Below are 42,500 nucleotides of genomic sequence, written 5' to 3' on the forward strand. Positions count from 1 at the left end.
CTCGGTCGAACTGATCGCGCCGATCGCCATGGAAGAGAAACTCCGCTTCGCCATCCGCGAAGGCGGCCGCACCGTCGGCGCCGGCGTGGTGTCGAAAATCATCGAGTAAACATTCGGGTTCGACGCAAGCCGGGCAGGAATGTAAACCGCCGGGCTGCGACCGACGCGGTGCCCCGACAGCAAAAGGCCGCCCGACCGGGCGGCCTTTTCGTCATTACATGAGAATGATGCGCGACGTGCCGCTGGCGCGGCGCAATGCGTGAACCCCGGCGATTTCGGGGTCGTTGATCCAGGCCCTGGCATGGTCGCGATCGGGGAAGGTCAGGATCACGGTCACGTCCGGTGCGGGTCCCTCGCCCTCGATCACTTGCGCCTCGGGTGAAACCGCGAGCGGTTCGGCCTTGTGCGTGGCCATGGCCGGGCCGGCCAGGGACCGGTATCGGGAAAAGGTGTCCGGGTCGTCGAGTGTGAGGGTGACGATGGCATAGGCTGTCATGATGGCTCCTTCGCGTTGTGGCAGAGAACCATAACCGCGGCATGCATGAGCGAAAATGATCATTGATGCGCCATGATTGTGCGATAATGATCAGGCCATGCTGAACTGGAACGATTTGCGCTACGTCCTGGAGACCGCCCGGAAAGGCGGGATCAGCGGTGCCGCGCGCGTGCTGGGTGTAAATCACGCGACGGTGGCCCGTCGTATCACGGCGGCCGAACAGGCACTGGGCGCACGTATATTCGACCGGATGTCCAGTGGTTATGTGCCGACCGAGGCAGGTTGGGATGCGGTGCGGGCGGCGGAAGCGATGGAGCGCACCGGCGCGCGGCTCGACCGCCGTATCGGGGCGCGCGATGCGGCGGTGGCCGGCAAGCTGACGGTGACGGCGCCGCAGCTCCTGATCGAGCGGGTGCTGGGCCCGGTGCTGCTGGGGTTTATCGAAGAGTATCCCGGTGTCGAGCTTCAACTGCTTGCAACCAACGACATTCTGAACCTGTCGCGGCGTGAGGCGGATGTGGCGATACGCATCTCCGACAGTCCCTCGCCAAGCCTTGTCGGGCGGCGGGTGTGCGAGCAGAAGGCGGCCGTCTATGCCACGCCCGAACTGATTGCGCGCGATCCGGGCGGCGCGGCGCCGCTGGAGTGGATACGGTTTGCGCATTGGCCGGGGCCGTCCAGGGAAATCCGCGAGGCCCGGCCCAATCTGAATGTGCGGCTGTCCGTCGACGACATGATGGCCGCCGTCGGAGCCGCCCGCGCCGGGATCGGGGCAACGCGCATGGCCTGCTTCCTGGGCGAGACCGACCCATCGTTGCAGAGGGTGCCGGGTCTTCCCGCCTTTGCCTATATGCCCGTGTGGGTTCTGACACATCCCGACCTGCGGGGCGTGCCGCGCAATCGGGCGTTCGTGGATTTCGTCGCAGCCCGCCTGCGGCGAATGCGGCGGCTGTTCGAGGGCAGGGCAGAGGGTTCGCCGATGACACCGTTCGGCACCGCCCCCCGGTGATCCCGCCAGGGAGAAGACCCGTCGGCCGGGGCGTTCAGGCCACGCCCGGCTTGAACGTCAGCGCCACGCCGTTGATGCAGTGCAGGATATCGTCCTCGACCAGCAGGATATGGCCCAGATGGCTGCCGCAGCGGCGGCAATGGACCTCGATCAGCGGACCCGTCTCCGCGCCCATGCCGCCATATTGCGCGGGCACCTCGTCGGCGGCGGTCAGCAACGTGTTTTCCCGTGCCGCGCTGAAGAAGGCCCAGCCCTTGTCGACCGGCACCTTGCGGCGACTGTCGAAGACCGCCAGCGCGCAGCCCTTGCAGTGATAGACGCCTGCCCGCGTCTCGTCCCAGAGCGCGCTGGAGCGCGGCCACTCGGTGCGGCCCTCGCGCAGAACCTCGTATTCGGTCGGGCTGAGCAGATCGTGCCAGTCGGCCGGGCTGTGGCTGACCTCGAAGCGGAAGCCGGCATCCTCCGCCGCGGCGCGGCCCGTGGCCAGCGCCGCGAGCGCCCCGCCCGCAAGAAAGGACCGGCGCGCGATGGCTTGCTGGGTCATGGCCTTCCCCCTTTTCGCAGCTTTACCCTGGCATATGGGGGGCGGCGCGCTCGCGTTCGATGAACGACTGTGTGAGGCGTTGACAGCGGCGAGGAGGCCCCCCATTTCCCCTTGCAAAGCGGCGCGCGCTTTCGTATCCGGGCGCACAGTGACCACAGGGGTATAGCTCAGCTGGTAGAGCGACGGTCTCCAAAACCGTAGGTCGCGGGTTCGAACCCTGCTGCCCCTGCCATTTCCTTTGCGAGGCTTGCGGGCGATGGCCGCGCGCTTCGGAAGTCCCGGCAAATCGGCCCATCGGGCGATACCGGCAGCGCAATCGGGTGAATGCAGCATGGCGACGAAGATAAATCCCCTCCAGTTCATCCAGCAGGTGCGGGCAGAGATATCCAAGGTGGTCTGGCCCAGCCGGCGCGAGACGACGATCACCACCATCATGGTCTTCGTAATGGCCACGATCGCGGCGATCTTCTTTTTCATTGTCGACAAGATCATCCAGTTCGGGCTGACGGGCCTCCTCGACATCTTCGGCTGACAGCCGATTTTTTGATCCGTGAAGGTCTTGAATTCACGGGGTTTCGCTTGTAGAGGGAGCGTCATCCTTGACAGACGCGTGCATTGATTCGTCGTGCACGCTGTTTTTGTTCTGGCGAAATGACCGCAAGACATTGACAAGGTACGGAAATTCGGCGGCGGCGCCGCAAGGCACAAGGTGACGGGCAAGATGGCGAAACGCTGGTATTCTGTAAGCGTGCTCTCGAATTTCGAGAAAAAGATCGCCGAGCAGATCCGCACTGCGGCCGCGCAGGAGGGGCTGGAGGACGACATCGAGGAAGTGCTCGTCCCCACCGAGGAAGTCATCGAGATGCGCCGCGGCAAGAAAGTCACCGCCGAGCGCCGCTTCATGCCGGGCTACGTGCTGGTGAAGATGGAGATGACGGATCGGGGCTACCACCTGATCAACTCGATCAACCGGGTGACGGGGTTCCTGGGGCCGCAGGGTCGGCCGCTGCCGATGCGGGACCACGAGGTGAACACGATCCTGAACCGCGTCGAGGAGGGGGCCGAGACACCGCGCACCCTGATTGCCTTCGATATCGGCGAGCAGGTGAACGTGACCGACGGACCCTTCGAGGGCTTCTCGGGCACCGTCGAGGAGGTGGACGAGGACAACGCCCGCCTCAAGGTGACGGTTTCGATTTTCGGCCGGGCGACCCCGGTGGAGCTGGAATACACTCAGGTCACCAAGCAGACCTGACGTGTGAGCATGGTGGGAGGTAGGTCCGGCGCGCCGGACAGGCCGTACCACTAGACCGAAGACCGGCGGGGCGCGCCCCGTGCCGGAGGCGACATGAAGGAGTAGGCCAGATGGCCAAGAAACTGGCAGGCAAGATGAAGCTGCAAGTGCCCGCGGGCCAGGCGAATCCGAGTCCCCCTGTGGGTCCGGCGCTGGGTCAGCGCGGCATCAACATCATGGAATTCTGCAAGGCGTTCAACGCCAAGACCCAGGAGATGGAACCGGGGGCACCCTGCCCGACGGTAATCACCTATTACCAGGACAAGTCCTTCACGATGGACATCAAGACGCCGCCGGCGTCCTATTTCCTCAAGAAGGCCGCAAAGCTGAAATCCGGCGGCAAAACGCCGGGGCGCGACACGATCGGGACGGTCAGCGTCAAGCAGGTGCGCGAGATCGCCGAGGCCAAGATGAAGGACCTCAACGCCAACGATGTCGAAGCGGCCATGAAGATCATCCTGGGCTCCGCCCGGTCGATGGGTATCGAGGTGAAGGGGTAAGTCATGGGCAAGCAAGGCAAACGTATGCAGGCGGCCCGCGCGGCCTTCGAAGGCAAGTCCGAGATCAGCGTCGAGGAAGCGGTCAAGCTTCTCAAGGCGAACGCCAAGACCAAGTTCGACCAGACCATCGAGATCGCCATGAACCTGGGTGTCGATCCGCGCCATGCCGACCAGATGGTCCGTGGCACGGTCAGTCTGCCGAACGGCACCGGCAAATCGGTGCGCGTCGCTGTCTTCGCGCGCGGCGCGAAGGCTGACGAGGCCAAGGAGGCGGGTGCCGACCTGGTGGGCGCCGAGGAGCTGATGGAAACTGTCCAGGGCGGCACAATCGAGTTCGACCGCTGCATCGCGACCCCGGACATGATGCCGGTCGTCGGGCGTCTCGGCAAAGTGCTGGGCCCCCGGAACCTGATGCCGAACCCCAAGGTCGGCACGGTTACAATGGATGTGGCCGAGGCGGTGAAGGCGGCCAAGGGCGGCCAGGTGCAGTTCCGCGCCGAAAAGGCCGGCGTCGTCCATGCCGGCGTCGGCAAGACGTCCTTCGACGAGGGCAAGCTGGTCGAGAATGTCCGCGCCTTTGTGGACGCGGTGCAAAAGGCGAAACCCGCGGGTGCCAAGGGCACCTATCTGTGCAAGATCTCGCTGACCTCGACGATGGGGCCGGGCGTAAGCGTGGATATCGCGTCGGCGACGGGCAATTGATCCTACGAGCTTGATTCAGGAACGGGCGGGCCTTGCGGTCCGCCCGTTTTGTTTTGGAGTAATGGCAAGGGGCCGGTGCCCGACGGGTTATTGCCCGGCCTGCAAGATCGCTGTCGCCGCCGCCGGGCAGAAGGCGTCCGGCGTTGCGGCAAGCAGCCTTGCCCATTGGCCGGTGGGTCCAAAGCGCCGGGCGGGCTGTGGGCATTGCGGATAAAGTGCCGCGACCCGCAGTCGATCTGCCGGTGTCAGCGCCTTATGCGCCTGTTCGCCGGGAAAAGAAGGATTCCACCGCCAGACCCTCGGCAAGGATGATTTGATGCCGGTCGAACGCCGGGTTGAAATAGCTCACCTTGCGCAGGCCCTGCATCTGCCGTACCCGCGGCAGGGCTGTAAGTGCCTTGCTCGCCACAAGGCAGGCGGAGCGGGCATTCATGACCCTGTGTTGCGGAGACAGGCGCAGGTGCCTCTGCGGCAGGTCGTGGCCGAGGGCGCCCGCGCTGATCAGGATCGGTTTGTGGTTCGCGTTGCTTTGATCAAACACGACGTCGCGGCGCAGGAGATGGCGTAGCGGCTGAGGCCCGTCGTCCAATGTCGTGACGAGGTCACCCGTGCGCAGCTTCTCGATGGGAAGGGGTCCGCCGGGCGTGTCGATCATGGTGCCCGCAGCCAGACATGCGACCATATTGCTGTAGGCGTAAGTATCGTTTGCCCCGTCGAAATTGCCGACGGGTGTCAGGGCTTCTCCGGTCGGCGGCATGGTGCCGGGAAAGACGAAGCCGATGATATCGTCAGTATCGCCCGCCGAAACGCCGATGACATCGTAGACATTGCCGCTCGAATCCTGGAGTTGAACGACGTATTCATTTTCCACGTTGGTTCCGGCGGGGTAGAGGACGCCATCAATGACGGTGTCGCTGGTCAGGGTCTGGCTGGCCTCGTCGTCGTCGAACCACTGATCGCTGTCGGTGACGCCCAGTGTCTGGACAGTCGGATCCGGCTCAAAGGTTATGGTGTAGCCATAGAAATGCCAGCCGCCAGCCGACCCGCTGAACCCGCTGGGGGCCGTTGTCGACGCATCGCCGACGGCGACAAAGGATACGTTGTAATTTGTCATGATTTCCCGGTACGGATACTCGTCAAACGGTGATCAGGTTACATGCCCGAGCGTGGAGAAACGGTTAAGGGCCAAACCCGTTCAAGTCCAGTGGGTCACGCGCGTTACGGAAATTAGCCGGGAAATCGCACAATTTGCGGGTTTCGGGACAACTGGGTCTTCACATTCCCCGCACTTCGAATTAGATAGCGCGCTGTCAGGTCGTCCCGATGCTTCGTGGCGGCCTGATGATTCGTCCAAGACGGTGGGTGCCCGGAAGGCCGGTGCTTAATTCCCTGCCTGAGACGGGAACGACAGGATTGGCCTTGGGTGACACCTCGGGCGATCTGGCGCTGCCCCGTAAAACGGACTTGAACGCCGAAACCCAGGTTTCGGTAAATACGAGCCGGGGGGTGCAAGCCTTCCAAATTTGGAGCGAAACTGTGGATAGAGCCCAGAAAGAGAAAGTGGTCGATGAACTCGGCCAGATCTTCGAAAGCTCTGGCGTCGTCGTGGTGGCACACTACGCGGGTCTCACGGTTGCTCAGATGCAGGACCTGCGCGCGCGTATGCGTGAAGCGGGCGGGTCCGTTCGCGTCGCCAAGAACAGGCTCGCCAAGATCGCCCTTGAGGGCAAGCCCTGCGCAAGCATTGCTGACCTTCTGTCGGGCATGACCGTACTCACCTATTCCGAGGACCCCGTGGCGGCAGCCAAGGTGGCCGAGGGCTTCGCCAAGGATCACGACAAGTTCGAGATCATCGGCGGCGCAATGGGTGAAACGGCCCTGGACCGGGCCGGTGTCAAGGCAGTCTCCGACATGCCGTCGCGCGAGGAGCTTATTTCCTCGATCGTCGGCTGTATCGGTGCACCCGCCAGCAACATCGCCGGTGCGATTGGCGCCCCTGCTTCGAACATCGCGAGCATCCTCTCGACCATCGAGGAGCGTGCGGAAGCCGCGTGAGCAACATGTGAGGCGCGTCTCGGGTGCGGCCCGGCGCGTTGGAACACAATCAAGAGACGGAAAGAGTCAAAATGGCTGATCTGAAGAAACTTGCTGAAGAGATCGTGGGTCTCACGCTTCTCGAAGCCCAGGAACTGAAAACCATCCTGAAGGACGAGTACGGTATCGAGCCCGCCGCGGGCGGCGCCGTCATGATGGCCGGTCCGGCCGGCGGCGACGCGGGCGCGGAAGCGGCCGAAGAGCAGACCGAGTTCGACGTGATCCTGAAGGCGGCTGGTGACAAGAAAATCAACGTCATCAAGGAAGTCCGCGCGATCACCGGTCTGGGCCTGAAGGAAGCCAAGGATCTGGTCGAAGCCGGCGGCAAGGCCGTCAAGGAAGGCGTCGACAAGGCCGAGGCCGAAGAGATCAAGGGCAAGCTGGAAGCGGCTGGTGCCGAGGTCGAACTGAAGTAATCGCGGTGGACGCGACGGCGTCCGACCGTTTTTTCAGGGCTGGATCCGCCTGCAGGCGGATCCAGCCGAACCTGTCTTGGAGAGGGCCCTCGCGGGGGGTCCTGCCCAAGGCGCGGTTAAAGGTTCGGGAGCAGCCCGGTGGGACGGTCTGCATGAATGGAACCTGCCCCCCTGTTTTGTGAGCGGCGGCTGCCGGTGCCCGACGGCAACGCGACGCGAACAAGTGAGAGGTGACGACGAGCATGGCTCAGACCTATGACGGCCAGAAGCGCATCCGCAAATTCTACGGTAAAATCCGCGAAGTCCTGGAGATGCCGAACCTGATCGAGGTTCAGAAATCCTCCTATGACCTGTTTCTCGATTCCGGCGACCAGCCCGAGCCGATGGACGGCGAGGGCATCAAGGGGGTTTTCCAGTCGGTCTTCCCGATCAAGGATTTCAACGAGACCTCAGTGCTTGAGTTCGTGAAATACGAGCTTGAGAAGCCGAAATACGATGTTGAGGAATGCATGCAGCGCGACATGACCTATGCCGCGCCGCTGAAGGTAACGCTGCGCCTGATCGTCTTCGACGTGAACGAGGATACCGGCGCGCGGTCCGTGAAGGACATCAAGGAGCAGGACGTGTTCATGGGGGACATGCCGCTCATGACGCCGAACGGCACCTTCGTGGTGAACGGCACCGAGCGTGTGATCGTGTCGCAGATGCACCGCAGCCCCGGCGTGTTCTTCGACCATGACAAGGGCAAGACCCATTCCTCGGGCAAGCTGCTCTTCGCCTGCCGTATCATCCCCTATCGCGGCTCCTGGCTGGATTTCGAGTTCGACGCCAAGGACATCGTCTTTGCCCGCATAGACCGGCGCCGCAAGTTGCCGGTGACGACGCTGCTCTATGCGCTGGGGCTCGATCAGGAAGGCATCATGGATGCCTACTATGAGACGGTCCAGTACAAGTACAAGAAGAACAAGGGCTGGGTGACCAGGTTCTTCCCCGAGCGCATCCGCGGCACGCGGCCGACCTATGATATCGTCGACGCGAAATCCGGTACCGTGATCGCCGAGGCGGGCAAGAAGGTCACGCCGCGCGCGGCGAAGAAGCTGATCGACGACGGCAAGGTGAAGGACATCCTGCTGCCCTTCGACCGGATCATCGGGAAATACGTCGCCAAGGACATCATCAACGAGGAAACCGGCGAGATCTGGGCCGAAGCCGGCGACGAGCTGACCTGGGAGCTGGACAAGAACGACGATGTGGTGGGCGGGACGCTCAAGACCCTGCTCGACAATGGCGTGACCGATATTCCGGTGCTGGATATCGACGGCATCAACGTCGGTGCCTATATCCGCAACACGGTGGCTATGGACAAGAACCTGAACCGCGACACCGCGCTGATGGACATCTATCGCGTGATGCGGCCGGGCGAACCGCCGACCGTCGAGGCGGCCTCGGCGCTCTTTGACCAGATGTTCTTCGACAGCGAGCGCTACGACCTTTCGGCCGTCGGTCGGGTGAAGATGAACATGCGGCTTGACCTGGACGCGCCGGACACGCACCGCACGCTGCGCCGCGAGGACATCATCGCGTGCATCAAGGCTCTGGTGGAACTGCGCGACGGCAATGGCGATATCGACGATATCGACCATCTGGGCAACCGCCGGGTGCGCTCGGTCGGCGAGCTGATGGAGAACCAGTATCGCGTGGGTCTCCTGCGGATGGAACGCGCGATCAAGGAGCGCATGTCGTCGGTCGAGATCGACACGGTCATGCCGCAGGATCTGATCAACGCGAAACCTGCCGCCGCGGCGGTGCGCGAGTTCTTCGGCTCCAGTCAGCTTTCGCAGTTCATGGACCAGACGAACCCGCTGTCGGAAGTGACCCACAAGCGGCGCCTCTCGGCGCTCGGGCCGGGCGGTCTGACGCGCGAACGCGCGGGCTTCGAGGTGCGCGACGTGCACCCCACCCACTATGGCCGGATGTGCCCGATCGAGACGCCGGAAGGCCCGAATATCGGCCTGATCAACTCGCTCGCCACCTTCGCCCGCGTCAACAAGTACGGCTTCATCGAAACGCCCTACCGCAAGGTCGCCGACGCGCAGGTCACCGACGAGGTGGTCTACATGTCCGCCACCGAGGAGATGCGCCACACGATCGCACAGGCCAATGCGCAGCTCGATGAGGAGGGCCGGTTCATCAACGACCTGGCCTCGACCCGCAAATCGGGCGAGTACACCCTGAACCCGCCGGCCAATATCGACTATATCGACGTGTCGCCGAAGCAGCTCGTCTCGGTCGCGGCCTCGCTGATCCCGTTCCTTGAGAACGATGACGCGAACCGCGCCCTGATGGGTTCCAACATGCAGCGGCAGGCGGTGCCGCTCCTGCAGGCGGAGGCGCCCTTTGTCGGCACCGGCATCGAGAGCGTCGTGGCCCGCGATTCCGGCGCCGCGATCATGGCCCGCCGCGCCGGCGTGATCGACCAGGTGGACGCCACCCGGATCGTTGTGCGCGCGACCGAAGACCTGGATCCGGGCGATCCCGGCGTGGATATCTACCGTCTGCGCAAGTTCCAGCGGTCGAATCAGAACACCTGCATCAACCAGCGTCCGCTGGTGAAGGTGGGCGACACCGTGGTTCAGGGCGAGGTCATCGCCGACGGGCCCTCCACCGATCTGGGCGAGCTGGCTCTGGGCAAGAACGTGCTCGTCGCCTTCATGCCCTGGAACGGCTACAACTACGAGGATTCGATCCTGATCTCCGAGCGCATCGCGCGCGACGATGTCTTCACCTCGATTCATATCGAGGAATTCGAGGTCGCCGCTCGCGACACCAAGCTGGGGCCGGAGGAAATCACCCGCGACATCCCGAACGTGGGCGAGGAGGCGCTGCGCAACCTCGACGAGGCGGGGATCGTCTATATCGGCGCCGATGTGGGACCGGGCGATATCCTGGTGGGCAAGATCACCCCGAAGGGCGAAAGCCCGATGACGCCGGAGGAGAAACTCCTGCGCGCCATCTTCGGCGAAAAGGCGTCGGACGTGCGCGACACGTCGCTCCGCCTGCCGCCGGGGGATTTCGGCACCGTGGTCGAGGTGCGCGTCTTCAACCGCCACGGGGTGGAGAAGGACGAGCGCGCGCTTCAGATCGAACGTGAAGAGGTCGAGCGCCTGGCGCGCGACCGCGACGACGAGATGGCGATCCTGGAGCGCAACATCTACGCGCGTCTCCGCGGCATGATCCTTGGCAAGACCGCCGTGAAGGGGCCGAAGGGCGTCAAGGCCAACTCCGAAATCACCGAGGAGTTGCTGGAAACGCTGAGCCGCGGCCAGTGGTGGCAGCTTGCCCTGGGCGACGAGAAGGATGCCGCCGCCGTCGAGGCGCTGAACGCGCAGTTCGAGGCCCAGAAGAAGGCTCTCGATGCCCGTTTCGAAGATAAGGTCGAGAAGGTGCGGCGCGGCGACGACCTGCCGCCGGGCGTGATGAAGATGGTCAAGGTCTTCATCGCGGTGAAGCGCAAGCTTCAGCCGGGCGACAAGATGGCCGGGCGTCACGGCAACAAGGGCGTCATCTCCAAGGTCGTGCCGATCGAGGACATGCCGTTCCTGGCCGATGGCACCCATGTCGATTTTGTGCTCAACCCGCTGGGCGTGCCCTCGCGCATGAATGTCGGACAGATCCTGGAAACCCATATGGGCTGGGCCGCGCGCGGCCTGGGCGTCCGGATCGACGAGGCGTTGCAGGAATACAAACGCTCCGGCGACATGACCCCGGTGCGCGACGCGATGAAGCTGGCCTATGGCGACGATGTCTATGACGAGGCGCTGTCGGGACGCGACGAGATGAGCTTCCTGGAGGCGGCGGCCAATGTCACCAAGGGCGTTCCGATCGCCACGCCGGTCTTCGACGGTGCCAAGGAGCCCGATGTGAACGATGCGCTCAAACGCGCGGGCTTCGACGAGTCGGGCCAGTCCATCGTCTATGACGGGCGCACGGGCGAGCAGTTCGCGCGGCCGGTCACCGTGGGCATGAAGTACCTGCTGAAGCTGCATCACCTGGTGGACGACAAGATCCACGCGCGCTCGACCGGACCCTACAGCCTCGTCACCCAGCAGCCGCTGGGCGGCAAGGCGCAGTTCGGCGGCCAGCGTTTCGGCGAGATGGAGGTCTGGGCGCTGGAAGCCTATGGCGCCGCCTACACCCTGCAGGAAATGCTGACGGTGAAGTCGGACGACGTGGCGGGCCGGACCAAGGTCTACGAGTCGATCGTCAAGGGCGAGGACAATTTCGAGGCCGGCGTGCCCGAAAGCTTCAACGTGCTGGTGAAGGAAGTCCGCGGCCTCGGCCTCAACATGGAACTCCTGGATGCGGAGGAGGATGAGTGAGGGCGGCCCGCGTCGCCCCACTCCCTGCACCCCAGATTAGGAACGCAAGATGAACCAGGAACTGACAACCAACCCGTTCAACCCGCTTCAGGCCCCCAAGAGCTTTGACGAGATCAAGATCTCGCTGGCCTCGCCGGAGCGGATCCTGTCGTGGTCCTATGGCGAGATCAAGAAGCCGGAAACCATCAACTACCGCACGTTCAAGCCGGAACGCGACGGCCTGTTCTGTGCCCGCATCTTCGGGCCGATCAAGGATTACGAGTGCCTGTGCGGCAAGTACAAGCGGATGAAGTATCGCGGCGTCGTCTGCGAGAAATGCGGCGTGGAAGTGACGCTCCAGAAGGTGCGGCGCGAGCGTATGGGCCATATCGAGCTGGCCGCGCCGGTCGCGCATATCTGGTTCCTCAAGTCGCTGCCCTCGCGCATCGGTCTGATGCTGGACATGACGCTGCGCGATCTGGAGCGGATTCTCTATTTCGAGAATTACGTGGTGATCGAGCCGGGCCTGACGGACCTCACCTATGGTCAGCTCATGACCGAGGAAGAGTTCATGGACGCCGAGGACCAGTATGGCGGCGATGCCTTCACCGCTGGCATCGGTGCCGAGGCGATCCGCGAGATGCTGGCCCAGATCGACCTGGAGGCCGAGGCCATCAAGCTGCGCGAGGATCTGGCGGAGGCCACGGGCGAGCTGAAGCCCAAGAAGATCATCAAGCGGCTCAAGGTCGTCGAGCATTTCCTGGAATCCGGCAACCGCCCGGAATGGATGGTGCTGACCGTGATCCCGGTGATCCCGCCGGAACTGCGCCCGCTGGTGCCGCTCGACGGCGGCCGGTTCGCCACCTCGGATCTCAACGACCTCTACCGCCGGGTCATCAACCGCAACAACCGCCTCAAGCGGCTGATCGAGCTGCGCGCGCCCGACATCATCGTGCGCAACGAGAAGCGGATGCTTCAGGAATCGGTGGATGCGCTCTTTGACAATGGTCGCCGCGGCCGTGTCATCACCGGGTCCAACAAGCGGCCGCTGAAATCGCTCTCCGACATGCTCAAGGGCAAGCAGGGCCGGTTCCGCCAGAACCTGCTGGGCAAGCGGGTGGACTTCTCCGGCCGTTCGGTCATCGTGACCGGCCCGGAACTGAAGCTGCATCAATGCGGCCTGCCCAAGAAGATGGCGCTGGAGCTCTTCAAGCCCTTCATCTACTCGCGGCTGGAGGCCAAGGGCCTCTCCTCGACCGTGAAGCAGGCCAAGAAGCTGGTGGAAAAGGAACGCCCCGAGGTCTGGGACATCCTCGACGAGGTGATCCGCGAACATCCCGTCATGCTCAACCGTGCGCCGACCCTGCACCGGCTGGGCATCCAGGCGTTCGAGCCGACGCTGATCGAGGGCAAGGCGATCCAGCTTCACCCGCTGGTCTGCGCGGCCTTCAACGCCGACTTCGACGGCGACCAGATGGCCGTCCACGTACCGCTGAGCCTTGAGGCCCAGCTTGAAGCGCGCGTGCTGATGATGTCCACCAACAACGTGCTGTCGCCCGCCAACGGCAAGCCGATCATCGTGCCGTCGCAGGACATGATCCTGGGGCTCTACTACATCTCGATGATGCGCTCGGGCGTGAAGGGCGAAGGCATGGTCTTTGGCTCGGTCGAGGAGGTGGAGCACGCCCTCACCGCGGGCGAGGTCAGCCTGCACGCCAAGATCACCTCCCGCGTCCCGCAGGTGGACGAGGAAGGCAACATCGTGCAGCGGCGCTTCGAGACGACGCCGGGCCGGGTGCGCCTTGGCGCGCTTTTGCCGCTCAACACCAAGGCGCCTTTCGACATCGTCAACCGCCTGTTGCGCAAGAAGGAAGTGGGCGAGGTCATCGACACCGTCTACCGCTATTGCGGCCAGAAGGAGTCGGTCATCTTCTGCGACCAGATCATGACGATGGGCTTCCGCGAGGCGTTCAAGGCCGGTATTTCCTTCGGCAAGGACGACATGCTGATCCCCGAGGAGAAGTGGAAGATCGTCAACGACACCCGCGAGCAGGTGAAGGAATACGAACAGCAATACATGGACGGCCTGATCACCCAGGGTGAGAAATACAACAAGGTCGTCGATGCCTGGTCGAAATGCTCCGACGAGGTCGCCGGCGCGATGATGTCGGAAATCTCCGCCGTGCGCTACGACGACGACGGCGCGGAACTGGAGCCGAACTCGGTCTACATGATGTCCCATTCCGGGGCCCGTGGTTCGCCGGCGCAGATGAAGCAGCTTGGCGGGATGCGCGGCCTGATGGCCAAGCCGTCGGGGGAGATCATCGAGACGCCGATCATCTCCAACTTCAAGGAAGGCCTGACCGTGCTGGAGTACTTCAACTCCACCCACGGGGCGCGGAAGGGTCTGGCCGACACCGCGCTCAAGACCGCGAACTCGGGCTACCTGACGCGCCGCCTCGTCGATGTCGCGCAGGACTGCATCGTGCGGACGGCGGATTGCGGCACCGACCGGTCGATCACCGCGGAACCCGCGGTGTCGGATGGCGAGGTCGTGGCATCGCTGGGCGAACGCATCCTGGGCCGCGTGGCGGCCGAGGACGTGGTTGATCCAGCCACCGGCGAGGTTCTGACCGCGCGCGACTCGCTGATCGACGAGCGCATCGCCGATGCGATCGAAAGGGCCGGGGTCGCCTCCATGCGGATGCGTTCGCCGCTGACCTGCGAGGCCGAGGACGGCGTCTGCGCGATGTGCTACGGTCGTGACCTGGCGCGCGGCACGATGGTCAACCAGGGCGAGTCGGTGGGCATCATCGCGGCGCAGTCGATCGGCGAGCCCGGCACGCAGCTGACGATGCGGACTTTCCATATCGGCGGCATCGCCCAGGGCGGCCAGCAATCCTTCCAGGAGTCGAGTCAGCCGGGCAAGGTCGAGTTCCGCAACAGCCAGATCCTGGAAAATGCCGCCGGCGACCAGATCGTGATGGGGCGCAACATGACCATGGCCATCATCGACGAGAACGGGGTGGAGCGGGCCAGCCACAAGATGGGTTACGGCACCAAGCTTCTGGTCAAGGACGGCCAGCAGATCGAGCGCGGCGCCAAGCTCTTCGAGTGGGACCCCTACACGCTGCCGATCATCGCCGAGAAGGCGGGCGTGGCGAAGTTCGTCGATCTGACCTCGGGCGTCTCTGTCCGCGAGGAAACCGACGATGCCACGGGGATGACCCAGAAGATCGTTTCCGACTGGCGCGCGGCTCCGAAGGGCAACGACCTGAAACCCGAGATCATCATCATGGACCGGGAAACGGGCGACCCGATGCGCAACGATCTGGGCAATCCGGTCAGCTACCCGATGTCGGTGGACGCGATCCTGTCGGTCGAGGAAGGTCAGGACATCCGGGCCGGCGACGTGGTCGCGCGGATCCCGCGCGAGGGCGCCAAGACCAAGGACATCACCGGCGGTCTGCCGCGGGTGGCGGAACTGTTCGAGGCGCGTCGTCCCAAGGATCACGCAATCATCGCCGAGGTGGACGGCTATGTGCGGTTCGGGCGCGACTACAAGAACAAGCGCCGGATCTCGATCGAGCCCGCCGCGGACGGGGTCGACCCGGTCGAGTACATGGTGCCCAAGGGCAAGCACATCCCGGTCCAGGAAGGCGACTTCGTCCAGAAGGGCGACTACATCATGGACGGCAACCCGGCGCCGCATGACATCCTGCGCATCCTCGGGATCGAGGCGCTGGCCGATTACCTGATCGACGAGGTGCAGGACGTCTATCGCCTGCAGGGCGTGAAGATCAACGACAAGCATATCGAGGTGATCGTCCGCCAGATGCTGCAGAAGTGGGAAATCCTCGACAGCGGGGAAACCACGCTTCTGAAGGGCGAGCATGTCGACAAGGCGGAACTGGACGAGATGAACGCCAAGGTCCTGGCCGACGGGCGCAAGCCCGCCACCGGCGAGCCGATCCTGCTGGGCATCACCAAGGCCAGCCTGCAGACCCGGTCCTTCATCTCCGCCGCGTCCTTCCAGGAAACCACGCGCGTGCTGACCGAGGCCTCGGTCATGGGCAAGCGGGACAAGCTGGTCGGGCTCAAGGAGAACGTGATTGTCGGGCGTCTGATCCCGGCGGGCACGGGCGGCGCCACGCAGAAGGTCCGTCGCATCGCCAGCGAGCGCGACCAGAAGATCCTGGAGACCCGTCAGGAGGAAGCCGCCGCCGCTGCCGCACTGGCCGCGCCGGAGGATGTTTTCGAGGACGATTCCGGGCTGGTTGAAACGCCGGAGAGCCGCGAGTAGGGCTGATCGCCAACCGCGTTTGAGAAATGGAAAACCCCCGGCCGCCAAGTGGCCGGGGGTTTTTGCTGGCGGGGGCGATCCGCGAGGTAATGGAACCGGGAACGCCCCCTCAGCCGTTCCCGGTTCACCCGATCAGGATGATCGAGCTGTCAGCCCCGCCGCGTCGCAGTTCATGCACCTCTTGCAGGGCCGGATCCCCGATCCACGCCAGTGCAGCGTCGCGGTCGGGAAAGGAAAGAATGCCGGCGATGTCGGGGGCGGCCCGGCCGCCTTCCAGTACCGTCGGTCCGGGGCTCGCGGCCTCGAGCTTGCCGCCGTGGCGGGCAAGCGCGGCACCGGCCTTTTCCCGGTAGGCCGCGAGCTTGTCTGTATCCACGACCTTCATCTGGACGAGTGCGTAGATCATCGAGTGGGGTCCGTGAGTGGTGGGCTTCAAAAGGTTAATGCGCTGAAGATAATCGAAAAACGACATGCAGAAACCGGGTGAAACTGCATGAGTCATGTGCGAAACTGCATGGTATGAGGGAAGACTGGGACAATCTGCGCTCGGTGCTGCACCTGGTGCGCGAAGGATCGCTGGCCGGCGCGGCGCGGGTGCTGGGCGTAAGCTACACGACGGTGGCCCGCCGGGTGGAGGCCGCCGAGGTCAGCCTCGGCACGCGGCTTTTCAACCGGCTGCCGGGCGGCTATGCGCCGACCGCGGCGGGGCGTGAGGCCGCGCGTCACGCCGAGACCATGGAAGCCGCGCAATTCGCGTTGCGCCGCAACCTCGGCGGGCGCGAGCGCGAACTCGTCGGCCCCTTTACCGTGACCGCGCCCGAGCTTCTGATAGCCACGCATCTTTGCCATGTCATCGAGGCTTTCATCGCCGAGCACCCGCAGATCGAGCTGACGGTGCGTGCGGCGGGCGAAGTGCTCGACCTCAACCGCCGTGAGGCCGACCTGGCGATTCGGGTCAGCAACGATCCGGGCGACGCGCTGGTGGGCCAGCGGCTGACGCGCCAGCAGACGGCATCCTTCGCGGCGCCGGGGATTGCCGCGCGCATCCGCGACGATCCCGAAGCGATGATAGACTGGATCGGGCTGCCGGATTGGCGCGAACCGCCGCGCGCCTCGCTCGACGCCTATCCGCATGCGCGCATCCGCCTGCGCTTCGACGACATGCCCGGCATTATTGCCGCCGCGCAGGCGGGGCTCGGCGTGGCGCGGATGCCGGTTTTCATCGGCCGTAGCATGGCGGGCCTCGTGCCGGTGCCGATCCTGCCGCCGCAGCCCTATGCCGATATCTGGCTGCTCTCGCATCGCGACATGAAGGCCTCGGCCAAGGTGCGCGCCTTCAAGGAAGTGTTGCTGCCCTTCTTCCGCTCGCACGCGGCCGATTTCGTGGCCTGACCCTCAGCCCCAGGTCACGTCGCCCAGGAAGATGTAGCCCGCGCCATAGATCGTCTTGATCAGCCGCGGGTTCCTCGGGTCCTCGCGCAGTTTGGTGCGCAACCGCGAGACGCGCACATCCATCGCCCGGTCGAAGCTCTCGCCCGCCGCGCCGCCCAGCGTCTCCTGCATCTGGTTGCGGGTGATGAGCCGCTTGGGGCTGTCGAGAAAGAGCCGAAGCACCTCGCCCTCGGCATGGCTGAGCGGCACTTCCTCGCCATCCTCGGCTTGCAGGATGTAGCGGTCGAAATGCGCGGTCCATCCATTGAACCGGGCGGCGTTGCGGCGGCTGTCAGGCGCGGTCCGACCACGCCGCAGCAGCGCGCGCACCCGTGCCACGACCTCGGCCGGATCGAAGGGTTTGATGATGTAGTCGTCGGCGCCCAGTTCCAGCCCCGTCACCTTGTCCTGCACCTGCGCGCGGCCCGACACGATGATGACCGCGGCACCCGATTCCAGCGCCAGCCGGTGCACCAGCGCCAGCCCGTCCCGGTCCGGCAGGCCGAGATCGACCAGGCAGATCGCGGGCGACATGTGCGACAGCGCCGCCTCGAATTCCGTGGCGCGCCCGAAGCTTTCGGTCCGGAACCCGGCCTCGGTCAGCGCGTCGGCCAGCATCCGCCGGATCTGCGGCTCGTCGTCGAGTATGGTGACAAGCGGTGCGGGTCCGGTCATTCGGCGGCCTTCCGCCCGAGGGCTGCGGCCAATTCGGCCTCGGTGAAAGGCTTGGCGAGCAGCGGGAAGCGGCGGGCGGCGGCCTGCCGCTTGGCGTCCCGCGCCGGCAGCGAGGTCATCAGGTGGACCGCCGCCGTGCCGCGGGCGGCCAGGGCTTCGGCCAGATCGAGCCCGCTGCGGGTACCGGCGAGGGTGATGTCGGTCAGCACCAGATCGATATCGGGGATCTCGGCCAGCGCCTCGGCCTCCTCGGCACTTTCGGCCTCCAGCACCGTATGGCCCAGCCGGCGCAGCATCTCGCGCACGGTGACGCGGATATCCGGGCTGTCCTCGACCAGCAGCACGAGCTTGGGCGTGCCATGCGCGGCGACGGGCCGGAGCGGCAGCCGCAGGACGACGCGCGCGCCGCCGCCGGGCCGGTTGGTCAGCATGACCCGCCCGCCCGCCAGTTTCGTACTGTCATAGACCATCGCCAGCCCCAGCCCCGAGCCCTCGCCGCCCTTGGTCGTGTAGAACGGGTTGAGCGCCTGCTCCAGCGCCTCCTCGGAAAAGCCCGGGCCGGTATCCTCCACCGCGATCTCCACCCAGGTGTCGCGCATCGGATTCGCGGTCAGCCGGATCGTACCGGGGGCCGCGCCGATCGCGTCGCGGGCGTTCAGCACCAGGTTGAGGAGCGAATCCTGAAGGCTGCTCGCATCGAGCAAGAGCGGCGTCTCCAGCCCCCCGGTTTCGACCTCCAGCGTCACGTCGGCGGGCAGGGACGGGCTGGCCAGCGCCCCGATATCGCGCAGCAGCGCGGGCAGGTCGACCGGGCCGGGCCGCAGATCCCGGCGGCCGGAGATGTCCGCCAGCCGATCGAGCAGCCGCCCGCCGCGCAGCGCCGCGGCGCGGGTGGCCGTGGCAATCTCGCGGGCCGGTTCCGGAAGGCCCTCCAGCTTCCCAAGCCGTCCCTGCATGCCCAGGATGATCGTCAGCAGGTTGGAGAAGTCATGCGCCAGCCCCGAGGTGAGCTGCGCCGCCAACTCGCGCTTGCGCACCTGGCTGAGCGCGGCACGGGCCTGGCTTTCCTCGGTCACGTCCATTGACAGGATGTAGACGCCGCAGACCCGGCCTTCGGCATCGAGGTCGGGCGTGAAGGCGCCGCGGATGCGCCGCCCGCTGTCCTCATGGGTGAACTCGAAGACGCTGGACGTGCCGGCATAGGCCCGGTCGATATAGGGTTTCACCTGGGCATAGGCGTGGCGGCCCAGCGCCTCGCGCGCGGTGAGCCCCAGAATGTCCTGCGGCCGGTTGGGGATCACGAAAGTCAGGCGCCGGTTGGAATAGGTATAGCGTTCCGACAGGTCGAGATGGGCGATATGAGCCGGCATCATCTCGGTCGTCATCCGGGTGCGGGCTTCCATCTCGGTCAGTTCGCGCTTGGCTTCCTCCAGCGCGCTGATCGTGGCGGCGAGTTGGCGGTTGGTCTGGGCCAGTTCCTCGGAGTAACTGACCAGTTTTTCCGACAACTCGGCGGAGTGACTGTAAAGCAGTGCCTCCTGCCGCTTGATCGCGGTGATGTCGGTATAGACTGTGACCCATCCGCCCTGTGGCAGCGGGCTGCCCTCGACGCTGATCGTGCGACCGTTGGACCGGGTGCGCTCCATGTAATGGGGCTCGAAGGCGCGGGCGATCTCGACGCGGGAGGCGAGAAACTCCTCCAGGTCGGGCACCTCGCCGTAATCGCCGCGCTCGGCCAGATAGCGGATCGTGTCCTCGAAGCGCGCGCCGGGCGTCGCCAGCCATTCTGGCAGGTCGAACATTTCCTGAAACCGTGCATTGCAGACTGCCAGCCGCAGATCGGCGTCATAGATGGTCAACGCCTGCTGGATCAGGTTCAGACCGGCGCGGGTCAGCCGGGCGGTGCGCGCGCGATCGTCCTGCATATCTCCTCCTCCACCGGGTCTATCGCTAGCATCATGTCGCGCGAAATGGGAGCGAAAGTAGCCCGTTACAATTCGTTACATTCGGGCAAAACTCAGGAAAAATTTGACGGTCACTGAGAACGTGTCACGATACGTTCGGATTCGGCAGGAAGACCGGATCGGGACCACCGGCGAACCGGTGCAGGGAGGATAACACTTGGCGAAACGAGCTGAGGCTTTGGGCGATCTGGTATCGATTCCCAGGTTGCTGGCCCGGAATGCTAGGCAGTTCGGCAAACGGCCGGCCTGCCGCGAAAAGGAATTCGGCATCTGGCAAAGCTGGACCTGGGCGGAGGCCGAGGACGAGATCACTGCGCTCGCGATGGGGCTGATGGCGCTGGGCATCGACCGCGGCGATTATGTCGCGATCATCGGGCGCAACCGTCCGGCGCTTTACTGGTCCATGGTCGCCGCGCAGATGTGCGGCGCGATCCCGGTGCCGCTCTATCAGGACGCGGCCGCCGACGAGATGGCCTATGTCCTCGATCATTGCGGCGCGCGCTTCGTCGTCTGCGGCGACCAGGAGCAGGTGGACAAGGTTCTTTCGGTGCAGGACGGGCTGCCCGCGATCACGCATATCCTCTATCAGGACAAGCGCGGGTTGCGGAAGTACGACCATTCGCACCTGCATTGGCTGCATGACGTCGCCGAGGAAGGCCGCGCCGCGCATAGCCGCTTCGAGGCGGAGTTGCAGCAGCGCAGCGACGCGCTGGGTCTCGATGACACCTGCGTGATGCTCTACACCTCGGGCACGACCGGCCGGCCGAAAGGCGTGATCCTGTCGAATCTCAACATCATCGAGACCTCCCGCGTGACCTCGGAATTCGACCATCTGTCGGAAAAGGACTCGGTTCTGGCCTACCTGCCGATGGCCTGGGTGGGCGACTTCATCTTCTCCATCGGTCAGGCCTACTGGACGGGGTTCTGCGTCAACTGCCCGGAAAGCCCCGACACGATGATGACCGACCTGCGCGAGATCGGGCCGACCTACTATTTCGCGCCGCCACGGATTTTCGAGACCATGCTGACCAACGTGATGATCCGCATGGAGGATGCCGGGCGGATCAAGAAATGGCTGTTCGACCACTTCATGGCGGTGGCGCGCCGGGTGGGGCCGCAGATCCTCGACGGCAAGGAAGTCTCTTTCGGCGACCGGCTCCGCTACTGGCTGGGCGACAAGTTGGTCTACGCGCCGCTCAAGAACACGCTGGGGCTCACCAATATCCGCGTGGGTTATACCGCGGGCGAGGCGATCGGGCCGGAGATTTTCGATTTCTACCGCTCGCTGGGTATCAACCTCAAGCAGCTCTACGGCCAGACCGAGGCCAGCGTCTTCATCGCGCAGCAGCCCGATGGCGAGGTGCGCGCCGACACGGTGGGCGTGCCGAGCCCCGGCGTGGAGGTCAGGATCGAGCCCAGTGGCGAGATCTACTACCGCTCGCCGGGCGTCTTTGTGGAGTATTACAAGAACCCCGAAAGCACCGAAAAGACCAAGGACGCGGAAGGCTGGGTGGCCACCGGCGATGCCGGCTTCTTCGAGGAGGAAACCGGGCATTTGCGCATCATCGACCGCGCCAAGGATGTCGGGCAGATGGCCGATGGCAGCCTGTTCGCGCCCAAGTATGTCGAGAACAAGCTGAAATTTTATCCCAACATCCTGGAGGCGGTGGTCTTCGGCGCGGGCCGCGACCGCTGCACGGCCTTCATCAATATCGACCTGACGGCGGTGGGCAACTGGGCGGAGCGCAACAACATCGCTTATGCCTCCTACCAGGAACTCGCGGGCCATCCGCGGGTGCTGGAGATGATCCAGGAGCATGTCGAGGAGACCAACAAGAGCGTGGCCGAGGATCCGATGCTGTCGGGCTGCCAGGTGCATCGCTTCCTGGTGCTTCACAAGGAGCTGGACGCGGATGACGGCGAGCTGACGCGCACCCGCAAGGTGCGCCGCGCCATCATCGCCGAGAAGTTCGCCGACCTGATCGAGGCGCTCTATGACGGCTCCAAGAGCATCTATACCGAGACCGAAGTGACTTATGAGGACGGGCGCAAGGGCAAGATCAAGGCGACGCTGGAGCTGCGCGACGCGGCCACTGTGCCGGTGACGCCGCAGAAGGTGGCGGCGGAATAAGGGCATGAAAGACATGAAAGACAACGCCGAGGGCTACACCACCCCGGACGGCCGCCAGATCGGCGGCGTGCTGATGGAGATGAAGAACATCACCCTGCGCTTCGGCGGGGTCATGGCGATCCAGGATATCTCCTTCGACATCCGCGAGGGCGAGATCCGCGCGATCATCGGGCCCAACGGCGCGGGCAAGTCCTCGATGCTCAACGTGATCTCCGGCTTCTACCACCCGCAGGAGGGCGAGGTCTGGTTCCGCGGCGCGCGGCGCCCGACAATGCGCCCCTACGAGGTGGCGCGGCAGGGCGTGGCGCGGACCTTCCAGAACATCGCGCTCTTCAAGGGCATGACGACGCTCGACAATATGATGACCGGGCGGCTGACCCACATGAAGAGCGGCATGTTCAGCCAGGCGCTGTGGTGGGGCCGTGCCGAGCGCGAGGAATCCGAGCACCGCGAGCAGGTCGAGAAGATCATCGACTTCCTGGAAATCCAGCATATCCGCAAGACGCCCGTCGGCCGGCTGCCCTACGGGCTCCAGAAACGGGTGGAACTGGGCCGGGCGCTTGCGGCCGAGCCGGAATTGCTGCTGCTGGATGAGCCGATGGCCGGCATGAACGTCGAGGAGAAGGAGGACATGAGCCGCTTCATCCTCGACGTGAACGACGAGTTCGGCACCACGATCGCGCTGATCGAGCACGACATGGGCGTGGTCATGGATCTGAGCGACCGTGTGGTGGTGATGGATTACGGCAAGAAGATCGGCGACGGTACGCCTGACGAGGTGCGCGCGAACCCCGAAGTGATCGACGCCTATCTGGGGGTCGCCCATGACTGAGGCTCTGCGCCTGTGCCTAGCCGCGGCGGCGCTGGCCGTCGGCGCCGGTCCGGCGGCGGCCGGCGGGGACGGGCTCTGGGCGGCATTCGAGCGGCATTGCCTGACCCCGGTGGAAAACGTGCACATGGCCGATCTGGCGGGGCTGAGGCGCCAGGACGGCCGTTGGGTCGACCCGGCGGGGGCGCTATGCCATTGAGGATGAAACCGCGCTTGACGGGCCCTCGCGCTGCGGCCTGCACGCCGAAGGCGCACCGGGGCCGCAGGCGCGCGACTGGGTTGACCGCGCCACCGCCGGCGGGCGCTACAAGCGGTTGGAGGACGCGGGTGCGGGGACCTCCTGCGCTCCACGATCTGGCGCGAGCCGCGCATCGACGTGACGATCCGGGACGCCGGCGCCGCCGGCGAAGGCCCGCTCTATCAGGTGGAGGAGACCGACCTTGAAGCGTGATCTGAAAGCGGGAGGCCGCGATGCCTGAGCAACTGATATTCGCCACGGAGGTGGCGCTCAACGGCCTGATGACCGGGGTGCTCTACTCTCTGGTGGCGCTGGGCTTCGTCCTGATCTTCAAGGCGTCGGGCATCTTCAACTACAGCCAGGGGGTGCTGGCGCTCTTCGCGGCGCTGACGCTCGTGGGCTTCCAGGATGGACAGGTGCCATTCTCGCATCTCATCAACGCGACCTTCGGGACCGAGATCCACGGCTTCGGCTTCGAGTTGCCGGCAATCATCGCCATCGTGCTGACGCTCGGCGTGATGGTGCTGCTGGCGATCCTGATCGAGAAGCTGGTACTCAAGCACCTCGTCAACCAGGAACCGATCATCCTCTTCATGGCGACGATTGGCCTGGCCTATTTCCTCGAGGGCCTGGGCGACATCATGTGGGGCTCGGATATCAAGAATCTGGATGTGGGGCTGCCGCAAGGTATCTCGCCCGTCATCGACACCGTCACCTATGAATGGTTCGGCTACGGATTCTTCATCGACAAGCTCGATATCGTGGCGACCGTGATCGCCGCGATCCTGGTGATCTCGCTCACGCTTTTCTCGCAGTATTCCAAGCAGGGCCGGGCGCTGCGCGCGGTGGCCGACGACCATCAGGCGGCGCTGTCGGTAGGTGTGTCGCTGCGCTTCATCTGGGTTCTGGTCTGGTCGATCGCGGGGCTGGTGGCGCTGGTTGCCGGCATCATGTGGGGCACCAAGTCGGGGGTGCAGTTCTCGCTGTCGCTGATCGCGCTCAAGGCGCTGCCGGTGCTGATGCTGGGCGGCTTCACGTCGATCCCCGGCGCCATCGTGGGCGGGCTGATCATCGGGGTGGGCGAGAAGCTCTTCGAGTTCACCGTGGGTCCGATGGTGGGTGGCGCCACGGAAAACTGGTTCGCCTATGTGCTGGCGCTGGTCTTCCTGGTGTTCCGGCCGCAGGGGCTCTTCGGCGAAAAAATCATCGAGAGGGTTTAGGCGATGTTCTACCGCGAGGCAGGCGATTTCAAGACGTCCTATGCGGAGGACGCGCAGACCTTCCCGATCAAGTTCGACCGCTACCGCTACTATTTCGTCATGGCGGTCGGGCTGGCGATCCTGCCCTTCGCGGTCAACGACTACTGGGCGAACGCGGTCTTCGTGCCGTTCCTGATCTGGTCGATCGCGGCCATCGGGCTGAACATCCTGGTGGGCTATTGCGGGCAGGTGAGCCTGGGCACCGGCGGGTTCATGGCGGTGGGCGCCTATGCCGCCTACAAGCTGATGACGTCCTTTCCCGACCTCAACATCGTTTTCGTGGTGATCCTGGCGGGCTTCGTGACCGCCGCAGTGGGTGTGCTTTTCGGGCTGCCGTCGCTCAGGATCAAGGGCTTCTACCTGGCAGTCGCCACGCTGGCCGCGCAATTCTTCCTGGTCTGGCTCTTCAACCGGGTGCCGTGGTTCTACAACTACTCGGCCTCCGGCCAGATCAGCGCGCCGGAACGCACGGTATTCGGGTTTCCCGTCACCGGTGCCGCGACCGCGCCCTGGGCGCAATACGCGATCTGCCTGGGCTTCGTCGTGGTGTTGGCCTGGGTGGCGCGCAACCTGACGCGGGGCACGCTCGGGCGGACCTGGATGGCAATCCGCGACATGGATATCGCGGCCGAGATCATCGGGGTGAACCCGCTCAAGGCCAAGCTCAGCGCCTTTGCGGTGTCGTCCTTCTTCATCGGCGTGGCCGGGGCGCTCTTCTTCGCGGTCTATCTTGGCGCGGTCGAGGTGGGCGAGGCGTTCGGGATTCAGAAATCCTTCCTCGCGCTCTTCATGATCATCATCGGCGGGCTGGGCTCGATATTCGGCGCCTTCGCGGGCGCGGCTTTCATGGTGCTCTTCCCGGTCCTGCTGAAGAACGTGCTCGTGGGCGGGCTGGGTTGGCCCACCGACCTGGCGGCGCATCTGGAACTGATGATCGTCGGCGGGCTCATCATCTTCGTGCTGATCGCCGAGCCGCACGGCATCGCGGCGCTGTGGCGCACGATCAAGGAGAAACTCAGACTCTGGCCCTTCCCGCACTAGGCGGGGACGGCGCACTCAAGAGAACCGGGCAACCGGAAATCCAACGGTCATAATCCAAGGGAGGAAGAGACCATGAAACTGACAAGACTGGCAGCAGCAGCTGTCGCGGCGAGCCTCGCCGCAGGCCCGGCGCTGGCGGACCTCGTGTTCCCATCGCTGAGTTACCGCACCGGTGCCTACGCGGCGGGCGGGATTCCGTTCGCGGACGGCTATGCCGACTATTTCACGCTCCTGAACGAGCGCGACGGGGGCATCGGCGGCGTCAAGGCCAAGGTCATCGAATGCGAGACCGCCTATAACACCGAAAAGGGCGTGGAGTGCTACGAGGCCACCAAGGGCGAAGGCGCGCTGGTCTATCAGCCGCTCTCGACCGGGATCACCTATCAGCTCATCCCGAAAGTGACCGAAGACGACATCCCGATGCACACGATGGGCTACGGACGGACCTCGGCGGCGAACGGCAAGGTCTTCAGCCACGTGTTCAACTATCCCGGCACCTATTGGGACGGTGCGTCGATCATCGTCAAGCACCTGCTGGAGATCAATGGCGGCGACCTGTCGGGCAAGAAGCTTGCGCTGGTCTACCACAACTCGGCCTACGGCAAGGAGCCGATCCGCACGCTGGAAGAGCTGTCCAAGAAGCACGGCTATGAACTGACCCTGCTGGCCGTGGACCATCCGGGCCAGGAGCAGAAGTCGCAATGGCTGCAAATCCGCCGCGAGCGGCCGGACTACGTGCTGATGTGGGGCTGGGGTGTGATGAACCAGGTTGCGGTTCAGGAAGCCGCGAATATCCGCTTCCCGATGGAGAACTTCATCGGCGTCTGGTGGTCGGGCTCGGAAAACGACGTGCTGCCCGCAGGCGACGCGGCCAACGGCTACAAGGCGCTGGCGATGCACGGCACCGGCATGGACTACCCGATCTATGAAGACCTGAAGGCCCATGTCTACGACAAGGGTCGGGCGGCCGGCGCGGGCGACCAGATCGGTACGGTGCTCTACTCGCGCGGCATGTACGCCGCGATGCTGGCGGCCGAAGCGGCCCGCACGGCGCAGGATCTCCACGGCACCGCCGACATCACGGCGGCGATGATGCGCGATGGGATGGAAGCGCTGGAGATCACCGAAGAGCGCATGACTGAACTGGGCCTGCCCGGATTCGGACCGAGCTTCAAGGTTACCTGCGAGAACCACGGCGGACCGGGCGTGGGCATGATCCAGCAGTGGGACGCCAGCGCCAAGGAGTGGAACCTGATCACCGGTTTCATCGAGTCCGACGATTCGGTGATCGAGCCGCTGGTCCAGGAAGACTCCATGGCCTACGCCAAGGAGAACAACATCGAACTGCGCTGCGAGTAAGCGCGACCCGCGCCTCGGCCTTCGGGCCGGGGCGCATATTGGTTTGGCCATTTACTCTGAACGGGACGGACAGATGCTCGACGCCGGACACACGCAAGAGACCCTGCTGGAAGTCAACAATATCGAGGTAATCTACAACCATGTGATCCTCGTTCTCAAAGGGGTCAGCCTGTCGGTTCCGAAGGGCGGGATTACCGCGCTGCTCGGCGGCAATGGCGCGGGCAAGACGACCACGCTCAAGGCGATCTCGAACCTGCTGCATTCCGAGCGGGGCGAGGTCACGAAGGGCTCCATCCGTTATCGCGGCGAGCGGGTGCAGGATCTCAGCCCTTCCGATCTGGTGAAGAAGGGGGTCATCCAGGTGATGGAGGGCCGGCACTGTTTCGAGCACCTGACAGTCGATGAGAACCTGCTGACAGGCGCCTATACGCGCAAGGACGGCAACGCGGAGATCCAGAAGGATCTGGAAATGGTCTATGACTATTTTCCGCGCCTCAAGGAACGCCGCAAGAGCCAGGCCGGCTATACGTCGGGCGGTGAACAGCAGATGTGCGCCATCGGGCGGGCGCTGATGAGCAGGCCGGAGACGATCCTGCTGGACGAACCGTCGATGGGACTCGCGCCGCAACTGGTGGAGCAGATTTTCGGCATCGTGAAGAAGATCAACGAGGAGGAGGGGGTGTCTTTCCTGCTTGCCGAGCAGAACACCAACGTGGCGCTGCGCTATGCGCATTACGGCTATATCCTCGAATCGGGCCGCGTGGTGATGGACGGCCCGGCCAAGGAGCTGCGCGAAAACCCGGATGTGAAGGAATTCTACCTCGGTATGGCCGAGGAGGGCCGCAAGAGCTTCCGCGACGTGCGCAGCTACCGGCGGCGCAAGCGCTGGCTGAGCTGATGCGGCCGGGCGTCACGCATGGGTGCCGGTAGATCCGATGTCAGACCATTTCGCGCTTCAGTTCCTCGATCCGCGCCAGCGCCTCTTCGCGGGTGTTGCGGATATTGGGGCGGAAATCCTGGCTTTCCGCGCGCATGCGGATCGTCTGTTCGGTTTCCGAGCCCGGCGCGTAGCGGACCGAGCCGAGCGACCAGCCGAGATTGAGCCGCTTGCCGCGGCTGGCGTAGGACACCCAGGCTTCGGGGAAGATCCGGCAGTTCTCGTAATTGACCAGGAAATACCATTTCCGCCCGGTCTTGCCGGCTTCGGCTTCCAGAAAGTCGTAGACCGCATGAACGTCGCCGGAATGCTCGAAGGTCATGTCCTTGAAATCTATGTCCATGATTTCTGTATCCGGGAGAAAGCGCAGTCGGCGGCGCAGGTCCTCGGGGCCGTAGTTGGGCACATGCACGGTCTGGCTGCGGCGCTGGGTCGGAAACTCGTCGATACGCTTGAGCGCAGCCTCGCGGTCGGCAAAGAGATTTGGGTCGAAGGCTTCCGTCTCCGCCGCGCGCTCGATCTCGCGCCGGGTTTCCTCGCCGACGTCGAAGCGCACCGAGCCCTGCGAATGCGCCTTGTTGAGTTCCTTGCCGCGCCGCGCGAAGGCGCCCCAGGCGTCGGGCTCGATCCACAGCCCGGAATAGTTGACGAGGAAGAACCACTGTTCTTCGCCGGTCTCCGCGATCCGCTCCTCGATCCGGTCGTAGAAGCGGTTGACCGAGGCGGAGTTCGGGAAGGCATAACCGGAGAAATCGACCTCCATCGTTTCGATGTCGTCATGAAACAGGATGCGGTCGTCAATCGAGCGGGGCATGGCGTGTTCCGGAATCGTTCAGAAGAAAATGCGGGCAGCCGCAAGCAGTCTACCGCCGATACAGCGAATCACAGAAGGTATACAACGGTATACTTGCGAGATGCGAGTTTATGCCGCATCTGCATTGTCACAAGGAAGGGGGCGCGCGCATGAGCAGCCATTTCGACGCATTGGAGACCCGCAGCGCCGATGAGCGACAGCAAGCGCTCGCCGTGGCGCTGCCCGCGCAGATCGCGCGCGCCAAGGCGACTGCGGGGATGGCGTCGCTTCTGGCTGGCGTGGAGCCCGACGCAGTGACCGGCATCGCCGATCTTGCCGCGCTTCCGGTGCTGCGGAAATCCGAAATCGGTCGCGCGCAGGCGGCGCATCCGCCCTTCGGCGGTCTTACCCAGGATCCTGCCGCCGCTCAGGAGCATGTTTTTCAGTCGCCCGGTCCGATCTACGAGCCCGGCCGCACCAGCCACGACTGGTGGCGCATGGGGCGTTTCCTGCATGCCTGCGGTATTGGCAACGGCGATATCGTGCAGAACTGCTTTTCCTATCACCTCGTCCCGGCGGGGATGATCTTCGAGAGCGGCGCGCGCGCCGTGGGTGCCACCGTCCTGCCAGCGGGTACCGGGCAGACCGAATTGCAGGCCCGCGCCATGTCCGATATCGGCGTCACTGCCTATGCCGGCACGCCGGACTATTTGAAGGTGATCCTCGACAAGGCCGACGCGATGGGCCTCGATGTCGGCGGGCTGACGCGGGCGGCGGTCGGGGGCGGCGCGCTCTTCCCGTCGCTGCGCCGCGAATATGCCGATCGCGGCATCGCCTGCCTGCAATGTTACGCCACCGCCGATCTGGGCAACATCGCCTACGAGAGCGCGGCGCAGGAAGGGCTGATCGTGGACGAGGGTGTGATAGTGGAGATCGTGACGCCCGGAACCGGTACGCCCATTGCCGAGGGCGAGGTCGGCGAGGTCGTGGTGACGACGCTCAATCCCGACTATCCGCTGATCCGTTTCGCCACCGGCGATCTTTCGGCGGTGATGCCGGGGGAAAGCCCCTGCGGGCGCACCAATACCAGAATCAAGGGCTGGATGGGGCGCGCCGATCAGACCACCAAGATCAAGGGCATGTTCGTGCGTCCGGAGCAGGTCGCCGATTTTGTCTCCCGCCATGCCGAGGTCGCACGGGCGCGCGTGATCGCCACCCGGCAGGGGGAGATGGATATCTTGACGGTGCAAGTGGAAACCGACGCCACGGATCCGCAACGCTACGAGCAGAGCGTCATGGAGGCGTTGAAACTGCGCGGCACCATCGAGATCTGCCCGCCGGGCGCGTTGCCCAACGACGGCAAGGTGATCGAAGATCGGCGCAGTTACGACTGATCCGCGGGTACGGTTGCGAAACCTTCAGGCCGTCTCTCGCGTTGTGTCTTTCGGACAGGGGTTCGCCGGCGATGCGGCCGGAGGCCCGATTGCAATGTTCGGGAGGATGACATGCGTCTTGAATTCACCACTGCCGCCGCCGCACTTCTTGTTGCCCTGGCGCCGGGGATTGCCCTGGCGAACAGCGCGCTTGTTGTCGGTAACGACGCTTATGCCGAGGCCCCGCGCATGCCGGATGCGGCCGACGCCCTCGACGCCGTACCGGCGCTGGAAGACGCGGAGTTCACCGTGATCTCGGGGGCCAATCTCGACGCGGACACGTTGCGCGCCCGTCTGAACCGCTTGCTGGAACGCGAAGACGGATCCGGTCCTGCCGTTGTCCTGCTTTCGGGCCGCTTCGCGCGGGCCGCGCATGACAGCTGGTTCCTGGGTACGGGGGCGGATGCACCGGGTCTGGCGCGGGTCGGTGCCGAGGGCCTGTCGCTTGAAACGGTGATGGAGATCGCCGCGCGAACACCCGGACGCGCCGTGATCCTGCTTGGCCATGACGATACGGAATTCGAACCCGGCGAGGGTCTGGAGCCGGGGATTGGCAGGCTGGATATCCCGCAGGGGGTGACGGTGATACGGGGCCCAGCGGACCGCATCGCGCGTTTCGCCGCGGAAGAACTGACGGTGCGGGGGCGCAGCCTCGCCGTGGCGCTGGAAAGTCAGGACCGGTTGACGGCCGAAGGATTTCTTGCCGCAGAAACGGATTTCTTGCCGGAACCCGATGGGGACCGCACCGGGGATGCCGAGCTTGAGCGGAACGCGACGCAGGCCGGCTTCTGGTCCGCCGCGCAAGCCGTCGATACCGAAGACGCCTACAATGCCTATCTCGACCGCTATCCAGACGGCCGTTTCGCCGCCGATGCCCGCAATCGTATCCAGGAAATGCGCGACGCCCCGCGCCGCGAGGCGCAGCAGGCGGAACGCGGGTTGCAGCTCTCGCGCGCGACCCGGCACGCGATCCAGGAGAACCTGGTCGAGTTGGGCTATGACACCCGCGGCACCGAAGGTGTCTTCGGGGCCGGAACACGCGGTGCGATTCAGGCATGGCAGAGCGCGAATGGCGAGGAGCCTACCTCGTATTTGACAGCCGATCAGATCGCACGGATCGAGGCGCAAGCCGACCGCAGGCGTGCCGAGGCCGAGGACGAGCAACGCGCCAGGCGCGAACGCGAGGAGCAGCAGGAGCGCGCCTATTGGGAAGAAACCGGCAAGAAGGGCGATGCTGCCGGGTTGCGAGCCTATCTCGAACGTTATCCCGACGGTCTGTTTTCCGGCGTGGCTGAGGGCAGACTCGACGAAATCGAGGCCCGCGAGGGCACGGGGTTCGATCGCGAGGAGCGTGGGCTTTGGCGGGAGGTGCGGCGCGAGAACACCGCCGAGGCCTATCGCCGGTACCTGGACCGCTACCCCGACGGCGCTTTTGCATTGCAGGCCGAGACGCGGCTTGCGGAACTCGATCCGGACGGCAGCGACGGGACTGCGGCCCGAAGCCCCGAGGAAGTGGAACGTGCGATGGGGCTCTCAAAAACGTCGCGCACGCTTATCGAGCGGCGCCTCGCGGCGCTGGGCTACCAGCCGGGCCAGGTCGACGGCGAGTTTACCGGGCGCACACGCGATGCGATCCGCCGATATCAGGAAAGGAACGGGCTTGAGATCACCGGCTATGTCAGCGCCGCGTTGACCTCTCGCATGCTGGCCGGTGCGGCTGCCGGCATATTCAACGAGTGATGCAGGCGCTGTACGCGCCAAGAAAGAGGCCGCCGGAGCGATGCCCCGGCGGCCTCTTTCGCAACGGGTCGGGCCCGTTCAGCCCTGACGGGCCTTGAAACGTCGCTGAGTCTTGTTGACCACATAGACGCGGCCTTTGCGGCGCACGACACGGCAGTCACGGTGCCGTTTCTTCAGCGAGCGAAGCGAGTTCCTGACCTTCATGGGTCGTCCTCCGGTTTCGCGGCGCGCGTGCGCCTGGGTTGCATTCGGGTCGCGTGGTCTCTGCCGATGGTGGGCGCGACTGGGATCGAACCAGTGACCCCTACGATGTCAACGTAGTGCTCTACCGCTGAGCTACGCGCCCATCAACGTAAGAAAAGAGCCGTTCCGATACGGGGATCGCACCGGCGCGGCTCCACGCTGGTCTGGCGGTCTATAATTGGAGTCGCTGGGCGGTTCAAGGGGTTTTGGCAATCACCGAAATGCGGCTATATGGACGGTGAAAGGAAGCCCCTGGATGCCACAGCAGCCCTATCGCCTGATCCTGCCCGAAAACCGCACCACCAGCGTGGTTTTCTCCTCACCCCATAGCGGGCGGGACTATCCGCTGGCCTTCCTGCGGAAGAGTTGCCTGGACGAACGGTCGATCCGGTCGTCGGAGGACGCCTTCGTGGATGTGCTTTTCGGCCGGGCCCCGGAAATGGGCGCGCCGCTTCTGGCTGCGACGGCGCCGCGTGCCTATCTGGACCTCAATCGTGGCGTCGACGAGCTTGACCCGGCGGTGATCGAGGATGTGCGCCCCGCCGCGCACAACCCGCGCGTCGCGTCGGGCCTGGGCGTGATCCCGCGGGTCGTCTCCAACGGCCGCCAGATCTATCGCGGCAAGATCAGCCGGGCCGAGGCCGAACGGCGCATCGACCTCTATCACCGGCCCTACCACGCCTGTCTCCGCGCCCTGATGGACGAGAGCCTGGCGCTGCATGGCGAGGCAATCCTGATCGACTGCCATTCGATGCCGCGCGAGGCGTTGGACGGGGTCACGGCGCGCGGGGCGCAGCGCCCGGATGTCGTGCTGGGCGACCGGTTCGGGGCCTCCTGCGCAAGCTACCTGATCGAGCAGGTCGAAGCTTTCTTCCGCGAGGCGGGGCTGAATGTCAGCCGCAACGCACCCTTCGCCGGGGCCTATGTGGCGCAGAGCTATGGCCGACCCGCGCGGCGCCAGCATGTCATCCAGATCGAGATCGACCGTGCGCTCTACATGGACGAGCGCCAGGTGCGTCAAAACGCGAACTTCGAACCGTTCCGCGCGCTGATCTCCAATGTCGTGGCGCAGATCGCGGCGATGGGCCGGCAGCGCCAGGCGCCGCTGGCGGCGGAATAGGGGCTATGTCCTTGCGTGGTGGGCGGGAACACATCCATGCATTGATGTTCCCGCCCAACAGGCGCCCCCTTCCGGATCGGTTGCGATCCGGTTCGTCCGGCGGGGCAAGCAATCTCGCAATATCAATTCAGGCGGCGACCGGCGTTCTCAGCGCAGCGCGCGCCCCTTGACGATTGCATCGGAGCCGAACCGCGCGCGGATCGCGTCGGTGGCGCGTTCGGCCCCGGCGCGGCGCGCGGCGCCGGGGTCGAGCAGGTCGCCCGACACGTCCGCGCGGGTCTCGGGGACCAGATCGCTGATCCCCACGCCGATCAGCCGCCACGGCCCCGGATCGTGCAGCGCATCGTAGAGATCGCGCGCCGTGCGGTAGATGCGGTCGGCCATCTGGCTGGGCTCGCGCAGGCTCAGCCGCCGGGTCAGCAGCTTGTGATTGGCGCGCTTGAGCTTCAGCACCACGACGCGGCCCGCCAGCCGCCGCGCCTTGGCGCGGTCCGACACGTTTTCGGCCAGCCGCCAGAGATGGCCGTCGAGCAGATCCGCGTCTCCGGTATCCTCGGCGAAGGTGGTCTCGTTGGAGATGCTCTTGACCGGCGCGTTGGGCGACACCCGGCGTGCGTCCTGACCGCGCGCCAGGTGCCAGAGCCGCTCGCCCATCGAGCCGAAGGCGGCGTGCAGATCCTTGCGCTTCCAGCGCAGCAGGTCGGCGAAGCTGCGGATGCCGTGGCGGTCCAGCGCGGCCTGCCCCGCCGCGCCGACGCCCCAGATCATCCGCACCGGCTTGTCGCGCAGGAAGTCGGCCGTCTCGGCCCGCCCGATGACCGAGAAGCCGCGCGGCTTGTCGAGATCGGAGGCGATCTTGGCCAGGAACTTGTTGTGGCTGAGGCCGACCGAGCCCGACAGGCCCAGCTCCGCCTCCATCCGGCGCACCAGCCCGGCAAGCAGGACCGCGGGCGGCGCGCCGTGCAGCCGCTCGGTGCCGCCCAGATCCAGAAACGCCTCGTCCAGCGACAGCGGCTCGATGGCCGGCGTCAGATCCTCCATCATCGCACGGATGGCGCGGCTGACCTCGGCATAGACGGACATGCGCGGGCGGATCACCTCGGCTTCAGGGCAGAGCTGGAGCGCCTTGAACATCGGCATGGCCGACCGCACGCCCCTGATGCGGGCGATGTAGCAGGCGGTGGACACCACGCCGCGCCGGCCGCCGCCGATGATCACCGGGCGGTCGGCGAGGTCGGGATTGTCGCGCTTCTCGACCGAGGCATAGAAAGCGTCGCAATCCATATGGGCGATGGAGAGGCTGAAAAGTTCTGGATGCGAAAGCACCCGCGGGCTGCGGCAGGCGGGGCAGCGCGGTCCGGTCTCGAAACGGGTCAGGCAGTCGCGGCAGAGGGTGGGCATGGCGCGACTATAGCAGAGCGCCCCGGCCCGCGGCAGGCCCCGCGCGGCGCCCGCGCGCGAAAATACCGCCGGACCGGGTGGCCGTCTGGCCAAGGCTGCCTTCGCAGGCCATAGTGTGCGCGGATTTCAATCACCGGAGTATGTCATGGACCCTCTCGATCTGATCGCCGACTTCATCGGCGGCAATGCGGTGGCGCTGTTCCTCGCGGCCTTCATCCTGATCGGTATCCTGTTGGGCGTGCGCATCGTGCCGCAGTCGCAGAAACACGTGGTCGAGCGGTTCGGGCGGCTGCGGTCGGTGCTGGGGCCGGGGATCAACTTCATCGTGCCCTATCTCGACCGGGTGGCGCACCGCATCTCGATCCTGGAGCGGCAATTGCCCAATGCCGAACAGGACGCGATCACCACCGACAACGTGCTGGTGAAGGTGGAGACGAGCGTCTTCTACCGCATCATCGAGCCGGAAAAGACGGTTTACCGCATCCGGGATGTGGACGGGGCCATCGCGACTACCGTGGCGGGGATCGTGCGATCGGAGATCGGCAAGCTGGAACTGGACGAGGTGCAATCGAATCGCACCCAGCTTATCGGGCTGATCCGCGAGAATGTCCGCGCCATGGTCGAGGATTGGGGAATAGAAGTAACGCGGGCCGAGATTCTTGATGTGAATCTCGACGAGGCGACGCGGGCCGCCATGCTTCAGCAGCTCAACGCCGAACGTGCGCGCCGCGCACAGGTGACCGAGGCCGAGGGCCGCAAGCGCGCGGTGGAACTCGCGGCCGATGCCGATCTCTATGCCGCTGAACAGACCGCCAAGGCGCGGCGGATATCGGCGGATGCGGAAGCCTATGCGACGCACGTCGTGGCGCAGGCGATCAACGAGAACGGGCTGGAGGCCGCGCAATACCAGATCGCGCTCAAGCAGGTTGAGGCGCTGATCAAGGTTGGCGACGGGGACGGGAGGCAGACGATTCTGCTGCCGGCCCATGCGCTCGACGCCTTCGCCGACGCGTTCGGCATGCTGAAGGGACGGGGCGCATGATCTGGCAGGAATGGTGGGTGTGGATCGTCGCGGGCCTGGGGCTTGCGATGCTGGAACTGGCGGTGCCGGGCTACGTGTTCCTGGGCACGGCGGCGGGTTCGGTGGTTCTGGGGCTCGTGCTCTGGGGCGAGGTGCCGCCGGCGGAATGGCTGGGCGCGTCGCTGACCAATCACCTGCTCTTCCTGGCGGTCGTCTCGGTTGTCGTCTGGGTCGTGCTGCGCCGGGTCGTGGGTGTGCGCAAGGGTCAGGTGAAGATCTGGGACCGTGACATCAACGAGGATTGAGACGCGCCAAAAACCGAACCCGTCAGGGCAGTTCCGCCAGCACGGCGCGGGCGGCGGCGCGGGGATCGGCGGCCTGCCAGACCGGACGGCCCACGACGATGTGATCCGCCCCCGCCGCAATGGCCGCGGCCGGGGTCGCGACCCGCTTCTGGTCGCCGCTCGCGGCACCCGCGGGGCGCACGCCCGGCGTGACGATCAGGCGGCCCGCGGCCTGCGGCAGTGCGCGGATCAGCGCGGCCTCCTGCGGCGAGGCGATAACCCCGTCGGCGCCGGCCTCGAAGGCGCGCGCGGCGCGCTCGGCCACCAGATCGGGAATGTCGCCCGCACGGATCAGCGCCGCATCCAGATCGGCCCGGTCCAGCGAGGTCAGCACGGTGACCGCGAGGATCTTCGTTTCGGCGCCCCCGCGCCCCTCAACCGCGGCACGCACCACATGCGGATCGCCATGCACCGTCAGGAAGTCGAGCCCGTAGCCCGCGAGCCCGCGCACCGCGGCCTCGATTGTGGCGGAGATGTCGAAGAGCTTGAGATCGAGGAAGATGCGCTTGCCCATCTCCTGTTTCAGCTCGTTGGCCAGCGCCAGTCCGCCGCCAGTCAGCATGCCCAAGCCGATCTTGTAGAAACCGACAGCGTCGCCCAGCTTTCCGGCGAGCTCCAGCCCTTCGAGCGCGTTGGGCACGTCGAGGGCGACGATCAGGCGGTCATCAGGGCTGGGCATCGGGCAGGCTCCGCTCTCCGCAAGGCTCTGCCGTCTCTAAACGCGGGGGATGGATTGGGCAAGCCGCCCGTCTGTCAGGCGGCCAGCGATTCGGCGTCTTCCGCGAAGACCAGGTCCTCGGCGCCGGTCATGATCTCCGGCATCCAGCGCATCTGCCGGCGGGCATGGGCGATCAGCGCCTCCCGCAGGACGCCCTGCGCGGTGCCCGGATCGAGTTCCGCCCTGCAGTGGAAATGCGCGGTCCCGGACTCGCGCGCGTCGCCGGTCTCGTAGCGGAACATCACACGCGCATTGAAGCAGGTCGCTTCCGGCTCGTAGGTGATATCCGCAACCTCGATACTTCTGACCAGCATTGTCCACCTCTGTTCATGGTCCTTGTCCCATCCCTGCCTGCCAAGTTGGGCGGGATTAAGGAGCGGTTGGGGAATTTCCGGCACTCACGGGGACTTGAACGGCGCGCGGGCCGCGACCATCTAGGTCCGGAGGCCCGATACAGCCTGTGCCGCGTAGCGGGCAGACTGGCCAGGGGCGCTTAACAGAGGAGATACAAGCCCATGAACTTCGAGAAGTTCACGGAGCGGTCGCGTGGGTTCCTTCAGGCCGCACAAACCATCGCAATGCGGGAAAACCATCAGCGGGTCATGCCGGAGCATCTGCTCAAGGCCCTGATGGACGATGATCAGGGGCTCGCCAGTAACCTGATCGGCCGCGCGGGCGGCGACGCCAAGCTCGTCGCGGCGGCGGTCGAGGCCGCGATCGGCAAGCTGCCGAAAGTGACCGGCGGCGGCGATCAGCTTTACATCGACACCCAGACGGCGCGCGTGCTCGATGAGGCCGAAAAGGTCGCCACCAAGGCCGGCGACAGTTTCGTGCCGGTCGAACGCATCCTGACCGCGCTGGCGATGGTGCGCTCGGAGGCGAAGAAGGCCCTGGAGGCGGGCAATGTCAGTGCGCAGGGCCTGAACGAAGCGATCAACGATCTGCGCAAGGGGCGCACCGCCGATACAGCCTCGGCCGAGGAAGGCTATGAGGCGCTGAAGAAATACGCGCGCGACCTGACCGAGGCCGCGGCGGAGGGCAAGATCGACCCGATCATCGGCCGCGATGAGGAGATTCGCCGCACCATGCAGGTGCTGAGCCGCCGGACCAAGAACAACCCGGTGCTGATCGGCGATCCCGGCGTCGGCAAGACCGCCATTGCCGAGGGGCTGGCTCTGCGCATCGTCAATGGCGACGTGCCCGAGAGCATCCGCAACAAGAAGCTCATGGCGCTCGATATGGGGGCTCTGATTGCCGGTGCGAAATACCGCGGCGAGTTTGAGGAACGCCTCAAGGCGGTGCTGAGCGAAGTCACCGCCGCGGCAGGCGAGATCATCCTTTTCATCGACGAGATGCACACGCTGGTCGGCGCCGGCAAGACGGACGGCGCGATGGACGCCTCCAACCTGCTCAAGCCCGCCCTGGCGCGCGGCGAGTTGCACTGCGTTGGCGCCACGACGCTCGACGAATACCGCAAGCATGTGGAAAAGGATGCCGCGCTGGCGCGGCGGTTCCAGCCGGTCTTCATCGACGAACCGACGGTGGAGGACACGATTTCGATCCTGCGCGGAATCAAGGAGAAATACGAACTGCACCACGGCGTGCGCATCGGCGACGCGGCGCTGGTGGCGGCGGCGCAATTGTCGAACCGCTACATCACCGACCGGTTCCTGCCCGACAAGGCCATCGACCTGGTTGACGAGGCAGCGAGCCGGCTTCGGATGGAAGTGGACAGCAAGCCCGAGGAGCTCGACACGCTGGACCGCGACATCCTGCAAAAGCAGATCGAGGCCGAGGCGCTGAAGAAGGAGAAGGACGACGCTTCCGCCGCGCGGCTGACCAAGCTGGAGGCCGAACTGGCCGAGTTGCAGGAGAGATCCGCCGAGATGACGGCGCAATGGCAGGCCGAACGCGACAAGCTCGCTTCGGCGCGCGATCTCAAGGAGCAACTCGACCGCGCCCGCGCCGAGCTCGACCAGGTAAAGCGCGAAGGCAACCTCGCCCGCGCGGGGGAGTTGAGCTACGGCATCATTCCGGGGCTGGAAAAGCAGCTCTCCGAGGCCGAGACCCAGGAGGAGGAGGGCGTCATGGTCGAGGAGGCCGTGGGCCCCGAGCAGATCGCCCATGTGGTCGAACGCTGGACCGGCGTGCCGACTTCCAAGATGCTCGAGGGCGAGCGCGACAAACTCCTGCGCATGGAGGACGAGCTGCGCCGCCGCGTGGTGGGGCAGGGCGCCGCGGTCAAGGCAGTGTCGAATGCCGTGCGCCGTGCCCGTGCGGGGCTTCAGGATCCGAACCGTCCGCTGGGCAGCTTCCTCTTCCTCGGCCCCACCGGCGTCGGCAAGACGGAACTGACCAAGACGCTGGCGGAGTTCCTCTTCGACGACGAGCATGCGATGGTCCGCATCGACATGAGCGAGTTCATGGAGAAGCATTCGGTAGCCCGTCTCATTGGCGCGCCGCCGGGCTATGTCGGCTATGACGAGGGTGGCGTGCTGACCGAGGCCGTGCGCCGGCGTCCCTATCAGGTCGTGCTCTTCGACGAGGTGGAGAAGGCCCATCCGGATGTCTTCAACGTGCTCTTGCAGGTGCTCGACGACGGGGTGCTGACCGACGGGCAGGGCCATAAGGTCGATTTCAAGCAAACCCTGATCGTGCTGACATCGAACCTCGGCTCTCAGGCGCTCAGCCAGATGCCCGAAGGCGCCGACACGGCGGACGCCCGGCGCGACGTGATGGATGCGGTCCGGGCGCATTTCCGGCCGGAGTTCCTGAACCGGCTGGACGAGATGGTGATCTTCGACCGTCTGAGCCGTGAGGACATGGATGCCATCGTCACGATCCAGCTCGGCCAGCTCGAGAAGCGGCTGGTGAGCCGCGACATCCGGCTGGAGGTGGACGACGCGGCGCTGAAATGGCTGGCCGACGAAGGGTACGACCCGGTCTTCGGGGCGCGCCCGCTCAAGCGGGTGATCCAGAACGCGCTCCAGAATGCGCTGGCCGAGATGATCCTGGCGGGCGAGGTGATGGACGGCCAGACCGTTCCTGTCAGTGCGGGCGCCGACGGGCTGATCGTGGGCGACCGGGTCGGCAGTTCTGACCGCCGCCCGCCGCAGGACGCCGTGGTTCACTAAGCCCGGCCTGAAACGGACGGAATGGACCCGCCCCCGGCGCATCGGGGGCGGGTCTTTTCATGACCGCAGGGCAGGCAGGCCGATGCCCGTTGCCTCGAACCCGCCATCGGCGGCGATGATCTGGCCGGTCACGTAGCTGGCGCGCTCCGAGCAGAGGAAGACGATAACCTCGGCCAGCTCGCGTTCGGAGCCGTAGCGGTTCAGCGGGATGGCGTCGTGATAGGCGTCGATGATCGCCTGGCTGTGCACCGCCATCGCCAGCTTGGTGCGCACCGGGCCGGGGCAGACGCAATTGGCGCGGATGCCTATCTCCCCCAGTTCGGCGGCCTGCTGGCGCGTCAGGTGCATCACCGCCGCCTTGGAGGTGCCATAGGCCACCCGCAGTGTGCTGGCGCGCAGGCCGCTGATCGAGGCGATGTTGACGATCGCGCCATGCGCGGCCTCCAGCAGGGGCGTGACCGCCTGGCTGACCAGAAACACGCCATCGAGATTGGTTTCCATCACCCGCCGCCAGGTCGCGAAATCGGTCTCCCGCAGGGGTCCGAACTCGGCCACGCCGGCATTGTTGACCAGCGCCGAAAGCCCGCCGAAACGCGCAGCGATGCCGGTGGCCATCCTGTCCACCTGGTCGGGTTGCGAGACATCACAGAGGATCGGATGGGCGTTCTCCAACCCCTCCGCGGCCGCCGCGAGCGCCGGCGCGTCGCGGTCGATCATGGCGACCTGCCAGCCCTCCTCGAGGAAGAGCTGTGCGGTCGCCAGGCCGATACCGCGGGCGGCGCCCGTCACCAATGCACTTTTCATGGACTTCTCCCTTCAGACATCCGCCCGAAGGGTCGCAGGCCGAACCCGGCTGTCAAGGGCGCTGCATCGTGCCGCCCTTGGTCATGCAGGTGACTTCGCCGCCTGGGATAGGCTTGGCGTGAGTGCCGGTGCTCACGCAGGGTTCATCGGAACGGCGCGCACCAAGGGCCTTGCGCGGTTGCCCCGTGTCGCGTGAGGCCGCATTCTGTCCGCGCGGGTCCGCGTTTCCGGCCCGACGCGTCAGGAAAGGACCGGCATGGGCAGCGCGACACGGGTTCTGGAAATTCTGGCCATGGGGTTCATCGGCGTGATCGGGGTGGCGGCGCTGGCGCTTGCCGTGCTCTTCGTCTTCGACCGCTGCCAGACGGCGGACGCGATCCGGCGCAACTATCCGGTGATCGGCCGGTTCCGGGGCGTGTTCACCACGCTGGGGGAGTTCTTCCGGCAGTATTTCTTCGCCATGGACCGCGAGGAACTGCCATTCAACCGCGCGCAGCGCGACTGGGTGGCGCGCGCCGCGGCGGATCGCGGCAACACCATCGCCTTCGGCTCGACCCGCAACCTGTCGGTGCCGGGCACGGCGATCTTCGTGAACGCGGCCTTCCCGCCGCTGGAGGAACAGGCCGCCGTCACGCAGCCCATGCTGATCGGTCCATATGCCCGGCAGCCCTATGAGGCGAAGTCGATCTTCAACATCTCCGGCATGAGTTTCGGCGCGGTCTCCCGCCCGGCGGTGGAGGCGCTGTCGCGCGGCGCGGCGGAGGCGGGCATCTGGCTCAATTCCGGCGAGGGAGGGTTGTCGCCCTGGCACCTCTCCGGCGGCTGCGACATCGTCTTCCAGATCGGCACAGCCAAATACGGCGTGCGCGATGGCGACGGGCGGCTTTGTGACGACAGGCTGCGCGCCGTGGCGGCGCATCCGCAGGTCCGCATGTTTGAACTGAAGCTGGCGCAGGGTGCGAAACCGGGCAAGGGCGGCATCCTGCCCGGCGCGAAGGTCACGCCGGAGATCGCGGAGATCCGCGGCATTCCTGCCGGGCGCGACAGCATCTCGCCCAACCGCCATGTGGAGGTGGATGATTTCGGGGATCTTCTGGACCTTATCGGCCATGTGCGCGAGGTGACAGGCAAGCCGGTTGGCATGAAGACCGTGGTCGGCGCGCCGGATGCGCTGCGCGGCTTCTTCGCGATGATCCGCGAGCGCGGGGCGGAAAGCGCGCCCGATTTCATCACCATCGACGGGGGAGAGGGCGGGACCGGCGCCGCGCCCATGCCGCTGATGGACCTCGTCGGGATGCCGATCCGCGAGGCGCTGCCGCAGGTCGCCGATCTATTGCAGGAGTACGAACTGAAGGACCGTATCCGCCTGATCGCCAGCGCCAAGCTGGTCAATCCCGGCGATGTGGCCTGGGCGCTGGCCGCCGGCGCGGATTTCGTGACGTCGGCACGCGGCTTCATGTTCGCGCTGGGATGCATCCAGGCGCTCAAGTGCAACCGGAACACCTGCCCGACCGGGATCACCACCCACGATCCCAAGCTCCAGAAGGGGCTGGTTCCGGAGGTGAAATACCGCAAGGTCGCCGCCTATGCCCGCTGCATCTGCCACGAGGTGGAGACGATCGCTCATTCTGTTGGCGTGACCGAGCCCCGGCAGTTGCGCCGCGATCATGTGCGCATCGTTCAGGACAGCGGCCGGTCGCTGCCGATGCACGAGATTTTCCCGCCGCAGGGGGCGGGATCGCGCGGCGAAACGGATTTGACGATCGCGTGAGACGGCGTCGGGATGTTTTGCCCTGAGCGTATCCTGAACCATGTTACGGTCCCGAGAGGCCAAGGAAAGGAATGCGACGTGTTTCGATTCAAGACTAATCTGAAGCCGTCCGACGTGACCCCGAAGGCAGCCTGGCTGAATCGCAGGGCGCTGATGACGGGCGCGGGTGGTGCGGCGCTGGCCGGGATGCTGGGCGGGACGGCGCGCGCCGGGTTAGATGCCGTGCCGAGCCGCTATTCCACCGCCGCGGAACCCAACAGCCTGGACGACATTACGCAATACAATAATTTCTACGAATTCGGGACCCGCAAGACGGACCCCGCGCGCCACGCCCATGCGCTGACGACCGACCCCTGGCAGGTCACGATTGACGGGCTGGTGGACAAGCCCGGCGCCTA

The 42,500-nt window shown here is 65.3% G+C and carries 38 protein-coding genes and 2 tRNA genes (1 of these 40 running past the window's edge); 27 read left to right on the forward strand and 13 right to left on the reverse strand.

The genetic code is table 11. The features are described 5' to 3' along the window. On the forward strand, positions 1 to 109 hold a 109-nt coding region (locus DDZ14_RS16325), incomplete at its 5' end, for a hypothetical protein (protein WP_146193113.1). Positions 110 to 214: 105 nt separating this feature from the next. Here the strand turns inward: DDZ14_RS16325 and DDZ14_RS16330 are convergent. After that, positions 215 to 496 carry a DUF1330 domain-containing protein gene (locus DDZ14_RS16330; protein WP_109426054.1) on the reverse strand — a complete coding sequence of 94 codons (282 nt, stop codon included), beginning with the start codon at positions 494 to 496 and terminating at the stop codon, positions 215 to 217. 97 nt (positions 497 to 593) lie between these two features. On the opposite strand from DDZ14_RS16330, the gene DDZ14_RS16335 reads away from it, so the two are divergent. Next, a complete protein-coding gene (locus tag DDZ14_RS16335; RefSeq protein WP_109426055.1) occupies positions 594 to 1,505 on the forward strand; it encodes a LysR family transcriptional regulator in 912 nt (303 codons plus the stop codon). A gap of 34 nt (positions 1,506 to 1,539) precedes the next feature. Here the strand turns inward: DDZ14_RS16335 and DDZ14_RS16340 are convergent, their stop codons facing one another. Continuing rightward, a complete protein-coding gene (locus tag DDZ14_RS16340) occupies positions 1,540 to 2,049 on the reverse strand; it encodes a peptide-methionine (R)-S-oxide reductase (protein WP_158275549.1) in 510 nt (169 codons plus the stop codon). A gap of 156 nt (positions 2,050 to 2,205) precedes the next feature. On the opposite strand from DDZ14_RS16340, the gene DDZ14_RS16345 reads away from it, so the two are divergent. The 5 genes from DDZ14_RS16345 to rplA all read left to right on the forward strand — a co-directional run bounded on the left by DDZ14_RS16345 (position 2,206) and on the right by rplA (position 4,545). Next, positions 2,206 to 2,281, forward strand: a tRNA-Trp gene (locus tag DDZ14_RS16345). Between the two features lie 99 nt (positions 2,282 to 2,380). Then, positions 2,381 to 2,581 carry a preprotein translocase subunit SecE gene (secE, locus tag DDZ14_RS16350; protein ID WP_109426088.1) on the forward strand — a complete coding sequence of 67 codons (201 nt, stop codon included), beginning with the start codon at positions 2,381 to 2,383 and terminating at the stop codon, positions 2,579 to 2,581. Between the two features lie 189 nt (positions 2,582 to 2,770). Further along, entirely contained in the window at positions 2,771 to 3,304 is a 534-nt protein-coding gene (gene nusG / locus DDZ14_RS16355; protein ID WP_109426089.1) for a transcription termination/antitermination protein NusG, read from the forward strand. A 110-nt stretch (positions 3,305 to 3,414) separates the two neighbouring features. Continuing rightward, the gene (gene rplK / locus DDZ14_RS16360; RefSeq protein ID WP_109426057.1) at positions 3,415 to 3,843 is read left to right on the forward strand and encodes a 50S ribosomal protein L11; all 429 of its coding nucleotides are present in this window, start codon (positions 3,415 to 3,417) and stop codon (positions 3,841 to 3,843) included. A gap of 3 nt (positions 3,844 to 3,846) precedes the next feature. Further along, positions 3,847 to 4,545, forward strand: a complete 699-nt coding sequence (gene rplA / locus DDZ14_RS16365) for a 50S ribosomal protein L1 (protein WP_109426058.1) — start codon at positions 3,847 to 3,849, stop codon at positions 4,543 to 4,545. Between the two features lie 253 nt (positions 4,546 to 4,798). Here the strand turns inward: rplA and DDZ14_RS16370 are convergent, their stop codons facing one another. After that, complete coding sequence (locus tag DDZ14_RS16370; protein ID WP_109426059.1) at positions 4,799 to 5,659, reverse strand: Hint domain-containing protein; 861 nt, start codon at positions 5,657 to 5,659, stop codon at positions 4,799 to 4,801. 422 nt (positions 5,660 to 6,081) lie between these two features. On the opposite strand from DDZ14_RS16370, the gene rplJ reads away from it, so the two are divergent. The 4 genes from rplJ (at position 6,082) to rpoC (ending at position 15,716) form a co-directional block, all read left to right on the forward strand. Then, positions 6,082 to 6,600 (forward strand): 50S ribosomal protein L10, encoded by a 519-nt coding sequence (gene rplJ / locus DDZ14_RS16375; protein ID WP_109426090.1) that lies wholly within the window; start codon positions 6,082 to 6,084, stop codon positions 6,598 to 6,600. Positions 6,601 to 6,671: 71 nt separating this feature from the next. Beyond that, entirely contained in the window at positions 6,672 to 7,055 is a 384-nt protein-coding gene (gene rplL / locus DDZ14_RS16380) for a 50S ribosomal protein L7/L12 (protein ID WP_109426060.1), read from the forward strand. A 242-nt stretch (positions 7,056 to 7,297) separates the two neighbouring features. Further along, entirely contained in the window at positions 7,298 to 11,434 is a 4,137-nt protein-coding gene (gene rpoB / locus DDZ14_RS16385; RefSeq protein ID WP_109426061.1) for a DNA-directed RNA polymerase subunit beta, read from the forward strand. A gap of 49 nt (positions 11,435 to 11,483) precedes the next feature. Beyond that, on the forward strand, positions 11,484 to 15,716 hold the full coding sequence (gene rpoC / locus DDZ14_RS16390; protein WP_109426062.1) for a DNA-directed RNA polymerase subunit beta': 4,233 nt from the start codon (positions 11,484 to 11,486) through the stop codon (positions 15,714 to 15,716). Between the two features lie 124 nt (positions 15,717 to 15,840). On the opposite strand, the gene DDZ14_RS16395 is transcribed toward rpoC, so the two are convergent. Continuing rightward, positions 15,841 to 16,122: a DUF1330 domain-containing protein gene (locus tag DDZ14_RS16395; protein ID WP_109426063.1), complete on the reverse strand. Its 282-nt coding sequence runs from the start codon at positions 16,120 to 16,122 to the stop codon at positions 15,841 to 15,843. Positions 16,123 to 16,235: 113 nt separating this feature from the next. On the opposite strand from DDZ14_RS16395, the gene DDZ14_RS16400 reads away from it, so the two are divergent. Further along, positions 16,236 to 17,108 carry a LysR family transcriptional regulator gene (locus tag DDZ14_RS16400; RefSeq protein WP_109426064.1) on the forward strand — a complete coding sequence of 291 codons (873 nt, stop codon included), beginning with the start codon at positions 16,236 to 16,238 and terminating at the stop codon, positions 17,106 to 17,108. A 3-nt stretch (positions 17,109 to 17,111) separates the two neighbouring features. Here the strand turns inward: DDZ14_RS16400 and DDZ14_RS16405 are convergent, their stop codons facing one another. Continuing rightward, complete coding sequence (locus DDZ14_RS16405; RefSeq protein WP_109426065.1) at positions 17,112 to 17,822, reverse strand: response regulator transcription factor; 711 nt, start codon at positions 17,820 to 17,822, stop codon at positions 17,112 to 17,114. Further along, on the reverse strand, positions 17,819 to 19,747 hold the full coding sequence (locus DDZ14_RS16410; protein WP_109426066.1) for a PAS-domain containing protein: 1,929 nt from the start codon (positions 19,745 to 19,747) through the stop codon (positions 17,819 to 17,821). Before DDZ14_RS16410 ends, DDZ14_RS16405 begins: the two co-directional genes overlap by 4 nt. A gap of 196 nt (positions 19,748 to 19,943) precedes the next feature. Here DDZ14_RS16410 and DDZ14_RS16415 point away from each other — a divergent pair, with 196 nt between their 5' ends. From DDZ14_RS16415 to DDZ14_RS16445, 7 genes are all read left to right on the forward strand, one after another. Beyond that, the gene (locus DDZ14_RS16415; protein WP_109426067.1) at positions 19,944 to 21,917 is read left to right on the forward strand and encodes an AMP-binding protein; all 1,974 of its coding nucleotides are present in this window, start codon (positions 19,944 to 19,946) and stop codon (positions 21,915 to 21,917) included. Positions 21,918 to 21,930: 13 nt separating this feature from the next. Then, the gene (locus DDZ14_RS16420; RefSeq protein ID WP_109426068.1) at positions 21,931 to 22,749 is read left to right on the forward strand and encodes an ABC transporter ATP-binding protein; all 819 of its coding nucleotides are present in this window, start codon (positions 21,931 to 21,933) and stop codon (positions 22,747 to 22,749) included. Beyond that, positions 22,742 to 22,945 (forward strand): hypothetical protein, encoded by a 204-nt coding sequence (locus DDZ14_RS16425; RefSeq protein ID WP_109426069.1) that lies wholly within the window; start codon positions 22,742 to 22,744, stop codon positions 22,943 to 22,945. The genes DDZ14_RS16420 and DDZ14_RS16425 overlap by 8 nt, the downstream gene beginning before the upstream one ends. Positions 22,946 to 23,217: 272 nt before the next feature. Next, on the forward strand, positions 23,218 to 24,204 hold the full coding sequence (locus DDZ14_RS16430) for a branched-chain amino acid ABC transporter permease (protein ID WP_109426070.1): 987 nt from the start codon (positions 23,218 to 23,220) through the stop codon (positions 24,202 to 24,204). A gap of 3 nt (positions 24,205 to 24,207) precedes the next feature. Then, positions 24,208 to 25,284, forward strand: a complete 1,077-nt coding sequence (locus tag DDZ14_RS16435; RefSeq protein WP_109426071.1) for a branched-chain amino acid ABC transporter permease — start codon at positions 24,208 to 24,210, stop codon at positions 25,282 to 25,284. Between the two features lie 72 nt (positions 25,285 to 25,356). Further along, the gene (locus DDZ14_RS16440) at positions 25,357 to 26,643 is read left to right on the forward strand and encodes an ABC transporter substrate-binding protein (RefSeq protein WP_109426072.1); all 1,287 of its coding nucleotides are present in this window, start codon (positions 25,357 to 25,359) and stop codon (positions 26,641 to 26,643) included. 73 nt (positions 26,644 to 26,716) lie between these two features. After that, complete coding sequence (locus DDZ14_RS16445; RefSeq protein WP_109426073.1) at positions 26,717 to 27,541, forward strand: ABC transporter ATP-binding protein; 825 nt, start codon at positions 26,717 to 26,719, stop codon at positions 27,539 to 27,541. 40 nt (positions 27,542 to 27,581) lie between these two features. On the opposite strand, the gene DDZ14_RS16450 is transcribed toward DDZ14_RS16445, so the two are convergent. After that, positions 27,582 to 28,394 carry a hypothetical protein gene (locus DDZ14_RS16450; protein WP_109426074.1) on the reverse strand — a complete coding sequence of 271 codons (813 nt, stop codon included), beginning with the start codon at positions 28,392 to 28,394 and terminating at the stop codon, positions 27,582 to 27,584. A gap of 149 nt (positions 28,395 to 28,543) precedes the next feature. Here DDZ14_RS16450 and DDZ14_RS16455 point away from each other — a divergent pair, with 149 nt between their 5' ends. Together DDZ14_RS16455 and DDZ14_RS16460 are read left to right on the forward strand one after the other, a co-directional pair. Further along, positions 28,544 to 29,767, forward strand: coding sequence for a phenylacetate--CoA ligase family protein (locus DDZ14_RS16455; RefSeq protein WP_109426091.1), 1,224 nt, complete (start codon positions 28,544 to 28,546; stop codon positions 29,765 to 29,767). A 111-nt stretch (positions 29,768 to 29,878) separates the two neighbouring features. Further along, a complete protein-coding gene (locus DDZ14_RS16460) occupies positions 29,879 to 31,546 on the forward strand; it encodes a peptidoglycan-binding protein (RefSeq protein ID WP_109426075.1) in 1,668 nt (555 codons plus the stop codon). Between the two features lie 78 nt (positions 31,547 to 31,624). Here DDZ14_RS16460 and ykgO read toward each other — a convergent pair whose 3' ends face one another. Together ykgO and DDZ14_RS16470 are read right to left on the reverse strand one after the other, a co-directional pair. Next, the gene (gene ykgO / locus DDZ14_RS16465; RefSeq protein WP_109426076.1) at positions 31,625 to 31,750 is read right to left on the reverse strand and encodes a type B 50S ribosomal protein L36; all 126 of its coding nucleotides are present in this window, start codon (positions 31,748 to 31,750) and stop codon (positions 31,625 to 31,627) included. A 67-nt stretch (positions 31,751 to 31,817) separates the two neighbouring features. Next, a tRNA-Val gene (locus DDZ14_RS16470) sits at positions 31,818 to 31,892 on the reverse strand. Positions 31,893 to 32,045: 153 nt separating this feature from the next. Between DDZ14_RS16470 and DDZ14_RS16475 the strand changes: the two genes are divergently transcribed. After that, entirely contained in the window at positions 32,046 to 32,909 is an 864-nt protein-coding gene (locus DDZ14_RS16475) for an N-formylglutamate amidohydrolase (protein ID WP_109426077.1), read from the forward strand. A gap of 147 nt (positions 32,910 to 33,056) precedes the next feature. Here the strand turns inward: DDZ14_RS16475 and DDZ14_RS16480 are convergent, their stop codons facing one another. Next, positions 33,057 to 34,310, reverse strand: coding sequence for a DNA polymerase IV (locus DDZ14_RS16480; protein ID WP_109426078.1), 1,254 nt, complete (start codon positions 34,308 to 34,310; stop codon positions 33,057 to 33,059). A 145-nt stretch (positions 34,311 to 34,455) separates the two neighbouring features. Here DDZ14_RS16480 and DDZ14_RS16485 point away from each other — a divergent pair, with 145 nt between their 5' ends. Both DDZ14_RS16485 and DDZ14_RS16490 read left to right on the forward strand, forming a co-directional pair. Further along, positions 34,456 to 35,352, forward strand: coding sequence for an SPFH domain-containing protein (locus DDZ14_RS16485; RefSeq protein WP_109426079.1), 897 nt, complete (start codon positions 34,456 to 34,458; stop codon positions 35,350 to 35,352). Continuing rightward, a complete protein-coding gene (locus DDZ14_RS16490; RefSeq protein ID WP_109426080.1) occupies positions 35,349 to 35,636 on the forward strand; it encodes an NfeD family protein in 288 nt (95 codons plus the stop codon). Before DDZ14_RS16485 ends, DDZ14_RS16490 begins: the two co-directional genes overlap by 4 nt. A 22-nt stretch (positions 35,637 to 35,658) precedes the next feature. Here the strand turns inward: DDZ14_RS16490 and pyrF are convergent, their stop codons facing one another. Next, entirely contained in the window at positions 35,659 to 36,354 is a 696-nt protein-coding gene (pyrF, locus tag DDZ14_RS16495; protein ID WP_109426081.1) for an orotidine-5'-phosphate decarboxylase, read from the reverse strand. 74 nt (positions 36,355 to 36,428) lie between these two features. Beyond that, positions 36,429 to 36,707: a hypothetical protein gene (locus tag DDZ14_RS16500; RefSeq protein ID WP_109426082.1), complete on the reverse strand. Its 279-nt coding sequence runs from the start codon at positions 36,705 to 36,707 to the stop codon at positions 36,429 to 36,431. Positions 36,708 to 36,908: 201 nt separating this feature from the next. Here DDZ14_RS16500 and clpB point away from each other — a divergent pair, with 201 nt between their 5' ends. Further along, entirely contained in the window at positions 36,909 to 39,527 is a 2,619-nt protein-coding gene (gene clpB, locus DDZ14_RS16505; RefSeq protein WP_109426083.1) for an ATP-dependent chaperone ClpB, read from the forward strand. A gap of 57 nt (positions 39,528 to 39,584) precedes the next feature. Here clpB and DDZ14_RS16510 read toward each other — a convergent pair whose 3' ends face one another. Continuing rightward, positions 39,585 to 40,331 (reverse strand): SDR family NAD(P)-dependent oxidoreductase, encoded by a 747-nt coding sequence (locus tag DDZ14_RS16510; RefSeq protein WP_109426084.1) that lies wholly within the window; start codon positions 40,329 to 40,331, stop codon positions 39,585 to 39,587. 256 nt (positions 40,332 to 40,587) lie between these two features. Here DDZ14_RS16510 and DDZ14_RS16515 point away from each other — a divergent pair, with 256 nt between their 5' ends. Both DDZ14_RS16515 and msrP read left to right on the forward strand, forming a co-directional pair. Beyond that, positions 40,588 to 42,102 carry an FMN-binding glutamate synthase family protein gene (locus tag DDZ14_RS16515; RefSeq protein ID WP_109426085.1) on the forward strand — a complete coding sequence of 505 codons (1,515 nt, stop codon included), beginning with the start codon at positions 40,588 to 40,590 and terminating at the stop codon, positions 42,100 to 42,102. 78 nt (positions 42,103 to 42,180) lie between these two features. Beyond that, on the forward strand, positions 42,181 to 42,500 hold the 5' end (the start) of the coding sequence (gene msrP, locus DDZ14_RS16520) for a protein-methionine-sulfoxide reductase catalytic subunit MsrP (protein WP_233252621.1). It continues 610 nt past the right edge of the window; 320 of the gene's 930 nt are visible here — the first part of the coding sequence; its start codon is at positions 42,181 to 42,183; the stop codon falls past the right edge of the window.

The organism is Maritimibacter sp. 55A14 (assembly GCF_003122205.1).
GTDB lineage: Bacteria > Pseudomonadota > Alphaproteobacteria > Rhodobacterales > Rhodobacteraceae > QEYE01.

What these genes read in the sequence shown, in the direction of transcription:
- DDZ14_RS16330 (WP_109426054.1), bottom strand. Translation starts at nt 496, where the DNA reads ATGACAGCCTATGCCATCGTCACCCTCACACTCGACGACCCGGACACC.
- DDZ14_RS16335 (WP_109426055.1), top strand. Translation starts at nt 594, where the DNA reads ATGCTGAACTGGAACGATTTGCGCTACGTCCTGGAGACCGCCCGGAAA.
- DDZ14_RS16340 (WP_158275549.1), bottom strand. Translation starts at nt 2,049, where the DNA reads ATGACCCAGCAAGCCATCGCGCGCCGGTCCTTTCTTGCGGGCGGGGCG.
- secE (WP_109426088.1), top strand. Translation starts at nt 2,381, where the DNA reads ATGGCGACGAAGATAAATCCCCTCCAGTTCATCCAGCAGGTGCGGGCA.
- nusG (WP_109426089.1), top strand. Translation starts at nt 2,771, where the DNA reads ATGGCGAAACGCTGGTATTCTGTAAGCGTGCTCTCGAATTTCGAGAAA.
- rplK (WP_109426057.1), top strand. Translation starts at nt 3,415, where the DNA reads ATGGCCAAGAAACTGGCAGGCAAGATGAAGCTGCAAGTGCCCGCGGGC.
- rplA (WP_109426058.1), top strand. Translation starts at nt 3,847, where the DNA reads ATGGGCAAGCAAGGCAAACGTATGCAGGCGGCCCGCGCGGCCTTCGAA.
- DDZ14_RS16370 (WP_109426059.1), bottom strand. Translation starts at nt 5,659, where the DNA reads ATGACAAATTACAACGTATCCTTTGTCGCCGTCGGCGATGCGTCGACA.
- rplL (WP_109426060.1), top strand. Translation starts at nt 6,672, where the DNA reads ATGGCTGATCTGAAGAAACTTGCTGAAGAGATCGTGGGTCTCACGCTT.
- rpoB (WP_109426061.1), top strand. Translation starts at nt 7,298, where the DNA reads ATGGCTCAGACCTATGACGGCCAGAAGCGCATCCGCAAATTCTACGGT.
- rpoC (WP_109426062.1), top strand. Translation starts at nt 11,484, where the DNA reads ATGAACCAGGAACTGACAACCAACCCGTTCAACCCGCTTCAGGCCCCC.
- DDZ14_RS16395 (WP_109426063.1), bottom strand. Translation starts at nt 16,122, where the DNA reads ATGATCTACGCACTCGTCCAGATGAAGGTCGTGGATACAGACAAGCTC.
- DDZ14_RS16400 (WP_109426064.1), top strand. Translation starts at nt 16,236, where the DNA reads ATGAGGGAAGACTGGGACAATCTGCGCTCGGTGCTGCACCTGGTGCGC.
- DDZ14_RS16405 (WP_109426065.1), bottom strand. Translation starts at nt 17,822, where the DNA reads ATGACCGGACCCGCACCGCTTGTCACCATACTCGACGACGAGCCGCAG.
- DDZ14_RS16410 (WP_109426066.1), bottom strand. Translation starts at nt 19,747, where the DNA reads ATGCAGGACGATCGCGCGCGCACCGCCCGGCTGACCCGCGCCGGTCTG.
- DDZ14_RS16420 (WP_109426068.1), top strand. Translation starts at nt 21,931, where the DNA reads ATGAAAGACAACGCCGAGGGCTACACCACCCCGGACGGCCGCCAGATC.
- DDZ14_RS16425 (WP_109426069.1), top strand. Translation starts at nt 22,742, where the DNA reads ATGACTGAGGCTCTGCGCCTGTGCCTAGCCGCGGCGGCGCTGGCCGTC.
- DDZ14_RS16430 (WP_109426070.1), top strand. Translation starts at nt 23,218, where the DNA reads ATGCCTGAGCAACTGATATTCGCCACGGAGGTGGCGCTCAACGGCCTG.
- DDZ14_RS16435 (WP_109426071.1), top strand. Translation starts at nt 24,208, where the DNA reads ATGTTCTACCGCGAGGCAGGCGATTTCAAGACGTCCTATGCGGAGGAC.
- DDZ14_RS16440 (WP_109426072.1), top strand. Translation starts at nt 25,357, where the DNA reads ATGAAACTGACAAGACTGGCAGCAGCAGCTGTCGCGGCGAGCCTCGCC.
- DDZ14_RS16445 (WP_109426073.1), top strand. Translation starts at nt 26,717, where the DNA reads ATGCTCGACGCCGGACACACGCAAGAGACCCTGCTGGAAGTCAACAAT.
- DDZ14_RS16450 (WP_109426074.1), bottom strand. Translation starts at nt 28,394, where the DNA reads ATGCCCCGCTCGATTGACGACCGCATCCTGTTTCATGACGACATCGAA.
- DDZ14_RS16455 (WP_109426091.1), top strand. Translation starts at nt 28,544, where the DNA reads ATGAGCAGCCATTTCGACGCATTGGAGACCCGCAGCGCCGATGAGCGA.
- DDZ14_RS16460 (WP_109426075.1), top strand. Translation starts at nt 29,879, where the DNA reads ATGCGTCTTGAATTCACCACTGCCGCCGCCGCACTTCTTGTTGCCCTG.
- ykgO (WP_109426076.1), bottom strand. Translation starts at nt 31,750, where the DNA reads ATGAAGGTCAGGAACTCGCTTCGCTCGCTGAAGAAACGGCACCGTGAC.
- DDZ14_RS16475 (WP_109426077.1), top strand. Translation starts at nt 32,046, where the DNA reads ATGCCACAGCAGCCCTATCGCCTGATCCTGCCCGAAAACCGCACCACC.
- DDZ14_RS16480 (WP_109426078.1), bottom strand. Translation starts at nt 34,310, where the DNA reads ATGCCCACCCTCTGCCGCGACTGCCTGACCCGTTTCGAGACCGGACCG.
- DDZ14_RS16485 (WP_109426079.1), top strand. Translation starts at nt 34,456, where the DNA reads ATGGACCCTCTCGATCTGATCGCCGACTTCATCGGCGGCAATGCGGTG.
- DDZ14_RS16490 (WP_109426080.1), top strand. Translation starts at nt 35,349, where the DNA reads ATGATCTGGCAGGAATGGTGGGTGTGGATCGTCGCGGGCCTGGGGCTT.
- pyrF (WP_109426081.1), bottom strand. Translation starts at nt 36,354, where the DNA reads ATGCCCAGCCCTGATGACCGCCTGATCGTCGCCCTCGACGTGCCCAAC.
- DDZ14_RS16500 (WP_109426082.1), bottom strand. Translation starts at nt 36,707, where the DNA reads ATGCTGGTCAGAAGTATCGAGGTTGCGGATATCACCTACGAGCCGGAA.
- clpB (WP_109426083.1), top strand. Translation starts at nt 36,909, where the DNA reads ATGAACTTCGAGAAGTTCACGGAGCGGTCGCGTGGGTTCCTTCAGGCC.
- DDZ14_RS16510 (WP_109426084.1), bottom strand. Translation starts at nt 40,331, where the DNA reads ATGAAAAGTGCATTGGTGACGGGCGCCGCCCGCGGTATCGGCCTGGCG.
- DDZ14_RS16515 (WP_109426085.1), top strand. Translation starts at nt 40,588, where the DNA reads ATGGGCAGCGCGACACGGGTTCTGGAAATTCTGGCCATGGGGTTCATC.